General features: G+C 67.2%; 53 protein-coding genes and 1 tRNA gene (2 of these 54 only partly in view). 28 read left to right on the plus strand and 26 right to left on the minus strand.

From position 1 onward, the window contains the following. On the minus strand, positions 1–643 hold the start of the coding sequence (locus AC3WMA_RS07965) for an ABC-F family ATP-binding cassette domain-containing protein (protein ID WP_492284866.1). Its footprint begins 1166 nt before the window's first position; the window shows 643 of its 1809 coding nt (coding positions 1–643); the start codon lies at positions 641–643; its stop codon lies off the left edge, out of view. Between the two features lie 308 nt (positions 644–951). On the opposite strand from AC3WMA_RS07965, the gene AC3WMA_RS07970 reads away from it, so the two are divergent. After that, a complete protein-coding gene (locus AC3WMA_RS07970; protein ID WP_492284867.1) occupies positions 952–1290 on the plus strand; it encodes a hypothetical protein in 339 nt (112 codons plus the stop codon). A 12-nt stretch (positions 1291–1302) separates the two neighbouring features. On the opposite strand, the gene AC3WMA_RS07975 is transcribed toward AC3WMA_RS07970, so the two are convergent. The 4 genes from AC3WMA_RS07975 to AC3WMA_RS07990 form a co-directional block, all read right to left on the minus strand. Continuing rightward, the gene (locus tag AC3WMA_RS07975; RefSeq protein WP_492284868.1) at positions 1303–2349 is read right to left on the minus strand and encodes an acyltransferase family protein; all 1047 of its coding nucleotides are present in this window, start codon (positions 2347–2349) and stop codon (positions 1303–1305) included. A 31-nt stretch (positions 2350–2380) separates the two neighbouring features. Next, positions 2381–3403, minus strand: a complete 1023-nt coding sequence (locus tag AC3WMA_RS07980; protein WP_492284869.1) for a glucokinase — start codon at positions 3401–3403, stop codon at positions 2381–2383. Beyond that, positions 3385–4164: a 2-oxo-tetronate isomerase gene (otnI, locus tag AC3WMA_RS07985; RefSeq protein WP_492284870.1), complete on the minus strand. Its 780-nt coding sequence runs from the start codon at positions 4162–4164 to the stop codon at positions 3385–3387. Before otnI ends, AC3WMA_RS07980 begins: the two co-directional genes overlap by 19 nt. 199 nt (positions 4165–4363) lie before the next feature. Further along, entirely contained in the window at positions 4364–5332 is a 969-nt protein-coding gene (locus AC3WMA_RS07990; RefSeq protein WP_492284871.1) for a hypothetical protein, read from the minus strand. A gap of 177 nt (positions 5333–5509) precedes the next feature. On the opposite strand from AC3WMA_RS07990, the gene AC3WMA_RS07995 reads away from it, so the two are divergent. Then, entirely contained in the window at positions 5510–5902 is a 393-nt protein-coding gene (locus tag AC3WMA_RS07995) for a hypothetical protein (protein ID WP_492284872.1), read from the plus strand. Positions 5903–5911: 9 nt separating this feature from the next. Here the strand turns inward: AC3WMA_RS07995 and AC3WMA_RS08000 are convergent, their stop codons facing one another. Together AC3WMA_RS08000 and mdoH are read right to left on the minus strand one after the other, a co-directional pair. Further along, a complete protein-coding gene (locus AC3WMA_RS08000; protein WP_492284873.1) occupies positions 5912–6670 on the minus strand; it encodes an FkbM family methyltransferase in 759 nt (252 codons plus the stop codon). After that, entirely contained in the window at positions 6667–8481 is a 1815-nt protein-coding gene (mdoH, locus tag AC3WMA_RS08005) for a glucans biosynthesis glucosyltransferase MdoH (RefSeq protein ID WP_492284874.1), read from the minus strand. Before mdoH ends, AC3WMA_RS08000 begins: the two co-directional genes overlap by 4 nt. Positions 8482–8751: 270 nt before the next feature. On the opposite strand from mdoH, the gene AC3WMA_RS08010 reads away from it, so the two are divergent. The 4 genes from AC3WMA_RS08010 to AC3WMA_RS08025 are packed head-to-tail and all read left to right on the plus strand — an operon-like array spanning position 8752 to position 11893. Then, positions 8752–9555, plus strand: a complete 804-nt coding sequence (locus AC3WMA_RS08010) for a zinc-dependent alcohol dehydrogenase (RefSeq protein WP_492284875.1) — start codon at positions 8752–8754, stop codon at positions 9553–9555. A 36-nt stretch (positions 9556–9591) separates the two neighbouring features. Beyond that, positions 9592–9993: a 6-pyruvoyl trahydropterin synthase family protein gene (locus AC3WMA_RS08015; protein ID WP_492284876.1), complete on the plus strand. Its 402-nt coding sequence runs from the start codon at positions 9592–9594 to the stop codon at positions 9991–9993. After that, on the plus strand, positions 9990–11054 hold the full coding sequence (locus AC3WMA_RS08020) for a glycosyltransferase family 4 protein (protein WP_492284877.1): 1065 nt from the start codon (positions 9990–9992) through the stop codon (positions 11052–11054). The genes AC3WMA_RS08015 and AC3WMA_RS08020 overlap by 4 nt, the downstream gene beginning before the upstream one ends. Next, entirely contained in the window at positions 11054–11893 is an 840-nt protein-coding gene (locus AC3WMA_RS08025) for an SAM-dependent methyltransferase (protein ID WP_492284878.1), read from the plus strand. Before AC3WMA_RS08020 ends, AC3WMA_RS08025 begins: the two co-directional genes overlap by 1 nt. A gap of 7 nt (positions 11894–11900) precedes the next feature. Here the strand turns inward: AC3WMA_RS08025 and AC3WMA_RS08030 are convergent, their stop codons facing one another. After that, positions 11901–12464: a cytochrome b gene (locus AC3WMA_RS08030; RefSeq protein ID WP_492284879.1), complete on the minus strand. Its 564-nt coding sequence runs from the start codon at positions 12462–12464 to the stop codon at positions 11901–11903. Positions 12465–12722: 258 nt separating this feature from the next. On the opposite strand from AC3WMA_RS08030, the gene ribA reads away from it, so the two are divergent. The 3 genes from ribA to AC3WMA_RS08045 all read left to right on the plus strand — a co-directional run bounded on the left by ribA (position 12723) and on the right by AC3WMA_RS08045 (position 17876). Then, positions 12723–13850: a GTP cyclohydrolase II RibA gene (ribA, locus tag AC3WMA_RS08035; RefSeq protein ID WP_492284880.1), complete on the plus strand. Its 1128-nt coding sequence runs from the start codon at positions 12723–12725 to the stop codon at positions 13848–13850. Between the two features lie 31 nt (positions 13851–13881). Continuing rightward, a complete protein-coding gene (locus tag AC3WMA_RS08040; RefSeq protein ID WP_492284881.1) occupies positions 13882–16245 on the plus strand; it encodes a glycosyltransferase family protein in 2364 nt (787 codons plus the stop codon). Positions 16246–16346: 101 nt separating this feature from the next. Then, on the plus strand, positions 16347–17876 hold the full coding sequence (locus tag AC3WMA_RS08045) for an MFS transporter (protein ID WP_492284882.1): 1530 nt from the start codon (positions 16347–16349) through the stop codon (positions 17874–17876). Positions 17877–17885: 9 nt separating this feature from the next. Here the strand turns inward: AC3WMA_RS08045 and AC3WMA_RS08050 are convergent, their stop codons facing one another. The 4 genes from AC3WMA_RS08050 to AC3WMA_RS08065 form a co-directional block, all read right to left on the minus strand. After that, entirely contained in the window at positions 17886–18746 is an 861-nt protein-coding gene (locus AC3WMA_RS08050; RefSeq protein WP_492284883.1) for a TIGR01459 family HAD-type hydrolase, read from the minus strand. Beyond that, the gene (locus AC3WMA_RS08055; RefSeq protein ID WP_492284884.1) at positions 18746–19684 is read right to left on the minus strand and encodes a sugar kinase; all 939 of its coding nucleotides are present in this window, start codon (positions 19682–19684) and stop codon (positions 18746–18748) included. The genes AC3WMA_RS08050 and AC3WMA_RS08055 overlap by 1 nt, the downstream gene beginning before the upstream one ends. A gap of 121 nt (positions 19685–19805) precedes the next feature. Continuing rightward, positions 19806–21050: a hypothetical protein gene (locus tag AC3WMA_RS08060; protein ID WP_492284885.1), complete on the minus strand. Its 1245-nt coding sequence runs from the start codon at positions 21048–21050 to the stop codon at positions 19806–19808. A 78-nt stretch (positions 21051–21128) separates the two neighbouring features. Next, positions 21129–21650 (minus strand): DUF1134 domain-containing protein, encoded by a 522-nt coding sequence (locus AC3WMA_RS08065; RefSeq protein WP_492286071.1) that lies wholly within the window; start codon positions 21648–21650, stop codon positions 21129–21131. A 360-nt stretch (positions 21651–22010) separates the two neighbouring features. Between AC3WMA_RS08065 and AC3WMA_RS08070 the strand changes: the two genes are divergently transcribed. Next, positions 22011–22556 carry a YHS domain-containing (seleno)protein gene (locus AC3WMA_RS08070; RefSeq protein WP_492284886.1) on the plus strand — a complete coding sequence of 182 codons (546 nt, stop codon included), beginning with the start codon at positions 22011–22013 and terminating at the stop codon, positions 22554–22556. Positions 22557–22566: 10 nt separating this feature from the next. Here AC3WMA_RS08070 and AC3WMA_RS08075 read toward each other — a convergent pair whose 3' ends face one another. Next, on the minus strand, positions 22567–23400 hold the full coding sequence (locus AC3WMA_RS08075) for a 3'(2'),5'-bisphosphate nucleotidase CysQ family protein (RefSeq protein WP_492284887.1): 834 nt from the start codon (positions 23398–23400) through the stop codon (positions 22567–22569). 128 nt (positions 23401–23528) lie between these two features. Here AC3WMA_RS08075 and chpT point away from each other — a divergent pair, with 128 nt between their 5' ends. The 7 genes from chpT (at position 23529) to AC3WMA_RS08110 (ending at position 30099) form a co-directional block, all read left to right on the plus strand. After that, positions 23529–24170 carry a histidine phosphotransferase ChpT gene (chpT, locus tag AC3WMA_RS08080; protein ID WP_492284888.1) on the plus strand — a complete coding sequence of 214 codons (642 nt, stop codon included), beginning with the start codon at positions 23529–23531 and terminating at the stop codon, positions 24168–24170. Between the two features lie 94 nt (positions 24171–24264). Further along, positions 24265–26895 (plus strand): chemotaxis protein CheW, encoded by a 2631-nt coding sequence (locus tag AC3WMA_RS08085; protein WP_492284889.1) that lies wholly within the window; start codon positions 24265–24267, stop codon positions 26893–26895. Next, positions 26895–27395, plus strand: coding sequence for a chemotaxis protein CheW (locus AC3WMA_RS08090; protein WP_492284890.1), 501 nt, complete (start codon positions 26895–26897; stop codon positions 27393–27395). Before AC3WMA_RS08085 ends, AC3WMA_RS08090 begins: the two co-directional genes overlap by 1 nt. Positions 27396–27426: 31 nt before the next feature. Continuing rightward, complete coding sequence (locus AC3WMA_RS08095) at positions 27427–27792, plus strand: response regulator (protein ID WP_038359309.1); 366 nt, start codon at positions 27427–27429, stop codon at positions 27790–27792. An 82-nt stretch (positions 27793–27874) separates the two neighbouring features. Then, entirely contained in the window at positions 27875–28996 is a 1122-nt protein-coding gene (gene cheB, locus AC3WMA_RS08100; protein WP_492284891.1) for a chemotaxis-specific protein-glutamate methyltransferase CheB, read from the plus strand. Beyond that, entirely contained in the window at positions 28993–29886 is an 894-nt protein-coding gene (locus tag AC3WMA_RS08105) for a CheR family methyltransferase (protein WP_492284892.1), read from the plus strand. Before cheB ends, AC3WMA_RS08105 begins: the two co-directional genes overlap by 4 nt. Before the next feature lie 72 nt (positions 29887–29958). Next, the gene (locus AC3WMA_RS08110) at positions 29959–30099 is read left to right on the plus strand and encodes a hypothetical protein (protein ID WP_492284893.1); all 141 of its coding nucleotides are present in this window, start codon (positions 29959–29961) and stop codon (positions 30097–30099) included. Between the two features lie 139 nt (positions 30100–30238). Here the strand turns inward: AC3WMA_RS08110 and ctrA are convergent, their stop codons facing one another. Then, positions 30239–30940, minus strand: a complete 702-nt coding sequence (gene ctrA / locus AC3WMA_RS08115) for a response regulator transcription factor CtrA (RefSeq protein WP_265055836.1) — start codon at positions 30938–30940, stop codon at positions 30239–30241. A 435-nt stretch (positions 30941–31375) separates the two neighbouring features. On the opposite strand from ctrA, the gene fliI reads away from it, so the two are divergent. Continuing rightward, the gene (fliI, locus tag AC3WMA_RS08120) at positions 31376–32722 is read left to right on the plus strand and encodes a flagellar protein export ATPase FliI (RefSeq protein ID WP_492284894.1); all 1347 of its coding nucleotides are present in this window, start codon (positions 31376–31378) and stop codon (positions 32720–32722) included. Between the two features lie 37 nt (positions 32723–32759). Continuing rightward, positions 32760–33113 (plus strand): DUF1304 domain-containing protein, encoded by a 354-nt coding sequence (locus AC3WMA_RS08125; RefSeq protein ID WP_492284895.1) that lies wholly within the window; start codon positions 32760–32762, stop codon positions 33111–33113. Positions 33114–33120: 7 nt separating this feature from the next. Here AC3WMA_RS08125 and AC3WMA_RS08130 read toward each other — a convergent pair whose 3' ends face one another. Next, on the minus strand, positions 33121–34338 hold the full coding sequence (locus AC3WMA_RS08130; RefSeq protein ID WP_492284896.1) for an MFS transporter: 1218 nt from the start codon (positions 34336–34338) through the stop codon (positions 33121–33123). Between the two features lie 237 nt (positions 34339–34575). On the opposite strand from AC3WMA_RS08130, the gene fliJ reads away from it, so the two are divergent. Next, positions 34576–34980 carry a flagellar export protein FliJ gene (fliJ, locus tag AC3WMA_RS08135; RefSeq protein WP_492284897.1) on the plus strand — a complete coding sequence of 135 codons (405 nt, stop codon included), beginning with the start codon at positions 34576–34578 and terminating at the stop codon, positions 34978–34980. Positions 34981–35037: 57 nt separating this feature from the next. On the opposite strand, the gene AC3WMA_RS08140 is transcribed toward fliJ, so the two are convergent. After that, positions 35038–35694, minus strand: a complete 657-nt coding sequence (locus AC3WMA_RS08140) for a GNAT family N-acetyltransferase (RefSeq protein ID WP_492284898.1) — start codon at positions 35692–35694, stop codon at positions 35038–35040. A 152-nt stretch (positions 35695–35846) separates the two neighbouring features. On the opposite strand from AC3WMA_RS08140, the gene copM reads away from it, so the two are divergent. Together copM and AC3WMA_RS08150 are read left to right on the plus strand one after the other, a co-directional pair. Then, positions 35847–36233 (plus strand): CopM family metallochaperone, encoded by a 387-nt coding sequence (gene copM, locus AC3WMA_RS08145; RefSeq protein WP_492284899.1) that lies wholly within the window; start codon positions 35847–35849, stop codon positions 36231–36233. Between the two features lie 157 nt (positions 36234–36390). Beyond that, complete coding sequence (locus tag AC3WMA_RS08150) at positions 36391–37428, plus strand: lysylphosphatidylglycerol synthase transmembrane domain-containing protein (RefSeq protein WP_492284900.1); 1038 nt, start codon at positions 36391–36393, stop codon at positions 37426–37428. A gap of 110 nt (positions 37429–37538) precedes the next feature. Here AC3WMA_RS08150 and AC3WMA_RS08155 read toward each other — a convergent pair whose 3' ends face one another. Further along, entirely contained in the window at positions 37539–38426 is an 888-nt protein-coding gene (locus AC3WMA_RS08155) for a DMT family transporter (RefSeq protein ID WP_492284901.1), read from the minus strand. A 79-nt stretch (positions 38427–38505) separates the two neighbouring features. Next, complete coding sequence (gene flhA, locus AC3WMA_RS08160; protein WP_492284902.1) at positions 38506–40635, minus strand: flagellar biosynthesis protein FlhA; 2130 nt, start codon at positions 40633–40635, stop codon at positions 38506–38508. Positions 40636–40898: 263 nt separating this feature from the next. Between flhA and AC3WMA_RS08165 the strand changes: the two genes are divergently transcribed. Further along, positions 40899–42347 carry an MFS transporter gene (locus AC3WMA_RS08165; RefSeq protein WP_492284903.1) on the plus strand — a complete coding sequence of 483 codons (1449 nt, stop codon included), beginning with the start codon at positions 40899–40901 and terminating at the stop codon, positions 42345–42347. Positions 42348–42484: 137 nt separating this feature from the next. Continuing rightward, positions 42485–42799, plus strand: coding sequence for a hypothetical protein (locus tag AC3WMA_RS08170; protein WP_492284904.1), 315 nt, complete (start codon positions 42485–42487; stop codon positions 42797–42799). Positions 42800–42811: 12 nt separating this feature from the next. Here AC3WMA_RS08170 and flbD read toward each other — a convergent pair whose 3' ends face one another. The 8 genes from flbD to AC3WMA_RS08210 all read right to left on the minus strand — a co-directional run bounded on the left by flbD (position 42812) and on the right by AC3WMA_RS08210 (position 50814). Beyond that, a complete protein-coding gene (gene flbD, locus AC3WMA_RS08175; RefSeq protein WP_492284905.1) occupies positions 42812–44176 on the minus strand; it encodes a sigma-54-dependent transcriptional regulator FlbD in 1365 nt (454 codons plus the stop codon). Positions 44177–44217: 41 nt separating this feature from the next. Continuing rightward, the gene (gene fliN, locus AC3WMA_RS08180) at positions 44218–44568 is read right to left on the minus strand and encodes a flagellar motor switch protein FliN (protein ID WP_492284906.1); all 351 of its coding nucleotides are present in this window, start codon (positions 44566–44568) and stop codon (positions 44218–44220) included. Between the two features lie 11 nt (positions 44569–44579). Then, the gene (locus tag AC3WMA_RS08185) at positions 44580–45170 is read right to left on the minus strand and encodes a FliH/SctL family protein (protein WP_492284907.1); all 591 of its coding nucleotides are present in this window, start codon (positions 45168–45170) and stop codon (positions 44580–44582) included. A 1-nt stretch (position 45171) separates the two neighbouring features. Continuing rightward, positions 45172–46161, minus strand: a complete 990-nt coding sequence (gene fliG / locus AC3WMA_RS08190) for a flagellar motor switch protein FliG (RefSeq protein WP_492286072.1) — start codon at positions 46159–46161, stop codon at positions 45172–45174. A gap of 104 nt (positions 46162–46265) precedes the next feature. Then, positions 46266–47960, minus strand: coding sequence for a flagellar basal-body MS-ring/collar protein FliF (fliF, locus tag AC3WMA_RS08195; RefSeq protein WP_492284908.1), 1695 nt, complete (start codon positions 47958–47960; stop codon positions 46266–46268). A gap of 302 nt (positions 47961–48262) precedes the next feature. Next, positions 48263–48538: a CtrA inhibitor SciP gene (gene sciP / locus AC3WMA_RS08200; RefSeq protein WP_038359348.1), complete on the minus strand. Its 276-nt coding sequence runs from the start codon at positions 48536–48538 to the stop codon at positions 48263–48265. Positions 48539–48645: 107 nt separating this feature from the next. After that, entirely contained in the window at positions 48646–49308 is a 663-nt protein-coding gene (locus AC3WMA_RS08205) for a flagellar hook assembly protein FlgD (RefSeq protein WP_492284909.1), read from the minus strand. A gap of 15 nt (positions 49309–49323) precedes the next feature. Further along, positions 49324–50814 (minus strand): flagellar hook-length control protein FliK, encoded by a 1491-nt coding sequence (locus AC3WMA_RS08210; protein ID WP_492284910.1) that lies wholly within the window; start codon positions 50812–50814, stop codon positions 49324–49326. 254 nt (positions 50815–51068) lie between these two features. Here AC3WMA_RS08210 and mnmA point away from each other — a divergent pair, with 254 nt between their 5' ends. The 4 genes from mnmA to AC3WMA_RS08230 form a co-directional block, all read left to right on the plus strand. Then, positions 51069–52256 (plus strand): tRNA 2-thiouridine(34) synthase MnmA, encoded by a 1188-nt coding sequence (gene mnmA, locus AC3WMA_RS08215; RefSeq protein WP_492284911.1) that lies wholly within the window; start codon positions 51069–51071, stop codon positions 52254–52256. A gap of 36 nt (positions 52257–52292) precedes the next feature. Beyond that, positions 52293–52937 (plus strand): class I SAM-dependent methyltransferase, encoded by a 645-nt coding sequence (locus AC3WMA_RS08220; RefSeq protein ID WP_492284912.1) that lies wholly within the window; start codon positions 52293–52295, stop codon positions 52935–52937. A gap of 79 nt (positions 52938–53016) precedes the next feature. Continuing rightward, a tRNA-Met gene (locus AC3WMA_RS08225) sits at positions 53017–53093 on the plus strand. A gap of 429 nt (positions 53094–53522) precedes the next feature. Continuing rightward, a protein-coding gene (locus AC3WMA_RS08230) for an OpgD/OpgG family glucan biosynthesis protein (protein WP_492284913.1) crosses the window boundary here: on the plus strand, positions 53523–54974 show its 5' portion. It continues 102 nt past the right edge of the window; the window shows 1452 of its 1554 coding nt (coding positions 1–1452); the start codon lies at positions 53523–53525; its stop codon lies off the right edge, out of view.

Consider the following 54974-nt stretch of genomic DNA (forward strand, 5'->3'; position numbering starts at 1 on the left):
CCTCCTGCGCCAGGACCTCGTCGCGCCAGGCCTCGAACTCGCCGAAGCCTCTCTCGGCTCGCCGCGTCACGCCGCGATCGAGCCAGATCGTCGCGCGCGAGAGTGACGTCAGGAAGCGTCGATCGTGGCTGATCAGCACCATGGCCGAGCGCAGCGACTTCAATTCCTGCTCCAGCCATTCGATGACGGGCAGGTCGAGATGGTTGGTCGGCTCGTCCAGCAGCAGGATATCCGGCTCCGGCGCCAGGACCCGCGCCAGCGCCGTGCGGCGCGATTCGCCGCCGGACATCGTGGCGGGATCTTCTTCACCGGTCAGGCCGAGTTCCGTGATGAGATATTGCGCGCGATAAGCGTCGTCACCCGGCCCGAGCCCCGCCTCGACATAGGCGAGTGAGGTCTTGTAGCCGGTGAAATCCGGCTCCTGCGGCAGATAGCGAATGGTCGAGCCCGGCTGGACGAAGCGCTCGGCATGATCCGGCTCGACGAGCCCCGCCGCGATCTTGAGCAGCGTCGACTTGCCCGAGCCGTTGCGGCCGACGAGGCAGACGCGCTCGCCGGCCGAGACCGCGATCTCGGCGGCTTCGAGCAAGGGCTGTCCGCCGAAGGTGAGCGCGACGTCGCGCAGATGCAGCAAGGGGGCCATGATCCGTCCTGTGTTCGGCCTGCGGGATAGACCGCCACCGCTCCGCTGTCACGCCCGGAGGGAACCACCTTTGTCATTCCGGGGCTTCGCGCAGCGAAGAACCCGGAACTCACGACCGGGTGAGCCGGCGGCAACGAGGTGGATCATGTTTCACCCAGTCGTGGGTTCCGGGTTCACGCCCTTGGCGTGCCCCGGAATGACAAGCGTGTAGCTCAAAGCCATGCGGTCGCGTGCGATGGCACAGCCCTTGCCAGCCTCGTTCCGCCCCTTATCGTGATCGGGATCGAGCCCTGATGAGTCCAAGAGCGATGCCCAGCGAACGCCCGATCGGGATCGGTCATAACGGCGGCCCGCCGCTGAAGGAGCGCAAGCGCCGCGCTGCCACGGGCTCCGGCCAGATCGGCCGCTATTTCGACTGGCGCTTCGCCCATCGCAAGGCCTGGAAGAAGCCCCGCGAGATCGCGCTCAGGCGCGAGGAGAAGGCCTCGGCGCTCGGCCTGACCTATGAGGAATACTCGCTGGAGATCATGGAACGCGGCTATTTCCCGCAGCCCGAGCATGTCGAGACGATCAAGTCGAAGCGGGCCCAGCGCCGCAAGGATGGCGGCGTCGTCGGCCAGTCGCTCAAGGGGATGAAGCTGAGCTAAGGCCTCGCCGTTTCAGCTTCCAAGCCAGCGCCGGGCCAGGCGTGTCGCCGGCTTCTCGAAGAAGCGGTAGAGCAGCAGCGCCGCGATCACGGAACCGACGAGCGCCAGCGCGATATAGAGCGCCGGCGAATGCAGCCCGAGCCGCAGCACGACCTCACGCATCCCGCGGATCACGAAGGGATGGACGAGATAGAGCGCATAGGAGGCATCTCCCACCGCAGCCAGAGCCTTCACAGGCGGAAGCGGCACGATGCCCTCGCGGCCGCAGCCGGCGGCGAGCATCAGCAGGACAGCCGCACCTCCTCGCCACAACACGCTGCTCCAGGGTCCGTCAGTGCCCGGAACATGGGCAGCGGCGACCAATAGGGCGGCACCAGCCATCGCGACGGCAATCCGCAACGCCCCGTGCAGGCGCAAGCCCTTCTGCCGAAGGACTGCAATCCCCATCCCCGCCGCGAATTCGAGCACGATCGGCTGGCCCCAGAAACCGAAGGGCAGCGCCAGCGGCCCGCTCAGGCTCTCGGCCGCGACCAGCAACGCCAAAACGAGCGTGATCGCAGGCAAGGTCCAGCGCCGCGGCAACATCAGCCCGGCGGCGAACAGGACGTAGAACAGCATCTCGTAATTGAGCGTCCAACCCAGCGAATAGACCGGCTGGATGAAGCCTTGGGTCGAGATCACCGGCCAGAACAGGTATGAGCCGAGAACCTGCTGGAGGTTTGGCACGCCCGAATTGAGCACGGCCGGGACCGCGAACCCGACCAGCAGGAACAGTGTCGTCATCGCCCAGTAGAGCGGCACGATCCGCGCCAGCCGCCGCTTCAGGAACAAGCTGGAGGCGCCGTCCCGGCCGAACAGGTCCTGCGAGGCATGGACCATGATGAAGCCGGATACGACGAAGAAGATGTCGACGCCGGCCATCCAGGGCAGGAGATCGCTGCGCGTGAAGCCCAGGCCCGCGCGGGCGGCGACGACGGCCGCATCCGGCTGGACATGGTGGATCGCGACCATGAAGGCCGCGAGCGCGCGCAGGACCTGGATCGAATGGATGGGCTGCACGCGGACCTATGCGACGTGGTGAGAAGGCCGCTCAGCCAAACCACAGCCGCTTGGGATCGTCGAGCCCGAAGCGATGCAGATTGGCGGCGATCGCAGCCAGCCCCTGCTCGGCCGCGTCCGTCGCGGTGATGACATGCAGCGCGAAACGCTCCGCCAGTTCCTCCATCGGCGGCTTGCCGGCGAAGGCCGTGCGAATCGCCGTCTTGTCCGCGAGCGGCAGCAGATGCGGCGCGATGCCGCCTGCGATGTAGACGCCGCCCGTCGCCTTGAAGACGAGCGCGAGATCGCCGGCAACGCGCCCCAGCAGGCGCCAGAAGCAGACGACGGCCATCAGCGCCGCCGGATCGCCGTCATGGGCGAGACGGGAGACATCGGCAGCGCTGACCTCCGCCTCCAGCATGCCGGAGGTCCGGGCCACGGCCTTGTGCAGGCGCACCAGCCCGTCGCCGCTCAGGAGATGCTCGACGGTGAGGCGTGGAATCCCCTCGCTCAACGCCGGCCAGATCTTCTGCTCGGTCTGGTCCTCCGGGCCGATGCCGATATGGCCGGATTCGGTGGGGATCAGCATGCCGCGCTCCCCCCGCATCAGCAGGGCCGCCGCGCCGAAGCCGGTCCCCGGCCCCAGCACCAGCTTGACGCCTTCAGGCTCGGGATCGCCCTCGACCAATGTCGAGAGATCACCCGGCTTCAGCACGGCGAGCGAGGCCGAAAGCGCTTCGAAATCATTGACCATCAATCCCTGGGTGAGGCCGAGCGCACCCGCGATCCGCGGCCCATCGAGATGCCAGACCGCATTGGTCAACTGCGCCTGCCGGCCATCGAGCGGGCCGGCCACCGCGAGCACGGCGGATCGGGGCTTCTCCGGCAGCTCGGCGAGCACGGATGCAAAGGCGGCTTCAGCCGTCGGATGGCTCCCGGTCCCGATCCGTGCCAGCGGCCGATGCGCGCAGTCGGCATCGCTTACCAGCGACAGGCGGCAATTGGTGCCGCCGATATCGGCGACCAGCACCGGATAGGAGATCGAGGGCGGGCGCATCAGAGCGGCTTCCGCCACGGCGCGAACCAGCCGAGGCCTTCAAGGGTGCTGGCCTCCGGACGGTACTCGCAGCCGACGAAGCCGTCATAGCCGAGGCCGTCGAGCTCGTTGAACAGCGTCGGATAGTCCGGCCCCGAGGCATCGGGCTCATGCCGGCCGTTGGCGCGGGCGATCTGGACATGGCCGACGAGCGGATAGAGCGCCTTCAGTCGTGCCGAGACGTCGCCATGGATCAATTCGCAATGATACATGTCGAATTGCAGCCGGACATTCGGCCGGCCGGATTCGCGAACATAAGCCGCCGCCTGATCGAAATCGTTGAGGAAATAGCCCGGCATGTCCTTGCCGTTGATCGGCTCCAGCAGGAGGTCGATGCCCTGCTCGCCAAGCTTGTCGGCGGCATAGGCGAGCGAGGCCCGATAGGTCTTCTGCGCGACGGGGTCGTTGGGGTCGGCCAGGCCCGCCATCATGTGCAGGCGCTTGACGCCGGTCTCGTGCAAATAGGACAGCGCGGTGTTGACCGAGGCCCTGAATTCGTCCTCGCGGCCCGCCAGCGAGGCGATACCGCGCTCGCCCTTGGCGAAATCGCCGGGCGGCAGATTGTAGAGCGCCTGCGTCAGATTGCCGCCCGCCAGAGCGAGCCCGACCTGTTCGGGCGTATGCTCATAGGGAAAGAGGAACTCCACCGCCTCGAACCCCGCCTCGGCGGCCGCCTTGAAGCGATCGAGGAATTCCCATTCGGTGAACATCATCGACAAGTTGGCGGCAAAACGCGGCATGGGTCTCTCTGCAGGCTGGGCGGTATCGGTCGCCGCAGGCTAAACCGATGCGCCCGCCGCGTCATGGCCAAACGCGACAGAAAGGCAATGCGTTCCGCTACGGAGAGCATCCGCGTCATGCTCGGGCTTGACCCGAGCATCTCGGAAACCAGTGCCCCCGTTCATGAGATTCTCGGGTCAAGCCCGAGAATGACGGCACTCAGGGCTTCGACGGCGGGTTGGGATCGGTCGAGAAGCGGCGGAACACCATGTCGGGCGAAGACGTGTTGTGGCGCGAATGCGTCGTACGCCCCATCCAGATATCGGTCGCCTTGCCGCCGGGATAGGACATCAGCGCCTCCTCGCGCCAACCCTTGGCGCCGGGCTCGCGAAGCGCGATGCGCGCGACGTCGTTGTTGAACTCGGTGACATACATCGAGCGCAGCGCCAGGAAGCCCTTGCCGCCGGTCACCGGCTTGTCGAGCACCGCATCGAGCACCATCCGGTTCTCGTCGACGCTGTCGAGCTTGAGGCTGCCGGACGAGCCGTCCTTGAAGTTCAGCTTGAAGGTCAGCGTCTTCGGATCGAACTCGATCTCCTTGATGTTCACGACCGGGCGTCCTTCCTGCTCGATCGGCCCGAACAGGAAGGAGGAGCCATAGGAGGAGAAGCCGAGATGCTCCGGAGGCAGCGGCCGGGCGCGCCAGTTGCCGTCCTGCGGATAGACGACGAGCACCTCGTGGGACTTGTCCTTGCCGAGCTTCCAGAGCTGGACAAGATGCAGGCCCTTCTCGACGCGGTCGCCGACGCGGAAGGTCGCCTCGGCCGGGCGCCAGAAGCTCGGGAAGGTGTAGCCGACCAGCCAGTAATCGATCGATTCGTAGAAGGTGACGCGGCGCGGCGGCGTCGGCGGCGCGAAGGACGGATCGCCCTTCATGTCGCAATTCGTCCAGTCGGCATCCCAGTTGTCGCGCACGAGCCCGGCGACATAGGCGGGATGCGCCGCCTCGATCTGGAAGCGCCGGACTTCCGGCGAGACCGCCTTGATCGTGACGTTGTCCTTCTCGGCGCAGAGCACCGGTTCGGATTCGTTCTTCACCTCGACGGCGACGTCCCCTGCAGCCCGCGCGACCGTCAGCGAAGCAAGGAGAGCGAGCGAAACCGCGAGCGGACGAAGCAGACGAGTCATGGTGATCCCTGATGATGAGGTCCGGACAGCGTGATCGCAGTGAGATGAACCGCGGCTGACCGGCTTGTGGCGAAACGGCGGCAGCCGCGACAACGAGCCAGCTTCCGGCAGTCGGCGCAGCACTGCTACGAACCAAAGGCGCAGAAGTTCCCATCTCCGCAACCGACGGAGCGATCGATGCAGCCGCTGCTTTTGGGTGCCGGGGTGGTGATGGCGTTGACCGCGCTGGTCCATTCGGTCGTCGGCGAGATCCTGATCTTCCGGCAACTGCGCAGGGGCGGCATCGTTCCGACCGAAGGCGGCCCGCTGCTCCGGGAACGCCATGTCAGAATCCTCTGGGCGAGCTGGCACCTCGTCAGCATCCTCGGCTGGGCGCTCGCCGCGATCCTGATCGCGATGGCGCAGGCGCCGGCCACGCCTCTGCCGAACGCATGGCTGTTGAAGGTCGCGATCGCGGCGTCGCTGGCAGGTTCGGCGCTGGTGCTGTTCGCGACGCGCGGGCGCCACCCCGGCTGGTTCAGCCTGCTGGTCGCCGCGATCCTGGCCTGGCTCGGCGGCAGCAGCTTCTGAAGCCGCGGTTCAGCCCGTCAGGATGGCGTAGACATCGCCGGAATTGGCCTCATGCGGCAGGCTGCGCAGGTAATCGCCCATCGCCTCGGCACTCGCCGGCTCCGCGAGCTCGAGCATCTGGCTCTCTCCGATCGCGACATTGAAGCGATAGGGTCCGAGCGTCTCCAGCAGGACGAGGCAGGCCTCGGCGACATCGCGCTGGATCGTCGTGAACTCGAAGGAGATTACCGGCACCGCCTTGGTCAGCCCGGCCAGCACATGCGCCTCGAAACCCTCGACATCGATCTTGAGCAGCTTCGGCAGGCCGTAGCGCTGGATCAACCGGTCGAGCGTCGTGCAGGGCACGGTGATCTCATGATCCCAGACCTGCCCCTCCCAGCCCCCTGCACCCGCAGCGGCGCCGATGAAGGCGGCCGAGGCGGTCGAAACGGTGGGGTTGTCGCTGTTGATCCGGAGCGCGATCGAGCCCTCATGGTCGCCGCAGGCGGCCTCCACCAGCGTCACCAGCGGATCGCGCCGGTGGATCAGGCGGATGACACGGGCAGGGCCAGGCTGCGGCTCCAGCGCGACGACACGCGCGCCAAGCCTGCGGAAGGAGGAGATGCGGTCACCGACATGGGCGCCGATATCGAAAGCGAGATCGCCCGGCGCCAGGAACGCTCCGTAGAGCCGGTCCATCGCCGCATTGCGCTCCTTGTCGCCGTGATAGATGCGCAGCGAGCGCGACAGCGCTTTCACCGTGCCCTTGGGATAGGTGACGGCGTTCATGCCGCTTGCCCTTCGCGGATCGCGGCAAGCACCGGCGGCAGGTCGAAATCCTCGGGGATGCCGCAGAGCCCGCGCCGCGCCAGCCAGGCACCGCAAGCCGGCGCGGCCGTCAGCATGGCGAAGGGGATCGCCAGCACATAGCCCGCGGTCAGCGGCAGCGACCAGATCAGCACGGCCGGCGCCATGATGCCCAGCGTGACGAAGAGATAGGCGCCGAACAGCAGATGCGGCCACAGCCCTGCTAAAGCGGTGGCGAAGGACAGCGCGCGGGCGTCGCGCGCCTGCCCGTTCCAGCCGATTCTCACGCGCCCGAAGGCGAGCCCGATCATGAACAGCGTCGTGCGGAAGCTCGAGACCGCACCCTGCAGGAAGGCGAAGACGAGCTCGATCGCCGCCGATACGAGGAACCGCACCTTGCCGCCATAGCGTGCGACGCCGCCCCGCGTCAGCAGGATGTCGGCAAAGCCGGCAAGCTTCGGCGAGAGATACATCGCGAGGAACAGCAGATAGAGCGCGGCGGCCAGCATGACCGGGTAATCGGCGATCGCGCGATCCTCGAAAACCTTGAGCGGCAGCAGCGCGATCATCAGCGTCCAGGCCGGCAGGCCGAGGAACATCAGGATCGCCCAGACCAGCTGGAAGCGGCTCATCGGCTTGAGGCCGGGGAGGTCGAGGAGCTTGAGATATTGCAGGTTGCCGAGACACCAGCGCAGGTCGCGCGTGGCGAAGTCGAGCATGGTCGGCGGGTTCTCCTCCCAGCTTCCGCCCTCGACCGGCAGCACGCGCACCTCATAGCCGGCGCGGCGCATCAGGGTCGCCTCGACCTGATCATGGCTCATCACCGCGCCGCCCAGGGGCGGCCCACCCAGCAGCACCGGCAAATGGCAATGGTCGCGGAACGGCGCGATCCGCACCAGCGCGTTATGCCCCCAGAACGGCCCGCAATCGCCGCCCCACCAGGCCGAGCCCATGGTATAGGGGCGCATGCCGTGGCGCATGCCGAACTGGAAGATGCGTGCGAAGGCCGAACGGCTGGGCATGCCGACCACGAGACTCTGCAGGATTCCGAGCTTCGGATGGGCCTGCATCATTCGGGCCATCCCGAGGATCGTCTCGCCCGCCATGACGCTGTCGGCATCGAGCGGCAGCATCAATTCGTAGAGCTCGCCCCAGCGCTCGCAGAAATCGCGGAGATTGCCGGCCTTGAACCCGGCATTGTCGCTGCGACGGCGATAGGTCAATCGCGTCGTGTCGCCGAGTTCGCGTGCCCAGGCCTCGGCTAGCCTTTCCTCGGCTTCGGCAACCGTGGAATCGTTGGTGTCCGACAGCACGAAATAATCGAACCAGGCGCCCTCGCCTGTCGCATCGAGGCTGTCCTTGACGACCTTGAGCCGCCGGAAGGCGCGCGCCGGATCCTCGTTGCGCAAGGTCATCAGGACGGCGGTGCGCAGGGTGAGCCGCGTCGCCTCTTCGCCCTCCGCGGCAAAGGGCGCGACCTCGGCGAGCCCGTCCGCCTTGCCGTGCAAAAGCCAGAGCCCGATCGCGGCATTCCAGAAGCCGAGCACGGTCCAGGGCGCGCCGAACAGGAAGGCGACGAAGATCGCGACATCCGCGACGCTCCAGCCGCCGGCCGCGAGCACGCGAGCAAGCCCGGCGAGCAGCAGGGCCAGCGTGACGAGATTCAGGACAAGGACGAGGAACCGCCGGCGGCGCAGCGCCGTTTCCGCCTGCAGCCCGGCCGGGGTCAGACCGTTCGGCCCGGCCTCTTGCGCCGCCCGCCGGAACGTGGTCGGAGCGGAACGCTGGTTCATGGCGGTCTCTGTCATGGTAGGCAGACAGGCTCGGACGGACGGGATCGGACGCGAATGGCGCGGGAGCTAAAGCCTGCAACACCGATTGACGCAAGGACCAAGGCTCTTGCGCTTTGGTATACAGCCTCCCGTGAATGCAACCTGAACGAGGTCACCCTGCCCGCGCTTGGGCCGGAGGACTGCCTGCTGACGACACTCTGGAGCGGCGTCAGCCGTGGTACCGAGCGGCTGGTCTGCGAGGGCCGCGTCCCCTGTTCCGAGCACGAGCGCATGCGCGCGCCCTTTCAGGAAGGCGACTTCCCGTTCCCCGTCAAATACGGCTATTGCGCCGTCGGCCGCGTCGATGCCGGCCCGCCGGACATGCTCGGCCGCGTCGCCTTCTGCCTGCATCCGCACCAGGACCGCTTCGTCGCCCCGCGCGACAGCCTCGTCCTCGTGCCCGATGCGGTGCCGGCCCGCCGCGCCATCCTCGCCGCCAATATGGAGACCGCTCTCAACGCTCATTGGGATGCCGGCTCCGGCCCCGCTGACAGGATCGTGATCGTGGGCGGCGGCGTGCTGGGCCTGCTCGTCGCCTGGCTGGCGGCCCGGTTGCCGGGAGCCGAGGTCACGCTCGTCGATGTCGAGCCTGGCCGGGCCGCGCTCGCCGCTGCACTGGGCTTCCGCTTCGCGCTTCCCGACGCCGCGCCACGCGATGCCGATCTCGTGTTCCACGCCAGCGCAACGGCGGCGGGTCTCGAAACCGCTATCGCGGCCGCGGGCACCGAGGCGCGGATCGTAGAGCTCAGCTGGTACGGCGATGGCGCCGTGCCCGCCGCCCTCGGCGGCGCCTTCCATGCCCGCCGGCTTCAACTCGTCTCCTCGCAAGTCGGCCTGGTCTCGGCTTCACGCCGCCCCCGCTGGGATTATGCCCGCCGTTCGAAGGCCGCCATGGCCTTGCTCGCCGACGACAGGCTCGATGCGCTGATCACCGACGAGATCGCCTTCCGCGAATTGCCGCAGCGCCTGCCCGGCCTGCTCGCACCGGGCGCCGCTGGCCTGACCGCCGCGATTTGCTATGAAACGCAGCCCTGACCGGGCCGCATAACCAACCCATCTCCGGGAGATCGCATGTTTTCCGTCGAAGTCCGCGACCGCATCATGATCGGCCATTCCCTGCCCGATCCCTTCTTCGGTCCGGCGCAGAACATGCACGGCGCCACCTTCGTGGTCGATGTCGCCTTCTTTCGCGAGGCGCTGAACCGGCAGAACGTCGTCGTCGATATCGGCGCCGCGCTCGACACCCTTGCCGAGACGCTGAAGCCACTGAAGTACCAGAACCTCGACGCCCTCCCGCAATTCGCGGGCGTGCTGACCACCACCGAATTCCTCTGCAAGCACATCTTCGACGCCATGGCTCAGGCCGCGAAATCCGGCGCGCTCGGCGCCGACGGTGCGGGGCTGAACAGGATTCGCGTCACGCTGCACGAGACCGACCTCGCCCGCGCCAGCTACGAGGGCGCGCTGGCGTGAGCGGCATCGTCTTCGCCATCCCCGGCGACATCGATGCGCCCACCGGCGGCTACGGCTACGACCGGCGCCTCCTTAGCGAATGGCGCGAGGCGGGCATCAAGGCCCGCCATTTCGCGCTGCCCGGCTCGTTTCCGTTTCCGACTGAGGCCGACCTCGCGGTGACCGAGCAATTGCTCGCAGCGACCGCACCCGACGACATCCTGCTCGTCGATGGCCTCGCCTATGGCGCCTTCCCGGAGAAGCTTGCCGCCCGATTTGCGAACCGGCTTGTCGCACTGGTTCACCATCCATTGGCACTGGAGACCGGACACAGTCTGGCAGTAGCCGAGGCGCTGCGTCACGGCGAAACGCTGGCGCTGCGTCATGCGCGCGCCGTCGCGACCTCCAGCCCCGCGACGAAGCTGACCCTGGCCGCGGAATTCGACGTCCCCGCCGGCAAGATCGCGGTCGCGATCCCCGGCACGGACCCGGCACCGCGCGCGAAGGGCTCCGGCCGCGGCGAGGCGCTGCACATCCTCGCCGTCGGCTCGCTGATCCCCCGCAAGGGTTACAGCGTCCTCATCGCGGCGCTGACGGCCATCGCGGACCGCCCCTGGACCCTGACCATCGCCGGCACGCCCGATCACGCCCCCGCGACGGCAACGGAACTGCGCGACGGCATCGCGCGCGCCGGACTGGCGGAACGGATCTTGCTGACCGGAGGTATCGGGGCCGACAGGCTCGCGCAACTCTATAACGAAGCGGATCTTTTCGTGATGTCATCGCTCTATGAGGGTTACGGCATGGTGCTGACCGAGGCCCTGGCGCGCGGCCTGCCGATCGTCACCACGCTGAGCGGTGCCGGCGCCGAGGCCCTGCCTGATGCCGCAGCACTCAAGGTCCCGGCCGGCGACGCTGCGGCACTTGCCAAGGCACTCGCAAGACTGATTGATGCGCCGGCAGAGCGTCGGCAGCGTGCCGATGCCGCGTGGGCCGCAGCCAGCGATTTGACGCGTTGGAGCGAGACCGCGCGCATCGTGGCGCAGGCCTGCGGGCGCGGCGACGGCCGAAAGGTGGGGTAATGGCTGGTTTCTCTCCGGAATGGCTCGCCTTGCGCGAGCCCGCAGATCACGCCGCGCGCAATCCGCAGGTGCTCGCGGCGGTCGGCAGCTATTTCGCCGACAAGGCCTCGCTCTCCGTCCTCGATCTCGGCTGCGGCGCCGGCTCCAACCTGCGCGCCAGCTACACCGCCCTTCCCGACCGCCAGCACTGGACGCTGGTCGACCACGATGCCGATCTCCTCGTCTTCGCCCGCGAGCGCCTCACCGAGTGGGCCGACGAGGCGCGCGAGCAGGGCGAGGAACTCGTGCTCGCCAAGGACGGCAAGACGCTCACGGTCGACACCCGCAAGATCGACCTGAACAAGGATCTCGAATGGGTGCTGGGCTGGCAGCCCGATCTTGTCACAGCCGCCGCCCTCTTCGACCTCGCCTCGAAGCGCTGGATCGAGCGCTTCGTCGCAGCGCTCGCCAGCCAGCACCTGCCGCTCTACGCCGTGCTCACCCATGACGGCCGCGAGACCTGGCTGCCGGAACATCCGGCTGATCCCGGCATCCATGCCGCCTTCGTCGACCATCAGCACCGCGACAAGGGCTTTGGCCCCGCCGCCGGCCCCGATGCCTGCGAAATCATGGCCGAAGCCTTCCGGAAGTCGGGCTTCGCCATCTCCAGCGGCGACAGCAACTGGCTGCTCGATGCGAAGCGCCGGCCCTTGCAGGAGGCGTTGGCGGAAGGCATTGCCACAGCGGTCGGCGAAACCGGCCGCCTCGACCCGAAAACGATCACAGATTGGCTCAAGGCGCGCTGCAAGGCAGAAACAGCCATGATCGGACATCAGGACCTCTGGGCCCGGCCGATCTAGCAACCCGCTATTTCAGCCACGGCAGCATGCGCCGCATCACGCCATCCTTGAGGATCAGGTAGTGGTGCAGCGCCGCGCCGATATGTATCAGCGCGAGCGCGCCGATCGCCAGCGCGAGCTTGCCGTGGATGTCGAGCACGCGCTTGGCTGCCTCCTCGTTGGGCTTGGCCAGTGCGGGCAGGTCGAACAGGTCGAAGATCGTCAGCGCCGGGAACAGCGAAACCCCGATCCAGCCGAGCAGCGGCACGACGAGCAGCAGGCCGTAGAGCAGCCAATGCACCAGATGCGAGGCCGCCTTCTGCCACCAGGCCAGCGTCGGCTCGTCCGGCGGCGCCCCGTGCAGCAGGCGATAGGCGAGCCGGCCGGCGGTCAGCCAGAGCAACAGGAAACCGACGAGCTTATGGGCGCTGTAGAGCCCGTTCGTAAGCCCATCCCAGATATTCAGGACATTGCCGCGATAGCTCATCGCGAGCCCGACGGGGATCATCGCGAAGACCGCGACCACCGTGATCCAGTGCAGCGTCCGGGCAAGCGGGCTGTAGGTACGGGTTGCCGGCATCTCGCCTTGCATCGGAAAGCCTCCTCACCTGCTGCCGGGGCGATATTCATCTCACGTTCAAGCGCATGCGCCCATAGGACGGCGACATGCTCCGGAAGTTCCCGTTTTCGCTTGCCGATGGACACCATCTGACGCGGTTTTGATCATGGAACCGGCGCCCCGTCCGCCACGTTGCTGGCAGAGCGCACTGCAAGGCCCTATATCGATACCCGATGGTGCCCTGGATGCCCCCTCGGCCGGTCGCGCCGGCCCAATCTGACGGACTTTTCGATGCCTGAGTCGCGTACGCTCTTCGGCCCATCCCTCCAGACGGATCTCGTGAAGGTCGAGCGGGCGATCGCCGAGTTTCGCGCCGCCCGCCCGGTCCTGCTCCGCGATGGCGAGCGGCTGGCGCTGGCCCTTTCCGCCGAACTCGCCGACGCCGAGCTGGCTCGCCGCTTCGATACGCTGGCGCAAGGCCGCGGCCATCTCGTGCTGAGCGCCGCGCGCCTGCGCCGCCTGGGTGCCAAGGGACGCCTGGAAACCGGCATTTTCGCATTGCCGACCATCGACACCGCGCGCATCGAGACGCTGGCGCTCAAGATCGACAGCCGCATGGATGCGCCGGTGGCCCCGGCCTCGGCGCTGGATGAGGCTGCGCTCGAACTGGCACGCCTCTCGCTGGTGCTGCCGGCCATCATTCTCGTGCCCGTAAGCGCTAAGGCCGTCGCTGACGAGCCGCTCGTCGAGGTCGAGATCGCGGCGGTGAATGGTTACCGCGCCGAGCAGGCGGCGACGCTGAAGATCGTCGGCCGCGCGCCGGTGCCGCTCGAAGGCGCGCCGGAGACCGAATTCGTCGTCTTCCGCGGCGGCGAGGGCCTGCGCGACCAGGTCGCGATCATCGTCGGCAAGCCCGATCTCGCGGCCGCCGTGCCGGTGCGCCTGCACTCCGCCTGCCTGACCGGCGATCTCTTCGGCTCGCTGAAATGCGATTGCGGCGACCAGCTGCGCGAGACGGTGCAGTGGATGGCCGAGAACGAGGGCGGTATCCTGCTCTATCTCGACCAGGAAGGCCGCGGCAACGGCATCTCCAACAAGATGCGCGCCTACAAGCTGCAGAGCCAGGGTTGGGACACCTATGACGCCGACGAGGTCCTCGGCTTCGATCTCGACCAGCGCCATTTCGACTTCGCCGCGACGATGCTGAAGCAGCTCGGCGTTTCCAGCGTCGTGGCGCTGACCAACAACCCGCAGAAGATCGGCGCGATCGAAGCGGCAGGTCTCGAGGTCGCGGCGACGCAGCGCGTCCTTGGTCGCCCGAACGCGCATAATGTCCGCTATCTCGCCTCCAAGCGTGATCGCGCCGGCCATTTCATCGACATGGACGCGCTGATGGCGCGCGCCGCCCCGACGGATTGACCGCGTTCCCGCTCGTGATCAGGCCAGGCTGATGCCCGCGCCCGACGACACCCTGCCCGACAGTCCCGGACGCTGGCCGCTCGCCAGCGTCTGCGCGGTCGTGTTCATCGCCTGGCTTGCCCTGTCATGGCCCTGGCTCTCGGGCACGCTGACCATACCTTGGGACGCCAAGGCGCATTTCCATCCGCAGCTCCAGTTCCTCGCCGATGCCTTCCACAAGGGCCTCTCGCCGTTCTGGACGCCCTATGTCTTCTCCGGCTCGCCGCAGGTCGCCGATCCGCAATCCCTGATCTTCTCGCCCTCCTTCGCCTTGATCGCCGCTCTGAATCCCGCTCCGGATTTCCGGTGGAGCGACGGCGCCCTGCTCGGCACCCTGCTGCTCGGCGCTCTGTCGATCGTCATGATCTTCCGCGATCGCGGCTGGCATCCGGCCGGCGCGGTGGTCGCAGCGCTCTCCTTCGCCTTCGGCGCGGCGGCCGCCTGGCGCATCCAGCATGTCGGGCAGGTGCTGAGCCTCGGCTATTTCGCGATCACGCTTTTCCTGCTCTCGCGGGCGCTGGAGCGCAGCTCGATCGCCTATGGCATCGCCGCCGGCATCGCCTCCGGCTTCATGGTGCTGGGACGCGATCAGGTCGCGCTTCTGGGCGTCTATGTCTTGGCCGGCCTGACCATCGCCGCCATCCTGATGGCGCAGAGCCCATGGCGCGCCTTCCGCACCAGCCTGCCGCCACTCATCGCTGGTACGCTCGGCGCCATCCTCGTCGCAACCGTCCCGATCCTGCTGACCGCCTTCATCGCGCAGGAATCGAACCGCCCCGTCATCGATTTCGTCGAGGCCGGCAAAGGCTCGCTCCACCCGGCTGCCCTGCTGACCGGGCTCTTCGCCAATCTCTACGGAGCAGCCGGCCCGCTCGCCGATTTCTGGGGCGCGCCAAGCCCGGCCTGGGAGGCGCGCTTCGGGCCGCTCAGCCTCTTCCTCGCCCGCAACATGAGCCAGCTCTATCTCGGCCTGCTGCCGATGGGACTGATCCTGACGGTCGGCCTCGTCCGCGGCGCGCTCTGGCGGCGCGAGATCGTCCCGCTCACCGTCGCCGCGATCATCGTCCTGCTCTTCGCGCTCGGCCGCTACACGCCGGCCTTCAGGGTGCTGTTCGAACTGCCCGGCATCAGCTTCTACCGTCGCCCGGCCGATGCGCTCTTCATCCTCGGCGCCCTGCTCGCTTTGCTCGGCGGCTACCTGACCCATCTCGTCATGACCGGCGCAGCCCCCAAGGCGCGGCCATGGCAGATCGCCCTCGAAGCACTGATCTTCGCGGGTGCGCTCGCCCTCGCGCTCTGGCTCGCCTGGACGGTCGGGCGCATCCCGGTCGCCACCATGCCGCTGATCATCGCGGCGCTCTGCGGCATGCTCTCGCTCGGCGGCCTCATCGCTGCGCGCGGACTATCGAGACGCGGTTCCGTCCTCGCAGCGACCATCGTGCTGGCGGCGACATTGACCATGGATCTCGCCGTCAACAATGGCCCGAGCGAATCCACCGCCCTGCCCGCACAGACCTATGACGTGCTCCGCAAGGACAGCAGCAACGACACCATTGCGCTGCTGAAGCGCGAAACGGCCCGCACCATGGCGCCAGACCGGCGCGACCGCATCGAGCTCGCGGCCATCGATTTCCACTGGCCGAATGCCAGCCTCGTCCACGACCTCGACAACACGCTGGGCTACAACCCGCTGCGCCTCGGCCTCTATAGCAAGGCGACCGGTGCGGGGGACCATGTCGCCCTGCCCGACCAGCGCGCCTTCTCCCCGCTGATGCCGGGCTATCGCTCGCTGCTCGCCGACATGCTGGGTCTGCGCTTCATCGCGACCGGCGTACCCGTCGAACAGATCGACAAGGGCCTGAAACCCGGCGACCTCAGGCAGATCGCCCGCACCAAGGACGCCTTCGTCTACGAGAACCCGCGCGCCCTGCCGCGCGTGCTGCTGGTCACCGAGGCGCGGAAGGCGGATTTCGACGCGATCCTCAAGACCGGCGCATGGCCCGAAGGTTTCGATCCACGCCGCACCGTCCTGCTCGACCGCGATCCCCCGCCCTTGCCCACCGGCCCGCTTGGAGCGAACAGCGTCGCGATCCGCGACTACGGCACCACGACAGTGACGCTGGCAGCCGAGACCGCGCGCGGCGGCTATCTCGTGCTCAACGATGTCTGGCACCATTGGTGGCAGGTCGAGATCGACGGCCAGCCCGCCGAATTGCTGCGCGCCAATGTCCTGTTCCGCGCCGTCGTCGTACCGCCCGGCAAGTCGACGGTGCGCTTCGTCTTCCGCCCGCTGCAAGGCCTCTGGCACGACATCGCCACGCATCTGCGCAAGCCTCCGGCAACGCAGCCCGGATAGCGGCAGGCTGCGACCGGAAGGCGAAAATCACCTCTCCTGCCAGTTTTGGCCGCGCTATCGTGGCAGAGAGCCCGCCTGACAACCAGACTTGCGAGACAACCATGACGGCGGCACCCGCTTCGATCCGGGGCGAGAAGGCGACGCGGCGCGAATGGCTCGGCCTGATCGCGATCGCGCTGCCCTGCATGATCTATTCGATGGATCTGACGGTGCTGAACCTCGCGGTGCCGACGCTGACGCGCGAATTGAAGCCCAGCGCCAGCCAGCTGCTCTGGATCATCGACATCTACGGCTTCATGGTCGCCGGCTTCCTGATGACCATGGGCACGCTGGGCGATCGCATCGGCCGTCGCCGCCTGCTGATGATCGGCGCCGCCTTCTTCGGCGTCGCCTCGACGGTGGCCGCCTTCTCGAACAGCGCGGAGATGCTGATCGCGATGCGCGCCGTGCTCGGCATCGCCGGCGCAACGCTCGCGCCCTCGACGCTCTCGCTGATCACCGTGATGTTCACCGACGAGAAGGAGCGCACCTTCGCCATCTCGATGTGGATCGCCAGCTTTTCGGCCGGCGCGATTATCGGCCCGGTCGTCGGCGGCTTCCTGATCGAATATTTCTGGTGGGGCTCGGTCTTCCTGATCGCCGTGCCGCCGATGCTGCTCCTGCTCGCGATCGGTCCCATCCTGCTGCCGGAGTACCGCGCCCCGAATGCCGGCAGCCTCGATGTCTTCAGCGCGCTGCTCTCACTCGCGGCCGTGCTGAGCCTCGTTTACGGCATCAAGCACTGGGCGGCCGAGGGCTTCGACTGGCTGGCCGCAGCGGCGATCCTCGTCGGGCTCGCCTTCGTCCTGATTTTCATCCGGCGCCAGAAGCGGCTCGCCGACCCGATGGTCGATCTCGCGATGTTCCGGATTCCCGCCTTCCGGGCGGCGCTCGCGATCAACCTCGCCGGCATCCTGTTCATGTTCGGCAGCTTCATCTTCATGGCGCAGTATTTCCAGCTCGTCGCCGGTTTGACGCCGCTGCAAGCCGGGCTCTGGTCGCTGCCTTCGGCTATCGCCTTCACGCTCGCCTCCTTCGTCACGCCCGCACTGGTCGGGCGCTACAAGCCGGCGACCTTGATGGCCGGCGGCATGGCGCTCTCGGCGATCGGCTTCACCTGGCTCGTCTTCGCACCGAGCCTGATCCAGATCGTCGCGGCCTCCGTCGTGTTCTCGATCGGCTTCACGCCGGTGATCACGCTGACGACCGGCATCGTCGTCGGCTCGGCCCCGCCCGAGCGCACCGGAGCGGCCTCGGCCATGTCGGAAACCTCGGCCGAACTCGGCGGCGCGCTCGGCATCGCCGTGCTCGGCAGCCTGGGCGCCGCGCTCTATCGCAACCGCATGGCGGATATCGCGGTGTCCGGCGTCAGTACGGACGCGCTCGCTCCGGCTCGCTCGACTTTGGGCGGTGCACTGGCGCTGGCCGCGGGGCTTTCGCCCGATCAGGCCGGCCCGATGCTGGCGCGGGCCAGCGAAGCCTTTATGGTCGGCTTCCGCGCGGCAGCGATCCTGTCGATCATCGGCATGCTGCTCTGCATCGTCATCACGCTGACGACCTTGCGCGACGCCCGCACGGGCGACGCGCACTGAACACGCGCCTCAGGCCAGCGCGCCCATCGCCGCGATCGGCTGGACGGGCAATCCGTCCATCACCTTGGCGAGGCCGGCCGCATCGACCTCCCCGCCCCGCATCGTCTCGTCACGATGGATGCCGCCGGCTATGAACAGGCTGTCAAAGCCCATCAGGCGTGCACCGGCCAGATCGGTGCGCACCGCATCGCCGATCACCAGCACCTTGCCGGTCTCAACCGGCCGGCCGCCGCGCGCATCGGCCGCCGCCGCGAGCGCAAGGTCATAGGCCGGGCGATAGGGCTTGCCGGCCCAGGCGACGGAGCCGCCGAGTTCCTCGTAGATCGTCGCCAGCGCACCGGCGCAGGGCAGCAGGTCCTCGCCGACATGCACGACGAGATCGGGATTGCCGCAAATGAAGGGCAGGCCGCGCCGGGCAAAGCGCTCCAGCAATGGCCGGTACTGCTCCGGCGTCTCGGTGCGGTAGTCGTTGAGCTCGGTCGCGACGACGATATCCGCCTTGTCCTCGTCGACGAGCGTGACATCGAGCCCGTCGAACACGGCCCGGTCGCTCTGCCAGCCGATATGGTAGGCGCGCTTGTGATGGCTCTCAGCGATCAGGGCGCGCGTGACGTCACCGGACGTGACCAGCCGGTCCCAGGCCTCGCGCGGCACGCGCTTGGCATCGAGCAGCCCGGCGACCTGCTGCGACGGCCCCGGCGCGTTCGAGAGCAGCACCACCGTGCCGCCGCGTTCGCGATAGGCCATCAAGGCCTCGCAGGCCGGCTCCAGCGCCCAGAGCCCGTCATGCACGACGCCCCAGACATCGCTGATCAGCACATCGTAGCGGGCGAGGAGATCGCCTGCCCTCTTCAGAACCGGAACGCTCATCAGGAACGCGCCTCCGCGGCGATGCGTGCCTCGACATCGGCGCGGCGCGGCAGCGGCGCGACTGCGCCATAGCCCAGCGTCGACAGCGCCGCCGCGACATTGGCATAGGCGCCGGCGGCGAAGGCATCGCCCGTTCGCAGGTATTCGGCGAGGAAGGCGCCGTCATAGCAGTCGCCCGCGCCGGTCGCGTCGATCGCATCGACCTTGATCGGCCGGAAGCGCTCGCGCCGGACCGGCGTCGCCACCAGCGAGCCCTCATGGCCGAGCGTCAGCGCGACCACGCGCGCACCGAGGCCGAGATAGAAATCGACGATGGCGTCGGGGTTGTTCAGGCCGGTGAGCTGCGTCGCATCGTCGAGGCCGGGCAGGATGATGTCGGCCATGGCGCAGGCGGCGTGGACAATCGCCCTAGCGCGGGTCAGCGGCCAGAGCTTCAGGCGCAGATTGGTGTCGTAGGCGGTGAGCACACCGGCCTTGCGCGCGGTATCGAATGCATCGAACACCGCGTCGCAGGCGCTGGCCGAGATCGCCTGGCTGATGCCGGAGGCCTGGATGATCCGGGCGGAGCGGATCAGGTCTCGCGGCAGGTCGCGCGGACCGTAGAGGCTCGCGGCCGATCCGGCGCGCAGATAGGAGAAGACGTGACCGGAAGGGCCGTGATCGACGAAATAGAGGCCGGTCGGCGCGCTCGGATGGGTCGCGACATGGCTGTCGTCGACGCCTTCGCGCTTCCACAGACCGCGGATCGAATGGCCGGCACTGTCATCGCCGAGTGCACCGAGATAGCCGACCGACATGCCCTGACGCGCCGCCGCGACCGCGCAGTTCGAGGTGTCGCCGCCATGGCCGAACAGGAAGGCGCCGCTCTCGGCGCGGGTCGCATTGAACTCGCCGAGCGGTTCGCCGAGGCAAAGGAGATCGAAGCGGCTGTCGGTCACGTTTCAAACCATTCAGATGGCGTGGGAACGCCGGGAACACAGCCTTCCTAGAACATCGAATGGCAAAGTGAAATCCGCTGTCGGCGAAGAATTCGACGGCCGAGGATGCCTGCGGCCGCGCCTATTCCGCCGCCTCGCGCTTCGGCGCCGCGCTCATCAGCCGGTCCGCCAGCTTGACGATCTCCTGGCGCAAGGCCGCGTCGTTGACGCCCGCACATCCTGCCCGGCGAAGACCGGAAATCTCGTCCATGAGCTTGGTGCGATCGTCCCGCGCCTGGGTCAGCGCGCCCTGCAGCGTCTGAAGCTCGGCGCGCAGCATCTCGATCTGGCTCTCGCGTTCGTTCTGAGCGTCCTGCAAGGTCGCGACCTCCTCCCGGTTTCGCCGCTTGGCCGCCTCATGGTCGTCCTTCGCAGCAGCCAGCGCCAGGTCCAGTGCTCCACGCATATCCCTGGTCGCGGCATGGTCGGCCTGTTCCTGCCGAAGCTGCGTGTCGAGCTGCTGTGCCGCCACGCCTGCCGCGCTGGCGCGGGCATCGGCCGCCGCGAGCCCGGCCTCGGCCTGTGCGGCCCGCGCATCGAAGGCATCGGCCCGCACCCGCTCGCCATCGCGCTCACCGGTCATCGCGCGCAGCGCCGCCTCGCTCTGGACGAGGCGCTTCTCGGTCACGGCGAGCTTGTTCGCAAGCTCGTCGCCCTTGGCCTGCAGCACCATGATGCGGGTTCCGTCCTCGACCTGCGCGACGCGCAATTTCTCGGCGCCATTGCGGCTCTCGGCCAGTTCCCGCTCGCGCTCCGCCAGCAAGGTCTCGATCCGCCCGACCGCCTCCCGCTCACGATCCAGCTCGCCGTTGCGCGCGACCAGATCGGCGCCGGTGCCGGTCAAGGCCGAGCGCGTCTCTTCCAGATTGCGTTCGAGGCTCGCGAGATCCGCCACCCGCTTCTCCAGCGTGGCAGTTGTTTCACCATGGCCGGACCGTTCACTGGCGAGCGCGGTCTGCGTATCGGCAAGCTCGCCGCGTGTCTGCGCGAGATCGATTTCGAGCCCGCCGATCCGGGCGTCGCGCTCGCCGAGCTCGCGTTCCAGCCGGCCGATCGTCATGTCGCGCCGGCCGAGTTCCTGCATCGCGCCGGCCTTGGCGGCGAAGCCGCGCTCGGCATCTTGCTCGGCCGAGCGCATGCGCAGGGCAAGCTCGGCGCGCAGATGATCGCGATCGGCAGCGATTTCGGCGAGCGACAACGGGAATGCGGCCTCGGCCCGCTTGCGCGCCAGCCTGTCGGCCCGCCGCGCCAGCGCCGGCACGGCCGCCAGGGCCATGAGGGCGGCGCAGAGGAAGCCGAGCGCGAACAGCATGGCGGCTTCGATCAAGTCTCAGGACTCCCGGCTATGGGCTGAGGCCGAATCTGCCATGGCAGGGGCGCCATGGCCAGAGGTAGTCGCCCCGGCCTAGAACGGGTTCCAGGTCGCCTGCTGCGTGAACTTGAGATAGCCGAGATTGACGCCGAGCCGCCAGCCGACGCCGGTGCGGATCGGCACCACGGTGATGCCCTCGGCCGTGAGCGCGGTGAAACCGAAGCCGCCGATGAAATAGGCCGAGCCATCGACACCGGCGAAGCGCTGGTAGAGCGCGTCGACCACCGGCAGGTTGTAGACCAGCATCATCGTGCGCGCGCCCTCGCCGCCGAAATCGAAGCCGATCGAAGGTCCTTGCCAGAATACGCGGCGGTCACCGGCATTACGGGTATAGAGCTGGCCCTCGCCATAGCGCAGACCACCGACGAAGGCGCCGGAGGCTTCCTGGCCAAGGACATAGCCGTTCGGCTCGCCCCAGCGGCGCACCGCCTCCTCGATCGTCAGCGCAAGCCCACGCGAGACGTTGCCGAAGAACTTGTGGCCGGAGCCGACGAGTTCGTTCTGGGTGAACGATTGCTGTTCCTTGTACTTCTGAGCGAGCGCCGGAAGCGGCATCCCGCTCAGGCTCGCGCCGGCCACGGCGAGACCGCCCGTGATCAGATTGCGGCGGGTCTGGGTCATCAGCGACATCTCCAGGCAGGGCGCCAGACAAGGCAGAGCGCCGGGGCGGTTCGATCGTCCGTCCGCTCGGCACCGGCGAAGGCTGCGCGGCAGCCGGCCCGGGATGGAGGCGAGACGGGCCGGGGGGCGGGCCGATCCTGGGCCATCCGCCGCCCGACCGAACGTCGAAACGTGACGCTCGGCGAATGCGAATCAATTCGGTAACGGATTTGATACGCCGTAAATCTATCCAAGGCGTGAAGATTCCGGAGAGCCGCTTGGCCCGGGATGAGGTCCCATTGAGGATTTGATGCGATGAAGGCCGCAACAAGGCAGCGCTGGGTCTTGCTCGCGGCTGGTCTCTCGATCCTCTCCCCGACCGGACGGCCAGCCCTGGCGAGTACCCCTTCCGCCACGCCGGCCGCGGCGACGCCCGTGCCCTTCCCGACCCTGCCGGACATGCCGTCGCTCGGCGAGGTGATGCAGCGGGACCTGCACACCGGTCTCGCCATCAACGGCTTCGATCCGGTCTCCTATCGACTCGGCGCAAAGCCGCTGGCCGGACGCGCCGAATATGAGCTCATCCAGAACCGTTTCGTCTGGCGCTTTGCCTCGCAGGCCAATCTCGAAGCCTTCCGCGACGCTCCGCAGATCTACGCGCCGGCCTTTGGCGGCTTCGATCCAACCGGTGTCGCCAATGGCGTCGCCGTCGAAAGCGATCCCAGCCTGTTCGCGGTGATCGGATCGCGCCTTTACCTGTTCCGCTCGGCCGAGAACCGCCAGCGTTTCCTGCGGGAAGCCGGCTTGCTGGCGCAGGCCGAAAGCCGCTGGAACGCCGTGCTGCGCTCCGTCGCCCGCTAGCCGCTCGGCCTTAGCCGCCACAATCCCCGGCGATCGCCTGCCGGGCCAGAGCTTCGCTCGATGCCGCCACGAAAGGCGGGTTGCGGAACTGCCGCTCGCTGCGGCCGTAATCCGGCAGCGTGCCGTCCAGGGTCAGCACGATCCCGCCCGCCGCCGAGAGAATGGCATCGCCGGCAGCGATGTCCCATTCCATCGTCTGGCCGCAGCGGACATGGATATCGGCCTCGCCCGAGGCGATCATCCCGAATTTCACCGCCGACGAGACCGGGATGCCCTTGCTGCAACACATCGAGGCCGCGATGCCGTCGCTGCGACCGTCGCCATGGAAGCGGCTGACCAGCGCGACCGGCCCCTCGCCCGGCACGGCCCGGACGCTCGTCCGCCGCGCTTCGCCCAGAAGGGCGCCGTCCGGAGCGAAGTCCTGTTCAAAGGCATGCTCGCCTGAGAACCAGAGTCGTCCGATGGCCGGGGCCGCGATCGCGCCCGCGATCGGGCGGCCGTCGCTGACCACGGCGATCGCCACGCAGTAGCTGTCGCCGCCCGCAAGGAACTCGCGCGTGCCGTCGAGCGGGTCGAGCAGGATGAAGATCGCGCCGGGCGCCGCGTCCTGCGCGGTTTCCTCGCTGACGATCGGAAAGCCCGGCAGCAGGCGCGCCAAAGCCTCCTTGGCGGCATGGTCGGCCGCAAGGTCGGCGGAGCAGACGGGCGTGCCGTCGCTCTTCATCCGGACGTCGCGTGCTGCGCGCTTCGCCAGCAGGACCGCGGCGCTCACGCCGGCAGCTTCCGCCAATTTGCGCCCCAGCCCGTCGCGATCGCGCAGGCGGGGATCGTCATGGCCGATCATCGCGGCCCATCCTTCCCGTGATCGCTCCCGATATGGCGATTAACCACATGAAAACCAAGATGCCAGCATATCAAGCGACAACGACGCCCCAATTCCGGCGCATCACCGTTTCCCAGGACCCAGCCCCCATGACCGACATCTCGCTCGAGCCGCTCGATCTGGCTGCGCTTCTCTGCAGCCGTGTCTGTCATGACGTGATCAGCCCGGTCGGCGCGATTGTCAACGCTCTCGAGGTTCTGGAGGAAGACGATCCGTCGATGCGCGATTTCGCGCTGGAGCTGATCAAGAAGAGCGCGCGCGCCGCCTCGGCCCGCCTGCAATTCGCCCGTCTCGCCTTCGGCGCAGCCGGTTCCGCCGGCGCGATGATCGATCTCGGCGATGCCGGCAATGTCGCCAACGGCTTCCTCAACGATGAGAAGCTCTCGCTCGACTGGGAGGCGCCGCGCGCCCTGCTGCCGAAGAACCAGGTCAAGCTCCTGCTCAACCTGCTGGTGCTGGCGACGCAGGCCGTGCCGCGCGGCGGCAAGCTCGTCTCGCGCGCGACTGTCGAGGGCGAGCAGGGCACGTTCGAGATCACCGCGACCGGCTCGCATGCCCGGATTCCCGCCCATGTCGAGGAGCTCATCGCCGGGCGTTCGGAGACGGGCACGATCGACGCCCATGCCGTCCAGCCGCTCTATACCGGCATGGTCGCCCGCGCCGCCGGGATGGGCATCACCTTCGCCATCGAGGGCGACACGGTGACGATCAAAGCCACCAAGGCTGCGTGAACGATCGTTACCGGTCGAGGCGCGATCTCAACCGATCATAAACCGTTCTCCTGCTTTAGTTCCTGCAGCGTTCCGCGTTGAGTGAAGTTCCTGCATGGACGAGCTGCTGCAAGAGTTCCTGACGGAGACCGGCGAGAATCTCGACACGGTCGATCGGGAACTCGTTCGCTTCGAGCAGGACCCCAACGACCGCGACATCCTGCGGAACATCTTCCGGCTGGTCCATACGGTGAAGGGCACCTGCGGCTTCATCGGCCTGCCCCGGCTGGAAGCGCTGACCCATGCCGCCGAGTCGGTGATCGGGCAGTTCCGTGATGGTGCGACCGTCAAGCCCAGCGCCGTCACCGCGATCCTGGAGACCATCGACCGGATCAAGGACATTCTGGCCGAGCTCGCCGAAAAGGGGCAGGAGCCGGAAGGCAATGACGAGACGCTGATCGGCGAGTTGTTCGCGCTGGCCGAGCATGCCAAGGGCGAGCTCAAGCTGAATCCGCCGGCCGATCCTTCGCTCGATCCGGTCGCGGCTTATCTCGCGCGCCACGGCCAGGCCGCCCCTGTCGCGAGCAGCGCGGAAGACATCATCTTTCGCAGCGCGCCGGGCCCGCAGCGCGGTCCCGACGGTCGGATCGAAGGCCACGAAATCGCCGCCCCGGCCGAGGAGACGCATGGCCCGGTGCGCAGCAGCAACACGGGCCCGGCCACGCTGCGCGTCAATGTCGATACGATCGAGCATCTGATGACGATGGTCTCGGAGCTGGTCCTGACGCGCAACCAGCTCCTCGAGGTCTCCAGGCGGCAGGAGGATGCCGGGCTCAAGGCCCCGCTCCAGCGCCTGTCGCTGATCACCGCCGAACTGCAGGACGGCGTGATGAAGACGCGCATGCAGCCGATCGGCAACGCCTGGTCGAAGCTGCCGCGCATCGTGCGCGATCTCAGCGCCGAACTGGGCAAGCGCATCGAACTGATCACCGAAGGCGCCGAGACCGAGCTCGACCGGCAGATCCTCGACCTGATCAAGGACCCGCTGATCCACATGGTCCGCAACTGCGCCGACCATGCGATCGAATTGCCGGCCGACCGGCGCGAGGCCGGCAAGCCCGAGCACGGCACGATCCGCCTCGCCGCCTATCACGAGGGCGGCTCGGTCACGATCTCGATCGCCGATGACGGGCGCGGCCTCAACATCGAGCGCATCCGCGATAAGGCCATCGCCAAGGGCCTGGCCACGGAGGCGGAGCTTGAACGGCTGAGCGACGGCCAGATCGGTCGCTTCATCTTCCATCCCGGCTTCTCCACCGCCGACAACGTGACGGCAGTCTCGGGCCGCGGCGTCGGCATGGATGTCGTCAAGGCGAATGTCGATTCGATCGGCGGCACGGTCGATGTCGCGAGCCGCCCCGGCCTCGGCACGACCATCACCATCAAGATCCCGCTGACCCTCGCCATCATCTCCGCGCTGATCGTGGTCGCCGGCGAGGACCGCTACGCCATCCCCCAGATCGCCGTGCGCGAGCTGGTGCGGGCGAAGGCCGGCGACGACAACCGCATCGAGGAGATCAACGGCGCTCCGGTGCTGCGGCTGCGCGGGCGCCTGCTGCCGATCGTCTCGCTGCCGGGGCTGATGGCCTCCTCCGGCAAGGAACATGCCGGGCGGACGGATGGCGAGGGCTTCATCGTCGTCACCCAGATCGGCGAGCGGCAATTCGGCATTCTCGTCGACAGCGTCTTCCACACCGAGGAAATCGTGGTGAAGCCGATGTCGAGCAAGCTGCGCCACATCCACCTGTTTTCCGGCAACACGATCCTCGGCGACGGCACCGTCGTGCTCATCGTCGATCCCAACGGCGTCGCGCGCCTGGTCGGGGCGGCGATCACCGAGGATGTCCAACAGGAACCGCGCGAGGCGGCAGCCCAGGTGCATCGCGGCGAGCGTACGACCATGCTCGTCTTCCGCGCCGGCACCGGCAGCCTCCAGGCGCTGCCGCTCTCCCTCGTCACGCGGCTGGAGGAGATCGAGGCCGGCGAGTTCCAGCGCAGCGGCAGCCGCACATTGCTGCATTATCGCGGGCGCCTGGTTCCGGTGACGCCGGTGGCGGAGACGCAGCTGCGCGACAAGGGCATCCAGCCGCTGGTCATCGTCTCGAACGGCGACCTCACGGTGGCGCTCGCCGTCGAGGCCATCGTCGACATCGTCGAGGACACCTTCGAGCTGGAAATGGCGGCGGCGGAGGAGCGTGGCATCATCGGCTCGGCCATGATCCGCGGCCGCGCTACCGACGTTCTCGATCTCGCCCACTATCTGCCGCTGAACGAGCCCGGCTGGCTCGCGGGCGGGCGCAGCGCGGAGCTTCCCGGCCGGATCCTGCTGGTCGAACCTTCCGACTTCCTGCGCGACATGCTCGGCCCGGTCCTGAAGGCTTCGGGCCGGACCATCGCGACCCTGTCCGACTTCAGCGAGACGGGGCTCGCCGGCGGCGAGCCGATCATGACCGCGATGCTCGATCTCGATCGCGACAGCGACGCCGCCTTCGCCTTTGCCGCGATCCTGCGCGAGCGGACCAAGGGGGAGCGCCTGCGCATCCTCGGGCTCACCACTTGCGCCACGCCGGACCTGCACATGCGGGCTGTCCAGGCCGGTTTCGACGATGTCGTCGCGAAATTCGACCGTCGCGCCCTGCTGAGCGAGCTCAATACGGCCGGCGCCGACCTGAGGCATGCGGCATGATGGCGAACGAACCTCATTCTCCCGTGCCCGCCGCGCCTGGCTTCGGCGATTCGCTCGACTACGTGACGATCCGCGTCGGCGAGCAGCTGCTCGGTCTGCCGATCGGCCGCGTCCAGGACGTCTTCATCGCCAACCGCATCACGGTCGTCCCGCGCGCGCCCGACGAGATCGTCGGCCTGATCAACCTGCGCGGCCGCATCGTCACAGCGATCTGCCTGCGCAAGCGGCTTGGGCGCCCCGCTCCCCTGCGGCTCGACGGACAGGGCCGCACCGAATTGACCGCGATCGGCATCGACCATGGCGGCGAGGCCTACGCGCTCATCGTCGATGCGGTCGGCGAGGTCATCCGGCTCGACCGGTCCACCTTCGAGCCGCTTCCGGTTCATCTCGATCGCGTCTGGGCGGCGCTGGCGACGGGCATCCATCGCCTGGCCGGCGAGCTTCTCGTCGTCCTCGACCTCGACGCCGTCCTCGATCTCGACCTTCGCAGCGCGGCCTGATGGCAGCGCCACAGTTTTTGGAGACCCAGTCATGAAATACTGCCTCGTCGTCGACGACTCAGCGGTGATCCGCAAGGTGGCCCGCCGCATCCTGGAAGGGCTGCAGTTCCGCATCGCCGAGGCCGAGGATGGCGCGCGCGCCATCGACGCCTGCAAGGGCGAGATGCCGGACGCCGTGCTGCTCGACTGGAACATGCCGATCATGGACGGCTACGAGTTCCTGCGCACACTGCGCCAGATGCCGGGCGGCAAGCGCCCCAAGGTGGTCTTCTGCACCACCGAGAACGACATCGCCCATATCGCCCGCGCCATGCACGCAGGCGCCGACGAATACATCATGAAGCCCTTCGACAAGGAGATCGTGGCTTCGAAATTCCATCAGGTCGGATTGCTCTGAGTGGAAGCCTGCCGATGCGACAGGGCATCGGCGACGCCTTGACCGAGATGCCTTCGCCTATGCCGCCAGCCTAGAGAGAAACATGCCGATGTTGTCTCCGCGCGCGCTTCCCGCAAGCCCCGCATCGCGGCACAAAACCGTGGTGATCGCCGACGATTCCGTCGTTGTGCGCGGGCTCTTCGCGCGCTGGCTGGGCGAGGCCGGCAATTTCCATGTCGTCGCCGTCGCCGGCGACGGCGAGACCGCGGTCGCCCATGCCACCCGCTTCAAGCCCGACGTGATGGTGCTCGACCTCGACATGCCTGGCGTCGACGGCGCCGCCGCCCTGCCCCAGATCCTCAGGGAAAGCCCGAATACCGGCGTCCTGCTCGCGGCGACCCTGAACGAGCGCAACACCCGCCTCGCGCTGGAATGCATGACGCGGGGCGCCATGGACGTGGTCTCGAAGCCCGATAGCCGAAGCGGCATGACGCTGTCGCTCGACTTCCGCAGCGAGTTCCTGCTCAAGCTCGGTAACATCGTCCACACGCCGGTCAGGCCTGGCGCGCTGCCGCCGGAGATCGACACCGACCTGCCGCATGCCGGGCCCGTCAACCTGCGTCCGCTCGTCTCGGTGATGCCGCGCTATCTCGTGATCGGCGCCTCGACGGGCGGCCCTCGCGCCGTCGCCAAGGTGCTGTTCGACATCGGCGAGGGCCTCAACGACCTCACCACGATCGTCGTCCAGCATATGCCGCCGCTCTTCACCGCCTCCTTCGCCGAGCAGGTCGCCAACCATATCGGCGTCCCCGCCCGCGAGCCTTTCGACGGCGAGCGCCTGATGCGCGGCACGGTCTATATCGCGCCCGGCGGCCGCCATCTCGGCATCGACCGCCGGCTCGGCCATATCGTCGCCCGCATCGGCGACGAGCCGCCCGTCAATTTCTGCCGGCCGGCCGTCGATGTGCTGTTCGGCGATGCCGCCCGCCATCTCGGCGCGGCCGCTCTCGGCCTCGTCCTCACCGGCATGGGCAGCGACGGCACCGATGGCGCCGGAGCCTTGCGTAAGGCTGGCGCCGCGGTCATCGCCCAGGACGAGCCGAGCAGCACCATCTGGGGCATGCCCGGCTCGGTCGTGCGGGCCCGCCATGCCAGCACCGTGGTCGCGCTCGACGAAATCGGCGCCTCGATCCGCTGCCTCGTGCGCGGGGTGCAGACGGCATGACCGAAGCCGATTTCGCCTTCCTGCGCCTTCTGCTGCAACAGCGCTCCGGCCTGTCGCTGACCGCCGACAAGCGCTATCTCGCCGAGAGCCGGCTCGGCATCCTCTGCCGCCGGCGCGGCATCGCCGATCTCGAGGCGCTCGTCCGCCAGCTCAGGCTCTCCCGCGATCCGGGCCTCGAAAGCGCCGTGGTCGATGCGATGACCACGAACGAGACCCTGTTCTTCCGCGACCAGACGCCGTTCAACCTGTTCCGCGACGTCATCCTGCCCGAGCGGCTCGCCGCCAACGCCGCCAGCCGCTCGCTGCGGATCTGGTGCGCCGCCGTCTCCAGCGGCCAGGAGGCCTATTCGCTGGCCATGCTGATCGACGAGCTCGGCGACCGGCTCGCCGGCTGGAAGATCGAGATTCTCGGCACGGACATCTCCGCGGAGATCCTGGAAAAGGCCCGCGCCGGCATCTACAGCCAGTTCGAAATCCAGCGCGGACTGCCAATCCAGATGCTGCTGAAGCATTTCCAGCAGGTCGGCGACAAATGGCAGGTCTCTCAGCGCATCCGCGCGATGGTCGAGTTCAAGCAGCACAACCTGCTGGAGCGCAACGACCAGTTCGGCCGCTTCGACGTGGTCTTCTGCCGCAACGTCCTGATCTATTTCGACGTGCCGACCAAGGTGAAGGTGCTGGAGATGCTGACGCCGCGCCTAGTGCCGGACGGTGCCTTCGTGCTCGGCGCGGCCGAAACCGTGCTGGGACTGGCGACGAAGCTGACCTGCGACCCGCAGCACCGCGGTCTCTACCGGCACGCCGGGATGGCAGCCGCCCCCGTCGCCACCTCTCCTGCGCCAAGTCTGCGGCCGCGCCCCGCCATCACCGCCACCGCGCTGCGCGGCTGAGAGCCGAAGCCACCCGTTGCCGGAATAGCCTCGTCATTCCGGGGCTTCGCGTCAGCGAAGAGCCCTGAACCCATGAACACGACGCTGTTCCAGTTCGTGACGCTCGCCACAAGCCCGGCCAAGACGGCGGATGTCGTGTCCATGGGTTCCGGGCTCGCCTTTCGGGCGCCCCGGAATGACGACGCTGAGACATTCAGCTCCGACGGCCATTAGCGACGGACACCGCACAAACAAAAACCCCGCCTCTCGGCGGGGTCCCCGTCGACCTGTCGTGTACATCCGACGATCAGGTCAAGAACTGGTATGCCGTCGCTTCATGACCGCCCGATGACGGGCGGGCGACGGAAATGCATCAGGCCGGGATGCGCTCGTCGACTTCGGACGGCTCGCGCAGCACGTAGCCGCGGCCCCAGACGGTCTCGATGTAGTTCTTGCCGTCCGACGCGTTGGCGAGCTTCTTGCGCAGCTTGCAGATGAAGACGTCGATGATCTTGAGTTCGGGCTCGTCCATGCCGCCATAGAGATGGTTGAGGAACATCTCCTTGGTGAGCGTCGTGCCCTTGCGGAGCGAGAGCAGCTCCAGCATCTGGTATTCCTTGCCGGTCAGGTGCACGCGGGCGGCATCGACCTCGACCGTCTTGGTGTCGAGATTGACGACCAAGTCGCCGGTGGTGATGACCGACTGAGCATGGCCCTTCGAGCGGCGCACGATCGCATGGATGCGGGCGACGAGCTCGTCCTTGTGGAACGGCTTGGTGAGATAGTCGTCGGCGCCGAAGCCGAGACCCTTCACCTTGTCCTCGATGCCGGCGAGGCCGGAGAGGATCAGGATCGGCGTCTTGACCTTTGCGACGCGAAGCGAGCGCAGCACCTCGTAGCCCGACATGTCGGGGAGGTTCAGGTCGAGCAGGATGATGTCGTAATCGTAGAGCTTGCCGAGATCGACGCCCTCTTCGCCGAGGTCCGTCGTATAGACGTTGAAGCTCTCCGATTTGAGCATAAGCTCGATGCTTTGAGCGGTCGCGCTATCGTCCTCGATCAGCAGAACCCGCATGTCCACGTCCCCAATTTCGCCCGCAGGGCAGGTTTGACCGTTGTTTCCGCCCGGACCGTTCGGCCCTGGACGACGACGCACTTGCCCAATGAAACGCCACGCGACACGCTACGAGGAAACTGGTTAACAAACCGTGATTCCCGAGCGCAAGCGCTTCCTCGGAGAAAGTGAACGATCCTTGTCCAAGTGAGTCGAATTTGACACGGATCGCTGAACTTCTCGGCCGCGAAAGCGCCTTTCGCGGAAGCTTGCTTCGGGAAACAGGGCGATAATCGCCTTGCGACACGCGGCAGCCTCGATTTGCAGTCTTAACCACAGAGCTTAACAGCTGGTAAATGAGCGCAATTTGTTAGGAACCCTTACCAAATCATCCACAGGGCTCCCGACGGCCGCTATGATGTGCGCGAACCCTGCCGACCACGCTGACACGATCCGATGAATTCGCCCTCCCACGGCCATGACCGCCTCTCCGCTTTGGCGACCGCCATCGAGCATATCGAAGGCGTGACGATCTATGGCCGCGTCATCGGCGTGCGCGGCCTGCTCGTCGAGGTCGCCGGGCCGATCGGCGCGATGAGCCTGGGCGGGCGCGTCGGCATCGAGATCGCGCCCGGCACGCGCGTTCCTTGCGAGGTCGTCGGCTTCTCCGGCGACAAGGCGCTGGTCATGCCCTTCGGCGGGCTCGACGGCGTCCGCCGTGGCTGCCCCGTCCATGTCGACCGTGCCCAGCCGGGCCTGCGCCCCACGCCGGCCTGGCTCGGCCGCGTCGTCGATGCGCTCGGCCGCCCTGTCGATGGCGGCCCGCCCCTGCCGCAGGGCGACACGCTCTTCGCCTATCGCAACGATCCCCCGAACGCCCATAAGCGGCGCCGCGTCGGGCGACCGCTCGACCTCGGCGTGCGCGCGCTCAACACCTTCCTGACCTGCTGCATCGGCCAGCGCATGGGCATCTTCGCCGGCTCCGGCGTCGGCAAGTCCGTGCTGCTCTCGATGCTCGCCCGCTACGCGCAGGCCGACGTCAACATCATCGGCCTCGTCGGCGAGCGGGGCCGCGAGGTGCAAGAGTTCCTTCAGGAGGATCTCGGGCCGCAAGGCCTCGCCCGCTCGATCGTCGTCGTCGCAACCTCGGACGAACCGGCGCTGATGCGCAAGCAGGCTGCCCTGACAACGCTGACGCTCGCCGAGTATTTCCGCGATCGCGGCCTGCAGGTGATGTGCCTGATGGATTCGGTGACGCGCTTCGCCATGGCGATGCGCGAGATCGGGCTGGCGGCCGGCGAGCCGCCGACCACCAAGGGCTACACGCCGACCGTCTTCGCCGAATTGCCGCGCCTGCTCGAACGCGCCGGCCCCGGCACCGGCGATGGCGCCATCACCGGCCTCTTCACCGTGCTGGTCGATGGCGGCGACCATGACGAACCGGTCGCCGACGCGGTGCGCGGCATCCTCGACGGCCATATCGTGATGGAGCGTTCCATCGCCGAGCGCGGCCGCTATCCGGCCGTCAACATCCTGAAATCGGTCTCGCGTACGATGCCGCGCTCCTGCGACCCGGCCTATTACCCGGTCGTGCAGAAGGCCCGCTCGGCGCTCGCGACCTATGCCGACATGGAAGAACTGATTCGCCTCGGCGCCTATCGCCAGGGCGCCTCGGCCGAGGTCGACGAGGCGATCCGCCTTCATCCCGCGCTCGAAGCCTTCCTCAAGCAGGCCAAGGACGACGCGACCCCGCTGCATGAATGCTACGCCCGCCTTGCCGCCATCATGAGCGGTACGGTCTAATCATTGCCCAGACCCCACGCCGCAGGATGTCCGACCGATGATCGCAGCGCTTCTGATCGGCCTCGTCGCGCTGATCCATGTCTACATCGTCATTCTGGAGATGGTCTGGTGGGACACCCCGCGCGGCCACAGGGCCTTCGGCCTCACGCCGGAATTCGCCGCGCGTTCGAAGGTGCTCGCCGCCAATCAGGGGCTCTATAACGGCTTCCTCGTCGCCGGCCTCGCCTGGGGGCTTTGGCTCGGCGCGGAAGGCTTCGCGATCAAGCTGTTCTTCCTGGCTTGCGTCCTCGTCGCCGGGCTCTTCGGGGCGGCGACCGCTAGCCGCAAGATCCTCTATATCCAGGCCCTGCCCGCCGCATTGGCCATCGCGGCACTGCTGGCCCGAATCTGATCCGGCCTCAGCCGCGCGCCACCATCCGCACCAACGCGAACATCGCGGCGAAGCCGATCGCCTGAATCGCCGCCGAGATCATCAGCGTCGGGCTGGCACCAAGCCGCTCGACCATTACCGCGAAGAGTAGCGGCGCCACCGCGAAAGTCATGTTCTGCGGCACGGTGAGCTTGCCGAGCATCGTCGCGAAGCCATTGCGGCCGAACAGGGCCAGTGGCAGCGTCGCTCGTGCGATCGAGATCACGCCGAGCGCCGCGCTGAACAGCGTGACGAAGATCGCAGCCGCCGTGATCGTCATCGCGACGAAGGGCAGCGCCAGGCACAGGACCGGCCCCAGCAGCAAGCCGAACAGCGCGACCTTCTCCGCCGGCAGCCGCTCACCCAAAGTCGCATCGATGGCGCGGGCGGCGAGCGTCGCCGGCCCGCTGAGCGTCGCGACCCAGACGGCCTCGGCCTGCGTCAGCCCGGCCTCCTGGAACAGGCTGATCAAATGCAGCGGCAGGCCCCAGGAAACGAGCCCGCTGGCGGAAAAGGCGAGCGCCACCAGCCAGAAGGCCGCCCGCCGCGCATGCGCCGGCACGCTGCCATGCTCGCCCGCCGATCCAGCCCCCTGAACGGTCGACGAGGCGGCCGCCGGCGTGGCAATGCGGTGATAGCGCGGGATCGCCGCATAGATCGGCAGCACGATCAGGAGCTGCATTCCAGCGAAGATGAGCAAGGTCGTCCGCCAGCCGTAGGCGTTCATCAGTGCCGCGGTCAGGGGCCAGAACACGCTGGAGGCGAGCCCTGTGACCAGCATCATCAGGCCGATCACACGCCGTGTCCGGTCACCCATCAATTGGGAGATCGTGACGTTGCCGGTATTGGCGAGCGACATCGCGTGGCCGAGCCCGATCACGAACCAGCTCGCGAGATAGCTCACCGGCCCCTGCGCCAGCGACAGCACGCCGAGCCCGAGCGCGCAGATCACCGCGCCCATGCACATCGAGCGCCGCGTGCCCTCGCGGTCGAGCACGCGCCCGATCGCGGGCGCGACCAGCGCCCCGGTGATCAGCAGGATGGTGATGCCGCCGAAGACGATCTCGGCATTGAGTCCGATCTCGCGATCGAGCGCGCCGACCAGAACCGAGGGCGAATAGAAGGTCGAGCCCCAGCCGATGATGCGGGTCAGCGCCAGGCCGGAAAGCAGGGGGCCATGCCCGCCGAAACGAGAAGAGGCAGCCAAGACAGGATATCCGCGGGAGGCAAATCGGCCGAACGGCCACGCTCCCTCACTCACTAGATGATCCCGACAGTCGGCGGCAGCAGCCGGAACGCGGGCGGATCATGCGTCAAAGGCAGCCCGTTCCGGTAAGGAAAGGTCAACCTCCTTGCGCCATGTTGCTCCTCGTCTCGCGGATGGAGTTCTGGCGTGCGCCGAGGGGTCGGCAGCGCCGATGCGTAATCAGGAGTTGAAAACGACATGAAGTCGCGAGAGACGCTTCTTCGGCTCAAGCGCTTCCAGGTCGACGAGAAACGTCGCCGGGTAAGCCAGATCGAGATGATGATCGCCGATTTTCACCGGATGGCGAGCGATCTCGATCGCGAGATTCAGGCCGAGGAATCCCGTGCCGGCATCGCGGACCCCGCCCATTTTGCCTATCCGACCTATGCCAAGGCAGCCCTCGGCCGCCGCGACAACCTGCGCCAGTCAGCGGACAACCTGAAGGGCCAGCTCGACGAGGCCAAGGCCGAGTTGCAGGAAGCCTTCGAGGACATGAAGAAGGTCGAGATTCTCGACGATCGCGAGCGCGCCTCGGAACGCGCGGCGGAAGCCGCCCGCGACCAGGCCAGCATGGACGCGATCGGGCTGCGCTCGCGCGTCTGAAGCAGGTTCCAGGCGTTCACAAAAAGGGCGGCGTCCTCGCGGGCGCCGCCCTTTTTTTCATGCGATGACGGGATGGTGTTCGACGGAGTCCCGCCGCATCTTGCCGGTGAGGCGCGGGTCGTCGTCGACCTCGACCCCGCGCTTGAACACCGTGAAGCCCGAGCGCTGGTAGAAGGCGAGCGCAGCCGGGTGGTCGAGCGTGCAGGTATGCACCCAGAAGCGCGCAATCGGCTTGGCCCAGGCCAGCGCCAGCGCCCGGTTCATCAGCCACCGGCCGGCACCCTTGCCGACCACGGCCTCGTCGAGCCCGAAGAAGGCAAGCTCGCCCTCGCCCGGCACGCGAAAATCCAGCTCGAGCAGGCCGACATCGCGCCCCTCGAAGCGAATCGCGTAGAGCTCGACCGCCGGGTCGGCGAGGATCGCCTCGATCTCGGCGCGCGGCTTCGTCAGGCGGCTGAACCACATCCAGCGCTCGCCTAGCAGGCGGTAGACGGCGAGATAGCGCTCGACATCGGAGCGTCCGATCGCATCAAGCGAAAAACCTTCGATCCCGGCCGGATCGGGGCGCTCCGGCGGCCGCGCGAACATTTCGAGCGAAGTCACGATCGTCGCGATCTTGCCGGGCGGCAGGTCGGTCGTACCGGTCAGGGTGATGGTCAGGTTCTGGGTCATGAAGGGCTGTTCGGCGGCTCGCAGGGAATCTGCCGCGATCATGACATGATCGAGGTCGAAAGATCACCGCATGCCGATGCATGCCCGGCGTCACGGCATCGCGCCCCGTCCTGCCTCCCCGGCCGGACATCACGATGGATCGAAGCGCTTGCGAAGCGCGATCCGCCTTCACGCCCGATCGAGGATGAGACGAGATGAACCGCACCGCCACCGTCCTGGCAGCCCTTCTCGCCGCCGGCCTGCTTGCCGGCGCGGCCCAGGCCCAGCAGTCCCATGGCGGCCATGCCGGCCACGGTGCCTCGGCTGCGACGGCCAAGCCCGGCGACAGCGCCTCGACCAAGGCCTATCGCGACGCCAATGCGAAGATGCACAAGGACATGGACATCCCCTATTCCGGTGATGCCGATGCCGATTTCGTCCGTGGCATGATCCCGCATCATCAGGGCGCGATCGACATGGCCAAGATCGTCCTCGCCCATGGCAAGGACCCGGAAATCCGCAAGCTCGCCGAGAGCGTCATCCGCGACCAGGAGAAGGAGGTCGCGATGATGCAGGACTGGCTGAAGAAGAACGGCAAGTGACCGCCGCTTCGCGCCCCTGACCTTGGGTGAGGGTGAGCAGGCTCAAACGCTTGCCCTCGCCCTCCCCCGCTGGCACAGAGGGGATAGGTTCGCGCCGCAGCGGTGACGACGTGGGCCCCCGACCCGTCACCATCTTGTTCCGAGCCCGCGGCCTTTCATGAAACGCTATCTCGACTATCTCTGGCCGATCATCGGGCTCGTCGCGGTCATCTGGTCCGTCGAACTGCTCTGGGACAAGCTCAAGGCCGAGGCCGGCTCGGACGCCACGATCGAGGCGCTGCTCGCAGATGCCGGGCTCTGGCAGAGCATCAAGATCATCGCCCACCGCATCGGCCACAAGATCGCGGTGATTCCGCCGGAAGCCTTCCTCCACGCAGCGCTCGCGACACTGGTCGCCTATGCCGCGCTCGCCTGGTACGACCGCATCGCCCTGATCCATCTCGGCAAGGAGAAGGGCATCTCCTGGTTCTATATCTCGCTCTGCTCCTTCGTGACCTATGCGCTCTCGCACAATATCGGCGCCTCGGTCTTCTCGGGCGGCATGGTGCGCTACCGCGCCTATACGGCGAAGGGCCTGACGGCGGCGGAGGTCGCGGTGCTCGTCGCGCTCTGCTCCTTCACCTTCGCCTTCGGCACCATCTTCCTGATGGGGCTCGTGCTCCTCTACGAGCCGCAGATCCTGCATCCGCTGGAGCGGATGTCGAAATGGTTCGCGATCACCGACAACACCGCGCGGCTGATCGGCATCGGCATGCTCGCCTTCGTCGCGCTTTACACGGTCGGCTCGTGGCTGCGCTTCAAACCGCTGAAGATCGGCAAGTTCGAGATCATCTACCCGCGCCTGCCGATCGTCGCCCGGCAATATCTCGCAGCCCCGCTGGAACTCGCGGGCGCCGCCGGCATCATCTATTTCGCCCTGCCGGACCAGGGCAATCCGGGTTTCCTGATCGTGCTCGGCGCCTTCCTGCTCTCGTTCTCGGCAGGCCTGCTCAGCCAGGTCCCCGGCGGCGTCGGCGTGATGGAGGCGGTCTTCCTCGCGGTGATGCCGGGCGTTCCGGCGCCGGCCGTCTTCGCGGCGCTGCTGGTCTGGCGGATGTTCTATCTCATCCTGCCGCTGGTCTTCTCGCTGCCGATCGTGCTCGCCTTCGAGCGAGCCCAGCTCAAGCGCAGCACCCGCATCGCCCCGCCGCCGTAGAAACAGCGGTCATGCTCGGGCTTGACCCGAGCATCTCATGCCGAAAAGAGCGTCTTATCCTGGAAGAGATTCTCGGGGCTCTGCGCTTCGCTTCGCCCGAGAATGACGCCCTATCGCTTGAGCGCGATCGCCGCCGCGCCGAACATCAGCAGCGCACCGATGGCTTCCGACCAGCCGAAGGGCTCGCTCAACGCGACGACGCCGACCGCAACCGCGATGGCCGGGCTGACGAAGGCATAGAGCCCGGCCCGGAAGGCGCCCCAGTCACGCAGCAGCCGCATATAGATGGTGAAACCCATCAGCGAACCGCCGACGATCAGGAAGAGCACGGCGGGCAGCACCGGCCAGCTTGCCAGCGCCCTGACATCGGCAAGACCGACCGGCTCCAGCGTGAGCGAGACAACGGTCAGCCCGATGCCGCCGATCAGCGTCTGCCAGCCGGCGAGCGTCAATGTCGGCATCGTCCCGGCGATCGGCCGCGAGAGCACGGCGCCGACGCAATAGAACAGCGTGCCGCCGGCCACGGCCGCGAGCCCCATCGCCTCCAGCGGATCGCCATGCGCCGCCGAGAGCCCGCCCATCGCCCGCGTCGCGAACAGGAAGCCCAGGCCCACGGTGCCGAGCGCGATCGCCGCGATCTTGCGCCCGTCGATCCGCACGCCTTCGATCGCACGGCTGGCCAGCAGCGTGTAGATCGGAATGGTCGCGAAATTGACGATGGCCGCGAGCCCGCTCGGCGCGTGCTTCGTGCCCCAGAACAGCAGCGCGTAATTGGCGGTGTTGAGCAAAAGCGCAGTAGCAATCAACCGGGGCCAGGCCCCGGCCGAAACCTTCGACGCATCGCGCCCGGCCCAGAGCAGCATGATGAGCCCCGCGAGCGAAAAGCGGGCCGCCGCCAGGAAGATGGGCGGGACATGCATCGACCCGACCTTGACCGGCAACCAGGTCAGTCCCCAGACGAGGCACATGACAGCGAAGAGGGCGGCGTTGCGCGACATCTCTCCCGCTTAGCCTCGGGCCCTCAGCCTGACCATTGCGCCGCAGGCATCGGCGCCCCGTGGAAAGCGGAGGCGAGCCTCAGACGCTGCCGACCGTCTTGAGGCGCACGCGCGGGTGGATTTCCGCCTGCGACAGCACCGGCGTCTCCCGGCGGAAGCGCTCGATGATCTGGCGGGCGAAGGGCCGCGCCATCGCCGAGGTGACCAGCGCCGGCATCTCGCCGATGCGCGCCGCATCCTCGAACTTGTCGCGGACGTGATGCACGAATTCCTGCAGGCGCGAGGGCTGCATGGCGAGATGGCGATCCTCGCCCTGGCCGATGATCGACTCGGCGAAGACGCCTTCCCAGGCCGGCGACAAGGTGATGATCGGCAGCACGCCGAGCCCGTTCGAGAACTGTGCACAGATCTGGCGGGCAAGCCGGGCGCGGACATGCTCGGCGATCTCGCGCGGGTTGCGCATCCCCGACGAGACCTCTGCAATGCCCTCGATGATCGTCGGCAAGTCGCGGATCGAGATGCGCTCGGAGAGCAGGAGCTGGAGCACACGCTGGATGCCGGTGGTCGAGATCTGGCTCGGCACGATCTCCTTGACGAGATCGGCATGGTCCTTCGGCAATTCACGCAGCAGCTTCTGCACCTCGGAATGCGAGAGCAGCTCGGGCATGTTCGACTTCAGCACCTCGGTGAGATGCGTCGAGATCACGGTGGCGGCATCGACCACGGTGTAGCCGCGCAACTGCGCCTCGTCCTGCAATGCCGCGTCGATCCAGGTCGCCGGCAGGCCGAAGGTCGGCTCCAGTACATTGTGGCCTGGCAGGTTCACGGCGCCGCCCATCGGGTCCATCGCCATGTACTGGCCGGCATAGACGATGCCCTGCCCGGCATCGATCTCCTTGATCTTGATGAAGTAGTGGTTCGCCTCGAGCTGGACGTTGTCGACGATGCGCACCGCCGGCATGACGAAGCCGAGTTCGGCCGCGAGCTGCCGGCGCAGCGCCCGGACCTGATCGGTCAATCGATCCTGCCCGCTCGGCGCATTCACCAGCGGCAGGAGCCCGTAGCCGATCTCGATCTTGAGCTCGTCCATCTTGAGGAGGTCGTTCAGCGTCTCCTCGCGCGGCGTGCCGTCCGCCGAGACCGCGCCGCCGGCCTGCGCCGGATCGAGCAGGCCCAGCTCCGCCTCGCGGGCCTTGGCCGCCTTGCCGAAACGATAGGCCAGGTAACCTGCGCCACCTGCCAGCGCGAGGAAGGGAAGCATCGGTATGCCCGGCAGCAGCGCGATCAGCAGCATCACCGCCGCAGACATGCCCAGCGCCTTGGGATAGCCCGAGAGCTGCTTGCCGAGCGCCTTGTCGGCCGCGCCGCGCACGCCGGATTTCGAGACGAGCAGGCCGGCCGCGGTCGAGACGATCAGCGCCGGGACCTGGCTGACGAGGCCATCGCCGACGGTAAGCAGGGTATAATTCGTCGCGGCCTGTCCGAAGCTCAGCCCCTGCTGCGCGACGCCGATGACGATGCCGCCGAGCACGTTGATGAAGGTGATCAGCAGGCCGGCGATGGCGTCGCCGCGCACGAATTTCGAGGCACCGTCCATCGAGCCGAAGAAGGAGGATTCGTCTTCCAGCGCCCTGCGGCGAACCTTCGCGGTCTCCTGGTCGATCAGGCCAGCGGACAGGTCGGCGTCGATCGCCATCTGCTTGCCGGGCATGGCGTCGAGGCTGAAGCGGGCAGCGACCTCGGCGATACGGCCCGAGCCTTTGGTGATGACGACGAAGTTCACGATGATCAGGATCGTGAAGACGATCACGCCGATCACGAAATTGCCGCTCATCACGAAGCCGGCGAAGGCCTCGATGACATGGCCCGCAGCCGCCGTGCCTTCATGGCCATGGGCGAGGATCAGGCGCGTCGAAGCAAGGTTCAGCGCCAGCCGGAACATGGTGACGATCAGCAGCACGGTCGGAAAGGCCGAGAACTCCAGCGGCTCCTCGATGAAGAGCGCGGTCATCAGCACCAGAACCGACACGATGATCGACAGTGCCAGCATCAGGTCGAGCAGGATCGCCGGCATCGGGAAGACGAGCACCACCAGGATGCCCATGACGCCGATGGCGAGGAACAGGTCGGGACGGTTGAACAGCTTTCCGAGTGCCCCGCGATCGGGAACGGTAAAGCCTCTGCCTTGCCCTGCCGTCACATCGGTCATCGACCGTTCCGCCCCACGCCCGTTCCCTGTCCAAGACAGGACGCGCCCCGAAGCAGGGCGCAGCTCGGCAATTCTTGCCGGGCCTATGGTGAATGATTGGTTAAGCAGGGCCGCAAGAGCCTGTCCCCGAATGCTCCATCGGAACCTTCTCGGCCGGGCACCGTTGCCTCTCGACGCCATGCGCATGGCGGCCGTGCCGCCATCTCCGCGCCAGCCTGACTTTCAAAGCGCCGCAAGAGCGCCGTTCCGATCGGGGGCAACCCGTGCAACAGGCCCAGCCCCAGGGAAACGAACAGCCCGTCATCGCCACCGACGTGCCCGCCCGGCTCGACCGCCTGCCCTGGTCGCGCTTTCACACGCTCGTCGTCGCCGCCCTCGGCATCACCTGGATTCTCGACGGGCTCGAAGTCACGCTTGCCGGCTCGGTCTCGGGCGCCCTGAAGGAAAGCCCGGCCCTCAGGTTCACCAATACCGAGATCGGGCTTGCCGGCGCCGCCTATATCGCCGGCGCGGTGCTGGGCGCCGTGTTCTTCGGCTGGCTCACCGACCGGCTCGGCCGCAAGAAGCTCTTCACGATCACCGTGCTCGTCTATCTCGCGGCGACGGCGGCCACCGCCTTCTCCTGGAACGTCGCGAGCTTCATCGTCTTCCGCTTCCTCACCGGCATGGGCATCGGCGGCGAATACACCGCCATTAACTCGACGATCCAGGAGCTGATCCCGGCCCGCGTCCGGGGCTGGACCGATCTCGTCATCAACGGCTCGTTCTGGGTCGGGGCCGCCATTGGCGCGCTCGGCTCCATCGTCCTGCTCGACCCCGCCTGGATCGATCCCGAATATGGCTGGCGCCTCGCCTTCTTCATCGGCGCGGCGCTCGGCCTGATCATCCTCTTCCTCAGGCAATGGATCCCGGAAAGCCCGCGCTGGCTGATCAGCCATGGCCAGCCCGAGCGCGCCGCGGCGATCGTCGCCGATATCGAGCGCCGGGCCGGCTTCGTCGCACCGGCCGGCGAGATCTTGCTGCTGACCCGCCTGCGCCCACGCGCCGCGACCCCGCTCGGCGAGGTCTTCCACGCGCTTTTCGTCGTCCATCGCGAGCGCGCGCTGGTGGGCCTCGCCCTGATGCTGTCGCAAGCCTTCTTCTACAACGCGATCTTCTTCACCTACGCATTGATCTTGACCGATTTCTACGCGGTGCCCGCGCAGAACATCGGCTGGTTCATTCTCCCCTTCGCCGCCGGCAACTTCCTCGGCCCCCTCCTGATCGGCCGGCTCTTCGACACGATCGGCCGCCGCGTGATGATCGCGGCGACCTATGCGCTGTCTGGCCTGCTGCTCACCGGCACGGGCTATCTGTTCTGGAAGGATCTGCTGACGGCCTCGCAGCTCACCTTGTGCTGGAGCATCGTCTTCTTCTTCGCATCTGCTGCCGCAAGCTCGGCCTATCTCACCGTTTCCGAGACCTTCCCGGTCGAGATGCGGGCTCTCGCCATCGCGATGTTCTATGCGATCGGTACCGGCGCCGGCGGTATCGCCGGCCCCTGGCTCTTCGGCATCCTGATCGATACCGGTTCGCGCGGCAGCGTCTTCGCCGGTTATCTGCTGGGCGCGGCGCTGATGCTCGTAGCGGCAGCGATCGCCGCGCGCTTCGCCTTCCCGGCCGAGCGCAAGCCGCTCGAAAGCGTGGCGAGACCGCTCAATGCCGTCGATTGACCGGGCAGCGCCCATGACCATGTCGCGCAAAAATGGGCCCAATGGAACAAAGCATCATTTAAATGCATTATTCCCCGCCGGCATTCCCTCTCTAAGAATGTCGTTGGAGATGTGGTAACAACAGTCTGGAGGCCGTCGTGGACAGACGCTCATTCCTGATGACATTGGTCGGCGGTTTCGCCGCGGCCGGCATGGGCGGAATCGCCGCAGCCGAGGCCGCACAGCCCAAGCTGGTGCCGAAGCCGGAAGCCGAACCCGCCAAGGGCGAGGAGGCCGTGACCGCAGAGATGAAGGAGGCGCTCGACAAGACCGACGCCGAGTTCAGCCAGTACTATTATTACCGCCGGCCGCGCTATTATGCCCGACCCCGCTACTATGCGCGCCCGCGCTACTACTACCGCCCGCGCTATTATGCCCGGCCGCGCTACTACTATCGCCGGCGCTACTATTGACCGGCGCCCGGGTCAGGCCGCGCTGATGCGCGTCTGACCCGGCTCGGCCACCGTGATGCCGGCCGAAGTATATTCGCTCAGCTTGTTGCGCAGCGTGCGGATCGAGATCCCCAGAATCTTGGCCGCATGCGTGCGATTGCCGAGGCAATGATCGAGCGTATCGAGGATCAGCTCGCGCTCGACATCGGCAACGGTGTGCCCCACCAGCGAACGCGTCACCGCCTCCGCCGTCTGCGCCGCACGCGCGGCGGGATCGCGCGACGGCGCCGGCGACAGCGCCTCCCCTTCTGGGCTCAACACAGCCGCGGCCGCGATCTCGGTCCCGCTCGCCAGCAGCACCGCCCGGTGCATCGTGTTCTCCAGCTCGCGGACATTGCCACGCCAGGCGCTGGTCAAGAGCAGCTTGCGCGCATCGGACGCGATCGGACGCGCCGGCAGCCCGTTCAGATCCGCATATTTCTTGGCGAAGTGATCCGCCAGCACCAGGATATCGCCCGGCCGCTCGCGCAGTGCCGGCAGGCGCAGATGCACGACGTTCAGCCGGTAGAGCAGATCCTCGCGGAACGAGCCTTCGCGCACGGCATCGGCAAGGTTGCGGTTCGAGGTCGCGATGATCCGGATGTCGACCTTGACCGGCTGCGTGCCGCCGACACGGTCGATCATGCGCTCCTGCAGCGCGCGCAGCAGCTTGGCCTGCAGGCGGACATCCATCTCCGAGATTTCGTCGAGCAGCAGCGTGCCGCCATTGGCTTCCTCGAACTTGCCGATACGGCGCGCGATGGCGCCGGTGAAGGCGCCCTTCTCATGGCCGAACAATTCGGATTCGAGCAAGTTGTCGGGAATCGCGGCGCAGTTCACCGCGACGAAGGGGCGGTCCTTGCGACCGGATTTCTGGTGCAGGTGACGCGCGATCACCTCCTTGCCGGTGCCGCTCTCGCCGGTGACCAGCACCGGCGCTTCCGAGCGCGCGATCTGCGAGGCGAGCTGCACGACGCGCTCCATCGCCGGGTCGCGCCAGATCAGGCTGGACTGGTCGGCGGCGACCGCCTCCAGCACGGCCGCGATCAGCTCCGGATCGGGCGGCAGCGGCACATATTCGCGCGCACCGGCCTGGATCGCGGCGACGGCGGCGCGCGTATCGGTCGAGGTACCGCAGGCGACGATCGGCGTGCGGATGCGCTCGGCTTCCAGCGCCGCGACATAGGCCGCGATCGGCTGCACGACATCGATCATCAGGAGATCGGCGCCCTTGGTGCGCAGCACGGCCAGCGTCTGGTCGAGGCTCTCGGTATGGGTCACGGCCGCGCCATGCGACATGGCGATCTTGGCGGCTGCGATGATCTGTCCCTTGAGACCGCCGGCAATGATGAGGCGCATGGCTCAGGTCCTTCCGTTCGTCGATGTCATGGGGCGGGCCGTCACCGGTCCGCCTTGATGATTTCCGTCATCGTCACGCCGAGCCGGTCCTCGACGACGACGACCTCGCCGCGCGCGACCAGCCGCTCGTTGACGAAGATGTCGATGGCCTCGCCGACACGCCGGTCGAGCTCGAGCACCGCACCCGGCACGATCTGGAGCAGGTCGCCGACCGCGACCTTCGAGGAGCCGAGCACCGCTGAAACCGTGACCGGCACGTCGAAGACCTGCTCCAGATCCTCGGCCGTCTTGACCGGCACCGGGCCCGAACGCGCCACCGACATGTCGCCCTGATCGAAGGACAGGTCGGCCTGGTTCAGCGGCGGCAGGTTGAGATCGTTGTCCTGGCTCATGGCTCAGACCTTCATGGTTCCGCATGGCCCTGGCCGAACACGCGCGAGACCGCCTGTTCGACCAGAGCCGCGAGTTGCTGGCTGTCGAGGACGAAGCCACCCTCCGCCCATTCGATGCGCCCGTCGCCGGGCGTGATGTCGGATTGCCCGAGCACGATCAGCTTGCCGGCGAAGCCGTGTTCGGCAGCGAGCTTGCGGACCAATTCCTCGGCTGCCTCGACCACGCTCTCATGCACGCGCAGCACCAGGTGCGGCGCCGTGCGTGCATGGCTCAAGCACTCGCGAATGGCTCCCGCCAGCGAGGCCAGCGGCTTCTCCGCCAGCGCCGCCCCGGCCAGCGCCTTCGCCGTCACGATGGCGACATGGGCCGCATGCTCTTCGATTGCGGCCATGCGTGCGGCTTCTTGAGCGAAGAGCCGCTCGGCCGAGCGCGCCAGCTGCCCGGTCAGGCCGACGAGCTGGGCCTGCGCCTCGCGATGCGCCTGCTCCTGCCCGGCATGGAAGCCCTCGGCCCGCGCCGCAGCAATATCGGCCTCGCCGGCGGCCTTGCGGCTGCCCTCGCGGAAATCCGTCCCGAACAGGAATTTCTTCGCGGACGTCATCTCAGTACACCAACTCGTCTTCGGCGCTGCCCTTGGACAGCACGATCTCGCCCTTGTCGGCGAGGTCCTTGGTCAATTGCACGAGCTTGGTCTGCGCCTCGTCGACCTCCTTGAGACGCAAGGGCCCCATGGACTCCAGGTCGTCCTGCATGTTCTTGGAGGCGCGCTGCGACATGGCGCTGAAGAAGAAGTCGCGCATCGACTGGCTGGCGCCCTTGAGCGCGCGCGCCAACGTGTCCTTCTCGGCCTGACTCACCAGCGTCTGCAGCCCGGCCGGATCGAGCTTGCCGAGATCCTCGAAGGTGAACATCAGGGCGCGGATGCGCTCCGCCGCTTCCTGGTTCGAGGCGTCGAGCGCCGAGAGGAAGCGCAGCTCGGTCTGCCGGTCGAAGCCGTTGAAGATCTCGGCCATCATTTCATGCGGATCGCGGCGGCGGGTTTGCGTCAGGGTCGAGACGAACTCGGTGCGCAGCGTATTCTCGATATGGTCGAGCGCTTCCTTCTGCACCGATTCCAGCCGCAGCATGCGCCCGACGACCTCGATCGAGAGGTCGTTCGGCAGGTTGCGCAGCACGTTGGCGGCATGCTCTGCCCGGATCTTCGAGAGGATTACGGCGATGGTCTGCGGGTATTCGTTCTTGAGGAAGTTCGCGAGCACGACCGCGTCGATATTGCCGAGCTTCTGCCACATGTTGCGGCCGGCAGGGCCCCGGATTTCCTCCATGATCAGCGCGACCTGATCGGTCGGCAGGATCTTCTCGAGCAGCGAGATCGTGCGGTCGAAGGAGCCCGTCACCGCGCCGGCGCTGGAGAGCTTGCCGACGAAATCGAGCATCAGGCGTTCGACCTCGTCCGCATCGACCGTGCCGAGCTCGGCCATGGCGCGCGTGATGATGCGGATCTCGTCGTCGTCGAATTCCTGCCAGATCTTGCGCCCGTGCTCCTCGCCGAGCACGAGCAGGATGACGGCGGCGCGCTGCGGGCCGGTCATCTCGGCGACGGTGGTCACGCCGAAACCGCCGCCCTCGATGGCGTCCGGCAGACCGGGGTTCCGCGTCGCGATGGATCGGGTATCGGCCATGTCTCAGCGCCCCGTCACGCGGCGGATCTCTCGTGGATCCAGCTCCGCAGCACCGCGACCGAGTCGGCCGGATTCTGCGAGACCAGGGCCCCGATCTTTTCCACGGACTGCGCCTTGAGTTGCCCCTTGACCTGGGCGATCGCCAGCATCCGCTCGGAAGGCGCCGCATCGACGTCGATGGGCAGCGGCTCGCCGTCGGCGCCAACCGTCATCGCCCGCCCGCTGCCGGCCGGATCGCCGGTCGCGTCAGCGGGCCCGACGAGGACGCCGCCATTGCGCATGAAGGAGGGGATCGCCCGGACATTGCTGTTGTCGGCTGCCAGCACCTGCTTCAGGAGCGGGCGCACCACCGTCATCAGCACGATCACGGTGAGCAGCGAGATCACGGCAAGCTCGGCGAAGCGGATCAGGTCCTCCCGGGTGAAGGAGGTGAGCTGCTGCATCAGCGTCTGCTCGGTGAGATCGGCCGGCGGCGGGGGCGCCTCGGCAAAGCGCAGGTTGACGACCTCGACCTTGTCGCCGCGGCCCTGGTCGAAGCCGACTGCGGTGCGCACCAGCTCGCCGATGCGCTCGAGCTCCTCGTTGTTGCGCGGCTGGTAGGCCATCTCGCCGGCCGGGCTGCGGGTGTAGTTGCCGTCGACGAGGACCGCGACCGAGAGCTTCTTGACCCGTCCGCCCTCCAGCACCTCGGTACGGGTGGTGCGCGAGATCTCGTAATTGGCGACTTCTTCGTTCTTCTGGGAGTTCTCGCGCTGGTTCTGCTGCGCGCCTTGCGTCTGCTGCGCGCCCGGCAATTCGTTGCCGACCGTGACCGTGCCGTTGCCACCCTCGGTCGTGGTCGAGGCTTCCGTGCGGTTCTGGCTCGAACGCAGGACACGGCTTTCCGGATCATAGCTCTCGGAGCGGCTCTCGACGCGGTTGGTGTCGAGCGCGGCCGAGACCTGCACCCGCGCCCGGCCGTAACCGACGACACTGGCGACGATGTCCTCGACCTGGCCCTTGATGCGCTTCTCGATCGCGGTCTGGCGCTCCTCGATGCCGAGCCCGATCAGGCCCTGGTCGCTCTGGGCGCCGTCGGCCAGGAGCCGGCCGCGCTCGTCGACGATCGAGACCCGCTCCGGCTTCAGGCCATCAACGGCCGAGGCGACGAGATGGCGCACGGCCCGAACCTGCGCGGCATCGAGCTCGCCGGCAAGCTTGAGCGCGATCGAGGCACGCGGCGGCTCGCGGTCGCGCTCGAACAGGCGCCGCTCCGGGATGACGAGATGGACGCGCGCCGCCTGCACCCGCCCGATCGAGCGGATGGTGCGCGACAGCTCGCCTTCGAGCGCGCGCAGATGATTGATGTTCTGGACGAAGCTGGTCGAGGAGAAGGCGTCGCCCTTGTCGAAGATCTCGTAGCCGACGCCGCCGCCGGCCGGGATGCCCTTGCTCGCGAGGTCGAGCCGCAGACGCGGCACGTCGGCCTTCGGCACCAGCACCGTCTGGCCGTCGCCGCGCAGTTCGTACTTGATGCCGCGCGCATCGAGATCCTTGAGGATGGCGCTGACGTCCTGGCTTCCCAGCTCCGAGAACAGCACGCTCATCGCCGGCTGTGACATCCGGAGCATGACGAAGCCGAAGAAGCCGACGAGCACCAGCGTGACGGCCAGCATGGCCGCCAGGCGCGCCGCGCCGAATTTGGCAAACTGCTCGATCAGGCCGCTCACGCCGTCATCCGTCCCACAGAATCGCAGGGACGGCGCACCTGCTCCGACCCACTAGGCAAGTTTTTCCCAGTGCATGGTTAGCGGGCGGTTAATTTTTGGATGCGGGTCGTTAATCTTTCTCGCCGGCCAGAGCATTTTCAAACGAAGTGGGCACCGGTTCGCGTGAAGAAAATGCGCCAAACAAGAATTTGGAGCGGTTCAGCGTTCCCAAGGAGCGCGGAACCGCTCTGGTGGTGCAAACGCCAAAGGCGCCGGCCCTGTTCGGGCCGACGCCTTTGAAAAGAAACGGAAATATCTGCTTCTTACTGGCGGTAGTGCTGGATGCGGGTCGTCCGAAGGCCGGCGAGGCCGTGCTGGTCGATCGACATCTGCCAGCTCAGGAACTCATCGACGGTCAGCGTATAGCGCTGGCAGGCTTCCTCGAGGCTGAGCAGCCCGCCGCGCACGGCAGCCACCACCTCGGCCTTCCGCCGGATGACCCAGCGCCTGGTATTCATCGGGGGCAGGTCCGCGATCGTCAGCGGACTTCCGTCCGGTCCGATCACGTACTTTACCCGCGGTCGCAATGGCTCGGTCATGGTACTCTCACACAACTCAACAGAGCTACTGAGGGCAGCATAGGCGGGTGGTTTTAAGAATTGGCTAAAACGATCGCCTCGGATGTCCACGACTGATTCGCCCGCGCTCAATCGCCGCGGACCACGCTCTTCACCTTGTCGATCGGGATGCTGATCCCGCCGATCTTGAGCATCGGGATCGACGAGGTGAAATCGACGCCGTCGACCACGCCGCTGATCTGTGTCTTCGCCGTGATGGCATCGCCCGCCACGCTCTTGGCATCGATCGTGACGGTGTACTCGCCATCCGCCGCCTTGCTGCCCGTGGAGGTCGTGCCGTTCCAGCTATAGGTCTGGTCGCCGGCGCTGAACGATCTGGTCTCCGTCTGGACCACGCTGCCCTTGGAATCCTTGATCGTGATCGTCGCGGTGCCCGCGGAGGGCATGGTGACCTTCCAGTCGGCTTTGCCGTTGAGCAGCCGCGCCGTGGCGCCGTCGGCCGTGACCGTGGAGCCGATGAACCCGACCGCGTTCGTCGCCGTCCCTGCCGCGCTGAGGCTAAGCAGGGAGGCGAGCGTCTCGTTCGTCCTGAGCTGCTGCTCGACGCCGGCGAACTGCACGAGCTGCTGGGTGAACTGGTTGGTGTCCAGCGGGTCCAGCGGCGACTGGTTCTTGAGCTGCGTCGTCAACAGCGTCAGGAACTGATCGAAATTATTGGCAATGCCGCTCGTGGAGCCGGTCACCGTGCTGTTGCTGGTGCCCGATGTGCCTGATGTGCCGGAGACCGCCATGGCGCTTGTCCTCGTTCAGATGCTGAGATCGACGCCGCCGAGCCGGACGAAGCGGCGCTGCGGGACGGGGTCGATGGAAAGGGGAGCGTCCTCGGCCAGATCGGCGCCATCGGGCTGGCGCGCGCGCTGCGGCGCCTCGTCCTGCTGGCGGTTCTGGCGGAAGGCCGATTGGTCGGACGGATCGCGCAAGGTGATGTCGACGCCGGCATCGGACGGCTTCAAGCCCGCCTGTTCGAAGGCACGCTCCAGCGTGCGCGCATCGCGCTGCAGGAGATGCAGGGTCTCGACGCGATCGACGACCAGCTTGGCGCTGACCTCGCCCTTGTCGGAGATCGAGAGGCTGACATCGACGCGGCCGAGTTCATCGGGATCGAGCCGGATGTCGAATTGCCGCGAGCCCGACATAGCGCGCAGGCCGATCTCGATCGGCACGACATGGATCGGTGTCGGCTGGCCGCTCGCCGTGCCCTGGCCCGGAGCGCCGGGAACGTTACCAGCCGCCGCATTCGGATCGAACGGCTGGACAAGGCGGTCATGCCCGGATTTTCCGGGCGCCTGCTGCAACAGTGTCGAGAGGTCGAATGGCGTTGCCGGCTGCTGGAGAGCCTCAAGCGCCTTAGCCTCGGCGGGCACCTGCGTGCCACTGGCTGCCGCAGGCTGGTCGACCTTGGCCAGGATATCTGCAAGCTCTTTCACGCCCTGCCCGGCGGCTCCAACCGCGTGCACGCCCGTCGCGGTCTTGGCCTCACCAGTGACAGCTGCTGCCACCGGCGCCTGTTCCGTCGCCGGCATGGCGACGACAGGCAATCCTGCGGCTGCGGCAGCGAGGTGCGGCCGTGTGATATCCTTCTTCGTGCCCCCCTCGGTCGACATCGCCTCGACGGCCTCGCCCTCGGCGGCATCGACCGCCAGGAGCGGGCCCTGCGGCAGTAGCGCAGGCAGAACCGCGACCGGAACCGGCACAGCCGGGGTCTGGGTTTCGACAACAGGAACGGGTGCCGCGGGGGCAGTCTCGCCCTCGCCTGCGGCCTTGCCCTCCGTCTTCGAACCGTCCTGCGCCTCGCCGGCGGCTTCACCGGTTTCAGTCGCCTCGCCTTCGCCGGCAGGCTTGGCCTGCGCGCCCATCTGGGCGGCAGCCATCGCGATCAGGAACGCGACCCCGCTCGCATCGGTCTTTGCTTCCTGCGGCATGGCCGCGCCGGACTGGACAGGTGAAGAGGTCGGCACAGCCGGTGAGACGACTGCCTTCGAAGCATCCAGCTGCGCCTTCACCTTGGCCGGATCGACGACCTGCTCCGCACCGGTCGCATCCTTGGCCGCTGCGGCTTCCGGCGAGGCTGCGGCCTTGCCGGCCGCACCCGCCTTGCTCGCCCCGGCAGTCGCCGTCTCGGCTTCGGGCAGCGCAAAGACCTCGCCGCCCTCGCGCTGCTCGGTTTGACCGGCGCGCGACCGGGTAACCGGCGCTTCGGCGAGGGCCTGACTTGTGAACGCAGACTGGATCGGCATGAACGGTCCCGTGACGTGGGCAACAACGCGCCCGACCCGGCCCAGCAAGTTGCGAGCCAGAAACGGCCCTTGCTGAATCAAAGACTTAGAACCATCTGACATGAGGGGCGGGCAATATGAGCCCGGTCCCAGAAGCCCAAGCCGGCAGGATTTGCCGATCCTGCTGGCGGCATCCGAGCAAAGCCGGTATAGAGCCGGCAGACGCGCCGACGCCGCCTTTCGAGCCTCCCGAGCCAGCCACGACACAGCCGAGAATGACCGCGCCCCTTCGCAATTCCCTCGACATCGCCAAGCCGCCCGCGGCCACACGCGTCGTCGCAGCGATGTCCGGCGGCGTCGATTCCTCCGTGGTCGCAGCCCTGCTCAAGCGCGAGGGCTACGATGTCATCGGCGTCACGCTCCAGCTCTATGACCATGGCGCCGCCGTCCATCGCGCCGGCGCCTGCTGCGCCGGGCAGGATATCCACGACGCCCGCCGCGTCGCCGAGACGATCGGCATCCCCCATTACGTCCTCGACTACGAGAGCCGCTTCCGCGACGCCGTGATCGAGCGCTTCGCCGAGAGTTATCTCGCCGGCGAGACGCCGATCCCTTGCGTCGAGTGCAACCGGACCGTGAAGTTCCGCGACCTGCTCGACCTCGCCAAGGAGCTCGGCGCCGACGCGCTGGCGACCGGCCATTACGTGCTCAGCCGCGATCTCGGCAACGGCCATCGCGGCCTGTTCCGTGCCGCCGATGCCAGCCGCGACCAGAGCTATTTCCTCTATGCCACGACGCAGGAGCAGCTCGATCTGCTGCGCTTCCCGCTGGGCCATATCGACAAGGCGCAGACCCGCGCGCTCGCGGCCGAGCTCGGCCTCGCCATCGCCGACAAGCCCGACAGCCAGGATATCTGCTTCGTGCCGAACGGCCGCTATGCCGATGTCATCGAGCGCCTGAAGCCCGGCGCCGCCCGCCCTGGCGACATCGTCCATCTCGACGGCCGCATCCTCGGCCATCACGACGGCGTGCTCCATTACACCGTCGGCCAGCGCAAGGGCCTCGGCATCAGCGCGAGCGAGCCGCTCTACGTGCTGCGCCTCGACGCCGACGATGCCCGCGTCATCGTCGGCCCGCGCGAGGCGCTGAGCGTGCGCGAGGTTCGCCTGCGCGACCTCAACTGGCTGGGGGAGATGTCGCTCGACGCCCTGCCGCCCGAAGGGCTCGACGTCGCCGTGCGCGTCCGCTCGACCCGCGCCCCGCGCGAGGCCCGCCTCTTCCGCGACGCGGACGGCCTGCGCATCGAGCTCGCCAGCGATGAGGAAGGCGTGTCGCCTGGCCAGGCTTGCGTGATCTATGCCGATGCCGGCTCCGGCTCCCGCGTCCTTGGCGGCGGCACCATCCTGCGGCGTCCCCTCGCCCTGCCGGCCGCGCCCGCACCGGCCGCCCTCGCCCTGTCCTGACCGCTCAGGCCCGCTCTTCCGCTCGGATTCCCCATCATGCCGGTGACCTACGACCTCGACGGCCAGAAGCGCGTCTATGCGACCTGGGCCAAGTTCTATGACCGGATCTACCAGAACATGCTGGCGCGCCCGCAGCGCGAGGCGGTCGAGGCGGCCTGCGCCTGCGGCCCTGACATTCTCGAGATCGGTGTCGGCACCGGTCTCACCCTGCCCTATTTCGCGCCGAACTCGCGCGTGCTCGGCGCCGATCTTTCGCTCGACATGCTCAGGGTGGCCCATCGCAAGGTGGTGAACCAGAAGCTCGACCATGTCCGCGGGCTGATGGTGATGGATGCCTGCCGGCTCGGCTTCGGCGACGAGCGCTTCGATGCCGTCACCGCGCAATTCGTGATCACGCTCGTGCCAAATCCCGAGCAGGCGCTGGCCGAGATGGACCGCGTCCTGAAGCCGGGCGGCGAAATCATCATCTCCAGCCGCCTCGTCGATGATGGCGGCATGCTGGCGCCGTTCTGGAGCGCGGTCGCACCCCTGTCGAAGGCGATCGGCTGGAGCTCCGATTTCAAGGTCAGCCGCCTGACCGATTGGGCGAAGGCGACCGGCCGCTACGAGACGGTCCATGTCGGGCGCGGCTATTTCAAGGTCGTCCGGCTGCGCAAGCTCGCCTCTGTTCACAAGAGCTGAGCGCAAGGCTTGACGAGGCCGGGTCGTGGCGCCTATATCGCGCCTCGACGACGAGCCGGCTTGCCGGCTTCGACCCTGTGGCGGGGTAGCTCAGCTGGTTAGAGCAGCGGAATCATAATCCGCGTGTCGGGGGTTCAAGTCCCTCTCCCGCTACCACTTCTTTTCATAGCGAAATCAATGATCTGGATACGGTCACGCCTGGGAACAGAGCGTGATTTCATGTCATGGTCGCTTACGAAACGTTTCGTTTGATTTCAACGACTTACAGCAGCATCGCTTGCCGGCTCGTCGGTGAGAACGCCGCGCCCATCAGCCTTTTCACGCGGGCTAAACTGGGCTCATCGCCACCCCGCTTATCAGGACGGGCTCGCTTCGCGTAACGGGACGATGATCACCCGCATGGCGTCAGCACGTTCTTGCTGACTGGTGTTCATTCGCACAATGCGCCGGACGACGGGAACCCCCATTACCCTATCAACGTTCTAAATCCAGCGTGCGCTAGGGCGGCCGCATATCCGGGGGGATTCCATCATGTCGCCACCGTCTCGACGCGCATTTCTCGTCCTGCTTTCCGGAGCCGGTCTGTTGACGGGCCGCGTCTCCTCGCAAGCGCAGACGCCCGCAGGAGCCGCCAACGGCTTCAGCTATCAAGACGTCGTCCAGCAGGCGATCGCGCTCGCGAAGCAGCCTTTCGATGCCGAGAGCGCGAAGATTCCAGCCGAGCTCTCAAGCCTGACCTATGACAGCTATCGCGAAATCCGGTTTCGGCGCGACAAAACCTTCTGGCGCGAGGGTGGATCCGATTTCCGCCTGCTGCCCTTCCATCTGGGCTTTCTGCACAACAAGCCTGTGCAGGTTCACATCATCAACCACGGCAACGCGATCCCGATCCCCTTCACGACCGGTCTGTTCGAGTACGGCAAGGTTCCGGTGCCCAAGAATCTCTCGCCGGCGCTCGGCTTCGCGGGTTTCACCGTCACCACCAACCTGAACGACCCCAAGGTGCAGGACGAGGTCATCTCCTTCCTGGGCGCGAGCTATTTCCGCTTGATCGGCCGGGGGCACCGTTACGGGCTTTCGGCACGCTCGCTCGCCTTGAATGTCGGCGGCGAGGGTCCCGAGGAATTCCCGTTCATGCGGGCGCTCTGGGTGGAGGAGCCGTCGCGTGACACGACCGAGCTCGTCATCTACGCCCTGCTCGACTCCCCGTCGGTCGCAGGCGCATTTCGCTATGTCGTCAGCCCAGGCCGCAACACCTCGATGGACGTGACCGCGACGATCATCCCACGCAAGGAAATCGAGCGGATCGGCATCGCGCCGCTGACCTCGATGTTTCAGGCTGGAGAGGGCGATCTCGGTCAACGAACTGATTTCCGCCCCGAAATCCACGACTCGGACGGGCTGATGATGCAATCCGGCAGTGGCGAATGGATCTGGCGTCCCGTTCGCAATCCCAAGGTGCTGCGCATATCGAGCTTCGGCGACAAGAACCCGCGCGGCTTCGGTCTGATGCAGCGCGACCGCGATTTCGGCAGCTATCAGGATCTGGAAGCGCGCTACGATGCGCGGCCAGGTTACTGGGTCCAGCCACAGGGTGACTGGGGCGAAGGCCGGGTCGACCTCATCGAGATTCCGACGGATAACGAGGCCTTCGACAACATCGTCGCTTGCTGGACGCCGAACAAGCCTCTGCCCAGTGGTCAGGCTGCCGAATTCAGCTACCGCATCTCGGCATTGTCGACGACCTGGCACCTGCATCCTTACGCCCAGGTGCAGCAGAGTTTCAACGGCTCGGACATCGAGGATGGTGTTTCCGAGGGCAAGGGCACGAAACGCTTCATCGTCGATTTCGCTGGCGGCGACCTCGCCTACTATCAGAGCGAGCCCGAGCGTCTGGAACTGGTCGCGACGAGCACCGCCGGCTCCATCACCACGAAGATACTGACGTTCAATGCGCCATTGAAAGGCGTGCGCGCCATCGTCGATGCGACGCTGCCGGATGGCCAATCGGCCGAGCTGCGCATGTTCCTGAGAGGG

This window comes from Allobosea sp. FW305-C-101 (assembly GCF_058783685.1).

Excerpts from the sequence above, each read along its gene's own strand:
- AC3WMA_RS08140 (WP_492284898.1), bottom strand. The coding sequence starts at position 35,694 with ATGATCGCGGCAGATTCCCTGCGAGCCGCCGAACAGCCCTTCATGACC.
- AC3WMA_RS08030 (WP_492284879.1), bottom strand. The coding sequence starts at position 12,464 with ATGCAAGGCGAGATGCCGGCAACCCGTACCTACAGCCCGCTTGCCCGG.
- cheB (WP_492284891.1), top strand. The coding sequence starts at position 27,875 with ATGCCGATGTTGTCTCCGCGCGCGCTTCCCGCAAGCCCCGCATCGCGG.
- copM (WP_492284899.1), top strand. The coding sequence starts at position 35,847 with ATGAACCGCACCGCCACCGTCCTGGCAGCCCTTCTCGCCGCCGGCCTG.
- fliI (WP_492284894.1), top strand. The coding sequence starts at position 31,376 with ATGAATTCGCCCTCCCACGGCCATGACCGCCTCTCCGCTTTGGCGACC.
- AC3WMA_RS08085 (WP_492284889.1), top strand. The coding sequence starts at position 24,265 with ATGGACGAGCTGCTGCAAGAGTTCCTGACGGAGACCGGCGAGAATCTC.
- AC3WMA_RS08110 (WP_492284893.1), top strand. The coding sequence starts at position 29,959 with ATGAACACGACGCTGTTCCAGTTCGTGACGCTCGCCACAAGCCCGGCC.
- AC3WMA_RS07995 (WP_492284872.1), top strand. The coding sequence starts at position 5,510 with ATGCAGCCGCTGCTTTTGGGTGCCGGGGTGGTGATGGCGTTGACCGCG.
- AC3WMA_RS08205 (WP_492284909.1), bottom strand. The coding sequence starts at position 49,308 with ATGGCGGTCTCCGGCACATCAGGCACATCGGGCACCAGCAACAGCACG.
- AC3WMA_RS08185 (WP_492284907.1), bottom strand. The coding sequence starts at position 45,170 with ATGACGTCCGCGAAGAAATTCCTGTTCGGGACGGATTTCCGCGAGGGC.
- AC3WMA_RS08220 (WP_492284912.1), top strand. The coding sequence starts at position 52,293 with ATGCCGGTGACCTACGACCTCGACGGCCAGAAGCGCGTCTATGCGACC.
- AC3WMA_RS08150 (WP_492284900.1), top strand. The coding sequence starts at position 36,391 with ATGAAACGCTATCTCGACTATCTCTGGCCGATCATCGGGCTCGTCGCG.
- flhA (WP_492284902.1), bottom strand. The coding sequence starts at position 40,635 with ATGACCGATGTGACGGCAGGGCAAGGCAGAGGCTTTACCGTTCCCGAT.
- AC3WMA_RS08025 (WP_492284878.1), top strand. The coding sequence starts at position 11,054 with ATGGCTGGTTTCTCTCCGGAATGGCTCGCCTTGCGCGAGCCCGCAGAT.
- AC3WMA_RS08210 (WP_492284910.1), bottom strand. The coding sequence starts at position 50,814 with ATGCCGATCCAGTCTGCGTTCACAAGTCAGGCCCTCGCCGAAGCGCCG.
- AC3WMA_RS08105 (WP_492284892.1), top strand. The coding sequence starts at position 28,993 with ATGACCGAAGCCGATTTCGCCTTCCTGCGCCTTCTGCTGCAACAGCGC.
- fliG (WP_492286072.1), bottom strand. The coding sequence starts at position 46,161 with ATGACCGGCCCGCAGCGCGCCGCCGTCATCCTGCTCGTGCTCGGCGAG.
- AC3WMA_RS08050 (WP_492284883.1), bottom strand. The coding sequence starts at position 18,746 with ATGAGCGTTCCGGTTCTGAAGAGGGCAGGCGATCTCCTCGCCCGCTAC.
- AC3WMA_RS08015 (WP_492284876.1), top strand. The coding sequence starts at position 9,592 with ATGTTTTCCGTCGAAGTCCGCGACCGCATCATGATCGGCCATTCCCTG.
- fliJ (WP_492284897.1), top strand. The coding sequence starts at position 34,576 with ATGAAGTCGCGAGAGACGCTTCTTCGGCTCAAGCGCTTCCAGGTCGAC.
- sciP (WP_038359348.1), bottom strand. The coding sequence starts at position 48,538 with ATGACCGAGCCATTGCGACCGCGGGTAAAGTACGTGATCGGACCGGAC.
- chpT (WP_492284888.1), top strand. The coding sequence starts at position 23,529 with ATGACCGACATCTCGCTCGAGCCGCTCGATCTGGCTGCGCTTCTCTGC.
- AC3WMA_RS08000 (WP_492284873.1), bottom strand. The coding sequence starts at position 6,670 with ATGAACGCCGTCACCTATCCCAAGGGCACGGTGAAAGCGCTGTCGCGC.
- AC3WMA_RS08090 (WP_492284890.1), top strand. The coding sequence starts at position 26,895 with ATGGCGAACGAACCTCATTCTCCCGTGCCCGCCGCGCCTGGCTTCGGC.
- AC3WMA_RS08075 (WP_492284887.1), bottom strand. The coding sequence starts at position 23,400 with ATGATCGGCCATGACGATCCCCGCCTGCGCGATCGCGACGGGCTGGGG.
- AC3WMA_RS07990 (WP_492284871.1), bottom strand. The coding sequence starts at position 5,332 with ATGACTCGTCTGCTTCGTCCGCTCGCGGTTTCGCTCGCTCTCCTTGCT.
- mnmA (WP_492284911.1), top strand. The coding sequence starts at position 51,069 with ATGACCGCGCCCCTTCGCAATTCCCTCGACATCGCCAAGCCGCCCGCG.
- flbD (WP_492284905.1), bottom strand. The coding sequence starts at position 44,176 with ATGCGCCTCATCATTGCCGGCGGTCTCAAGGGACAGATCATCGCAGCC.
- ctrA (WP_265055836.1), bottom strand. The coding sequence starts at position 30,940 with ATGCGGGTTCTGCTGATCGAGGACGATAGCGCGACCGCTCAAAGCATC.
- otnI (WP_492284870.1), bottom strand. The coding sequence starts at position 4,164 with ATGCCGCGTTTTGCCGCCAACTTGTCGATGATGTTCACCGAATGGGAA.
- AC3WMA_RS08070 (WP_492284886.1), top strand. The coding sequence starts at position 22,011 with ATGAAGGCCGCAACAAGGCAGCGCTGGGTCTTGCTCGCGGCTGGTCTC.
- ribA (WP_492284880.1), top strand. The coding sequence starts at position 12,723 with ATGCCTGAGTCGCGTACGCTCTTCGGCCCATCCCTCCAGACGGATCTC.
- AC3WMA_RS07970 (WP_492284867.1), top strand. The coding sequence starts at position 952 with ATGCCCAGCGAACGCCCGATCGGGATCGGTCATAACGGCGGCCCGCCG.
- AC3WMA_RS08010 (WP_492284875.1), top strand. The coding sequence starts at position 8,752 with ATGCGCGCGCCCTTTCAGGAAGGCGACTTCCCGTTCCCCGTCAAATAC.
- AC3WMA_RS08065 (WP_492286071.1), bottom strand. The coding sequence starts at position 21,650 with ATGCCGCTTCCGGCGCTCGCTCAGAAGTACAAGGAACAGCAATCGTTC.
- AC3WMA_RS08155 (WP_492284901.1), bottom strand. The coding sequence starts at position 38,426 with ATGTCGCGCAACGCCGCCCTCTTCGCTGTCATGTGCCTCGTCTGGGGA.
- AC3WMA_RS08040 (WP_492284881.1), top strand. The coding sequence starts at position 13,882 with ATGCCCGCGCCCGACGACACCCTGCCCGACAGTCCCGGACGCTGGCCG.
- AC3WMA_RS08095 (WP_038359309.1), top strand. The coding sequence starts at position 27,427 with ATGAAATACTGCCTCGTCGTCGACGACTCAGCGGTGATCCGCAAGGTG.
- AC3WMA_RS08125 (WP_492284895.1), top strand. The coding sequence starts at position 32,760 with ATGATCGCAGCGCTTCTGATCGGCCTCGTCGCGCTGATCCATGTCTAC.
- fliN (WP_492284906.1), bottom strand. The coding sequence starts at position 44,568 with ATGAGCCAGGACAACGATCTCAACCTGCCGCCGCTGAACCAGGCCGAC.
- AC3WMA_RS08045 (WP_492284882.1), top strand. The coding sequence starts at position 16,347 with ATGACGGCGGCACCCGCTTCGATCCGGGGCGAGAAGGCGACGCGGCGC.
- mdoH (WP_492284874.1), bottom strand. The coding sequence starts at position 8,481 with ATGAACCAGCGTTCCGCTCCGACCACGTTCCGGCGGGCGGCGCAAGAG.